Raw genomic sequence first — 55,706 nt, forward strand, 5'->3', positions numbered from 1 at the left:
CTTGAAGCGTGACACGTTCACTAGCATCGAGCGCCCGCCACCATGGCCGCGGAGATCCCTGACCGCCGTGGCGATCAGGAACGTTCTGACCGCCAATTTCAGGCTCGGTGGAAGCCCGGGCACGGAGTCGTTCGACTTGTGCCGGCTGGGCACGTACGCCTCGGCATCCGTCACATCCATCAGCCCGCCGTCGAAAACGTCATCGCTGGTGCCGAACGTCGCGGTGGCGCCCACGTAGTTGGTGGGTGTCTCGAGACTGTAGACGTAATCGCGGGGGAACAGGTCGTTTTGGTGATCGTGATCGATGAATATGTTTGCGAAGGGCGTCGCGGTGAAAGCGATATATGAGCTGCGTGTGAACTTCCCGAGGATGCCCCGGATCGCCGCGTTGATTGCCGTGGGCGACTCCTCGGCGCCTGTGTTCACGGACGCGTAGTCGGACTCATCGTCAAGGAGAAGAAGCGGCAAGTCGATCCGGCCCGTGGTGCCCGCCTGTTGGCCCAGCCACTCTTGAACGGCGTTTAGTACGCTCTTGTTCTTCTTAAGGACGAAGACATACGGAGATGGCGTGTTTTCCGAGACGGTGATGCTGGATGCCATCAGGCTGGACTTGCGGAAATCCTGCATCACCGTGGTCATGCTTTGAGCGTCGGCAATCGTCTCGTTCAATAGACCGATGCCAACGAACTTCTTACTTGCTTGCTGGCTATTTTGACCGCCCTTCTGTGCTATTAGTCTGGTGTCGCGCCCGATGAATGCCTCATCCAAACGTTCCTGAGTCTGCTGCCTGAGGCTCTCTGTGCTTCCGGCAAGTACGATGATCAGTCGGTACCCCGCATCAGCAGCCTTGTTGAATAGCCCGAGATACGTCCCGGTCTTGCCTGACTGGACATCACCGATGACCAAACCACGGCGGCCCCATGTGCCTCCCGCTTTTGGATCGCCTACGAGGTCGAGGATCTCGTCGGTGAGGTGTCCCAGCTTGTCCACGACCTTCGGAGGCCGACCGTTCTGCAGGAGCCATTGCTTGTACGCCTTCCAGCGTGACCATTCGATTTCGCTCCGCATTCCCGGAAGCCAAGAGACGAAGTCCTCCGATGTCACGGCGGTGCCCAGATCGACGTCGATCTGCAGCCGTTGGATGAGCTCACGCGTCATCGAATCGATCTCGTCGGCAGACGCGGCAGGAGCCAGGACCGGTTGTAGGCCGGCGACCATGTCACGAAGCTCCTGCTCTGTGTGCAGACCTGTGCTCAACGCTCCGCTGACCGCGAGCTTGAGCTGTTCCATTGCCACGCTCTCAGCCACGTACGGCCTCCTTGAGGATGTCAGCGCCCCGGGGGTGACCGCTGAATGGTTCGACGTTGATCATGGCTGCGACGAAAGCGTCGCCGGTGGCGGATGGACCGGCAGCGGTCGAATACTTAGTCCACATATCGCGCGCCATCTCTGCGATGGCGGATTCTCCCAAACCGTTCTCCATCACCTGATCCTTTGCCAGACGATTGAAGATATCGTCGCCAGGCATCGTCGCTTCGATCAGGGTCAGTAGCCGTCCCAGCTCGGCCTCTCCCTGTCCCCCAGACGCGACGACGGCGGCGTCCACGGCAGGATGGCTCCTGTTGAGTGAGTACGAGAATCCGTTCTCATGTGTGACGAGCTGCCAGACATGCTGAGTCGCGCTCTTCTCCTTGCGACCCTGCCAGTTGAGGGTGTTCTTGCTGGGCGTGGTCACACGTTCAGCGAACTTCTTCAATCGGCGACGCACCTCGGGGGGCGGCTGTGCGGTGGCCTTCTTGATGTCTAGTGCCCAAAGGTGGTCAAGCGAGTTGGGCACATCGACCTGAACTCTCGAGAGCTTGGCCATGTCCTGTCTCGGAAGGATTCGGAACCACGTTCCCCAAATGACGAGGCGACGGGCCCGATAGATGTAGAAGCCTTGGCTGTCACGAAGTTGTCCAGCCACTTGCAAACTGGCGCGGTCCGCTGAGGAAAGGGTGGTCAGCCGAGGCACGGTGAAGGGCTGGACCGTGACCGTGGAACCCTCCACCTTGAATGACTCGGACGGTAGGCGCTGTGTCCGGCGATGTGTGGAGAGGAAGGGGTCGATGGCGGGGATGGCGCGGCTGTTCAGCCTGATGACCAGCGCCCGTTTGGAGTCCCCGATGAACCGGTGGAAGATGAGGCCGAGATGATCCCTCACGCCCAGCATCGCGGAGTCCATATCGGCCGCCGTTTCGCCTGCGTGCGCTCGCAACTGGTCGAGCTCTCGCCAGAGAACGAGCGTGCCAGATTCGAGGGCCAGGAGTCGCTCCACCCCCGGAAGTGATTCCACCTCGACGGCGTCGAGGCGCAGTAGGGACCAGGTGCCTTCGCGCAAAAGGTGATCTAGGTTCCACGAGTAGGCGACCACGCCTTCACTCGTCTTGCTCACCAAGGTCATGTCGCGGCATTGCGAGAGTGAAGCCGTTTTTAGCCCTAGGCCAAAGCGGCCCAAGTCATGGGCAGGTCGCTGTTCGGTCGAGCTTCGGGCAGCGAGTCGCATCGCCTCTCGTGCCGCTTGACGTGACATGCCCGAGCCGTCGTCTAGTACTGCAACGAAGTCGTCAGGCTCGCTCGCGAACGAGATGTCGATTTGCGAGGCGCCGGCAGTGATCGAGTTATCCACGAGATCGGCGATCGCGGCTTCCAACGTGTAACCAACCGCTCTCATGGACTCCATAAGGTGCGGTTCGGGAGGGATCTGTTCCTCGGTTGCCATTGCCTCGTTGCTTCAGCTTCCTGTTTTCCGCCCCCTGATCTGGGCGCAGAGAAGGACGGGCGCCCCGATAGACCCTCGGAGCCCTGGGGAGCCCAACCATGCCATGAACCAGACATCTAGTGGTCGATCCTGTGAGGCGGTGTGTCCGCCTACTCTTGGCTTAGCCTCCGCTCGACTATGTCAGCCATCATCCTAGGCGCGAGGTGCTCCCAAACGCGTACGGGCTCCCACCCCGCGGCTCGAAGGGCACTGTCGGTGTCCTGATCTCGGATTCGGTTCGCCTCGATCTTCGCCAGCCACCAGTCTCGATTCCTGATCGGTGGAACGAAATGGTCAGGGCAGCCATGCCAAAAGCAGCCGTCGACGAAGACGGCCACGCGGGGTCTGGTAAAGGCGATGTCGACCCGCCGCCTTGGCAGCCCAGGCACGGGGTACTGAACACGGAACCGTCGACCTCGACGGTGCAGCTCGCTCCGTAGGGCAGTCTCGGGTCGTGTCCCCTCTCGGCGCTGCCGACGGAAGCGTTCACGGACTGCAGCGTCAATGGGAGGTTGCGGCGTCGGAGGAGCCGCTGGGGTGTCGGTGCTTGCAGGAATCGGACGTGCGTCCATGCGCTAAGCCTGGCAGCCGCGCCTGCCGACGCAGGTTTTCGCGTGTCACCATCTTCGAATGCTGCGAAGCGCCCGTAACCAAGGACCGCCTTGCTGCAGCCTACGATGCAGGGTCGTGAATGCTGGCGTTGATCGTTGCCGATGCACAGCGGAATCGACTATTGCAGTCTCCAGCCCCCAGATCGCTTGCCCGCTTTCGACGCCAAGACTCCGTCGTTCCGGAGATTCTGGGCCGCCCATCGGAGGTCGTATTGCCAAGTGAAAAATAGGTCTCCAGAAGCGCGCAACTCCGGCTCGTGGTGCTCCCAAACGTGTCGAGCCACCTCGACCACCGACATCTCGCGACCTTGCTCGCGAAGTGCTTGCACGATCCAACTCTCCAAGTCTCTTTTCTCAGCCACGGGGGCAGCTTGGCAGCTTGAGTCGGATGGGGGGTTCATTTGAGCGTGTCGCGAACTTTCATGTGGCGAAGGTGAGGTGATCACGCTTCCGAGTCCGCCAGTGACGTTGCGGATGCCGCCGCAAATCTCCTCGGCCGATGTGGTCTGAGCAGGGAAGTCGTCAACGCCGGCTCGCACCACCCGCCGGGCCACGTCGTGGTGGTCGAAGGCGGTGAACATCAGGACATGCGGCGCCTCAAGGCGCGCTTTCACTGCCCCGATCGTCTCGGTGCCGCCGACCCGCGCCATGCCGACGTAGAGCACGATGAGGTCGCAGGTGCCGCAGGCCAACGCGCACCATCGGGTTCGTCGCCCGATCTCCCGACAAGCAGAGCGATGCTCGGACGACCGCGAAGGTTAGCCAGAAGGTCTGCGACGGCCAGATCGAGCTCACCGGCACCAAGGTGCAGAAGGGCGTCAAGTCCGTCGGTGACCAGTACCTCAACGAGAAGGCGCAGGGCCAGTTCGTCCTCGTCAGCAATATCGGCGACGAGGCACAACTCCTCTCCGACTCGTCTCAGAAGGTGCGCGACGCCAAGGTCCGCGAGTTCCCCGCCGGCACTGGGGTGCGATCTACATCAAGGACAACAAGGTCTTCCTCTAGGAGATCAACCCCGGGAGCGCCGTCAAGAAGACCTCATCTTCGAAATGCCGAGGGCACCGAGCAGGCCGGCATCGAGCTGCACGACTCGCGCTTCTCCGACGGCGTCAACGTCCAGCTCGGCTGAGACGGCGTATGCCGCGGGGTTGGCGTCGCGTGGGGGGTCGGCTCCCACTACGAAGGGCAATTTCTTCAAACCGGCACGGGCATGATCTGCGACGTCCAAGATGAGCCTTTGCCTCAATGAGAAAGCGATCACTCGACGTGAACAGCCAAGACCTGCCCACGCCCAATGCGCCGACCAAGCCGACGATCCAGCTGCCGCCGCCCCTGGGGCAGCCGCCCCAGTCTTGGCCCCCCTCCGCTCCCCAGCCCCTGCCCCAGAAGCGTAGCAAGAAGCACCTGATCGGCTACCCGGTCACCGCCCTGCTGGCGCTCGGCATCGGGGCGGCGGGCGGTGGCAACGCCGACGCAACGCCGCCGGCCACAGCCTCGTCGACCGTGGTGGTCACGCAGACCGTCCCCGTGCCATCGATTGCGACTGCCACGCAGACACTTCGCGCGACCGTGACGGTGGCCGCCTCAAGGGCGCCTGTCGCGGTGGCCGCGCCGAAGCCCGCGAGCAAGGTCACCGTCCCAGATGGCGTGGGCATGAACTATCAGGATGCGCAGGACGCCTGGCGAGCCGCTGGCCTCCATGTCGCTCCGGCCGAGGACGCGACGGGCGCCCACCGGATCCCGGTCCTCGACGCAAACTGGGTCGTCCTGGCCCAGAACCTCCAGGCCGGCAGCAAGGTCGCCGTCGATTCTTTCATCATCGCGACGATCAAGAAGTACAGCGACAACTGACGGAGATTGGCCTCCACGATGATGTCGTCGGGGCCACGTTTCGTGTTCTCCCATGCGAAGGTGCTCTAGCTCGGATCTGATCGACAGAGAAGAGGGTGCGGTATGCCGCAGTACAAGGTCGTCGAGCTCCGCGAGGGGATGCTTGGCGGGAAGATGTCTGGGGACAAGCTTGAGAAGGTGCTCAACGAGTACGGCTCCAAGGGGTGGTCGCTGAAGGCGATCACGTCTGTCGACGTCAAGGGTCGTATCGGGCCCGGCGGCGTCAGCGGCGTCTTGGTGACTTTCGAAAAGGCTGAGCCGCCGACACATCCGTGAAGGTGCGACGCTCAGAATTCTGAGCGTCGCACCTTCACAGTTCCCAAGTCGCCGCAGCCGGCGCCGCGCTGGCGTCTCGTCGGCGCTAGCGCGTCAGTCGCAGTTTGGGCAGGGGCCGGAGACGGGCATCTCCATGAAGCACGTCGGGCAGACCGCGCCGCGCCGAGCCTCCGTGGCGGCCGTCGCCCGCGGCGTACTCGCCCGGACGACCCGCGCCTTCGCGGTCAACGTCGGCACCGCGTCGGCTGGCACGTCAGCCCCCCAGTGGCGGTAGCACTCGAGCCGCGCGGCGGCCGCGCTGTTCTCGCGCTCGAGCGGGTCCGCGATCGGGGCCTCGCCAGCAACACGCAGCGCCTCGTCGTAGCCGGCTCCGACCTGCCCATCGTCCTTGCGGACGACCAGGGACGCGAGCGGCGGCTCGTTGCGCACGTGGTTGACCTTGACCAGGTCGGCGAGCAGGGCGCCGATCCAGTTGCGCATCTGCGCCTTGGTCCGCAGCGACGAGCGGCGCTGGACCTCCTCGGCGAGCTCGGAGTAGGTGATGACGGCGTTGTAGCGACCCGCGGTCTCCACGAGCACCTCGTAGGCGTGCTTCGCCCAGTAGGGCTGGGCGAACTTCGGAGTCACGAACGTCTCGTGGTCAGACATGGTGAGCCATTCGATTCCTTCATGGTGCGTCGACGAAGTACCAGTCTCCACCCAACGCGACCCGGACCCCTACCCGGTCCTGCGCGACAGCCGCCCGGGCGCCGCCGACGGCCGGCGGAAAGGGTCACATCTCCGGGTCCGTCGTGGACTCCGCCGCGATCACGTGCATGACCGCGTTGATGAGGGCCAGGTGGGTGAACGCCTGCGGGAAGTTCCCCAGGTGGCGCCCCGTGTGCGTGTCGATCTCCTCGGCATACAGCTCCAGAGGCCCGGCAAACGAGAGCAGCTTGGCGCACAGCTCGTGCGCCCGCTTGTGCTCGCCGATCTCCGACAGTGCCGACACGAGCCAGAACGAGCAGATCGTGAAGGTCCCCTCCTCGCCGGAGAAGCCGTCGTCCGTCTCGTCGACGCGATACCGCAGCACGAGCCCGTCGACCGTCAGCTCGTCCGCGATCGCCAGCACCGTCGCCCGGATCACCGGGTGGTCCGGCGGCAGGAAGCGCACGAGCGGCGCCAGCAGCAGCGAGGCGTCCAGGGCTGACGACCCGTAGTACTGCGTCAGCACCCCACGCTCGTCGACCCCGTGCTCGAGGATGTCGGCCATGATCTCCTCGGCGGCCAGCTCCCACTCCGCGGCCTGCGAGTCCTCCCCGATCATCGACGCGAGCTTCGCGCCGCGGTCGACCGCGACCCAGCACATGATCTTGGACGACGTGAAGTGCTTGAGCTCGCCGCGCACCTCCCAGATGCCGGCGTCGGGCTCGCGCCAGTGCTTGAGCGCCGTCCGCACCTGCTTGCCGAGGATCGGCCAGATGCGCCCGTCGAGGTGGTCGGCCACCTTCGAGTGGAGATAGACCGAGTCGAGCAGCGCGCCCCAGACGTCGTGCTGCACCTGCGAGTGCGCGGCGTTGCCGATGCGCACGGGCCGCGAGCCGGCATACCCCGGCAGGTGGTCGAGCTCGAACTCCGGCAGCTCTCGCTCCCCGCCGATGCCGTACATGATCTGCAGGTCCTCGTCGCGCTCGGCCATGTCGGCGATGAACGAGAAGAAGTCCACTGCCTCCCAGTCGAACCCGAGCGAGTACATCCCCCACAGGGCGAAGGTCGCGTCACGGATCCACGTGTAGCGGTAGTCGTAGTTTCGTTCTCCACCAATGGTTTCCGGCAGTGACGTCGTCGACGCGGCGGCGATCGCACCGGTCGGCGCATACGTCAGGCCCTTGAGCGTCAGCGCACTCCGCTGGAGGTAGCTGCGCCACGGGTGGTCGGGGAAGCGGCCGCGGGCGAGCCAGTGCTGCCAGTGGTGCGCCGTCCACACGAGCCGCTGGTACGCCTGGCCGAAGTCGGTCGGCGGCGGCTTGTCGCCCCACGAGAGCGCGATGTAGCGGACGTCGCCCTCCCTGAGCAGCGTTCTCGCAGCGGCCTGCCCGCCCTCGAAGCCGAGTCGCAGGTCCGTCGTGAGCGTCAGCACGACGTCCGACCCGTCCGCGACGGCGCGGCCCTGGTGGTAGCCGAGGTCGGTGTAGTCCCACCTCACCGGTCTGCGCCCGTAGTCGAGCACCGGCTCGCACTCCATCACCATCTGCACCTCGCCCGAGACGCAGCGGATCGTCCGCAGCAGCGTGTGCTCGGCGTCGTAGTCCATCGGCGTGCGCCGGTGCTTCGGCGACACCTCGTCGTCGTGACGCCACGGCCCGATGAGGAGCACGTCGCGGACGATGATCCAGCCCGTCGGCGTGCCCCAGCTCGTCTCGAGCACCATCGTGCCCGGCAGGTAGCGCCGCGCCGTCGGCACGCCGACGTCCGACGGCCCGAGCCGGAAGCGCCCCGAGTGCCGCCCGAGCATCGCCCCGAAGACACTCGGCGAGTCCAGGCGTGGCAGGCACATCCAGTCGACGTCGCCGCCCGGCGCCAGGAGCGCCGTCACCTCACCGTCGGACAGGAACCCGTAGTCCGCGATCGGGACCGCCTTGACGCGCCCCGTCGGGCCCGCCGAGCCCGGCGCGCTCGTCGAGGCGTGCGAGGTCGCGACGTCGTCGGCAGATGCGTCCATGAATTCAGAGTGCTCGCGGTCCTCGCTCCGCACAAGGGACGCCTCGCCACGAGGGCGGCGAGCCGCCGGGCGCACCGAGGGCGTATGCCGTCCGCTCCCGCAAGAGCCCGACAAGAGTCCCGCAAGGTCATTCGAATTCGGACATCCAGGCAACCGGGCGGGTCTCCACTGGAGGGAGTCGTCCACCGACGACGCAGACTTCGACGGTTGGCCCGTTGTGGTACGTGAACCGTCACGGGGCCCGAGCTCGCATCGCGAGGCGGGCCCCATCGTCATCCGGACAGCCAGCCCCGCTGAGTCCCCTGATGACCCAATGCACAGTCCCGCCGAGGCAGCGGCCCCGTCTCCAACGGCGGCATCCCGGGCGCGCCCTGCGACAGTGCTCCGCCCGGTGGGGCAGTGACGCAGGCGCCCATCCGCCAACCGGCCAACGAGCCAACAAGCGAATCAGCCGAACAAGCGTCAGGCGACGGCGATGTCGACGAGCAGCTCGGTGGCCAGCCGTTCGAGGTCTGCTCGCAGTGCCGCCGAGTCCGACCCGCCCGGCACGCGCACGACGACGTGCGCCTCGAAGAGCAGCCCGCCGGCCATTGGCGCCTCGCGCGTCCCGGTCGTCATCGTCTCGATCGACAGCTCGTGCCGGTTCAGCACCGACGACACCTCGCGGACGATGCCGGGGCTGTCGTTGCCGAGCAGGTCGATCGTCAGCCGCTTCGCGTCGGCGTCGTCGGCCACGACTGCGTCAGCCTCCGCGCCGGGGTGGGCCGCCACCTCGAGCAGCCCGTCGAGCTCGCGCAGCGCGGCCGTCAGCGCGTCGACCCCTTCAGTGGGCACACCCACGACGACGATGCCGGCGAACTTGCCGGCCAGCTCGGCGAGCTGGCTGTCCTCCCAGTTGCCGTCGTGCGCGGTGACGACGTCCGCGAGAGCACTGACGAGGCCGGCGCGGTCGTCGCCGATGACGGTGAGCACGAGTCTGGGCACATCCGCAGCCTACTGACCGCGCACCGCTCGCGCGGCAGCCCGCGCGACGTCGGGCAACCCGACGACGCAGCACACGGCATACGCCGGCGGGTGACGTCGCCGCGACGCAGTCAGCAGGTAGGCGCCGGGCCGGGTGCACCCGCTTCTTGAGTGCAACCCGGCCCGGTCAAAGGTGGCCGCTCAGCTGGCGGCCTGGGCCCCGACGAGTTCATCCGGCTCGTCGGGGGTCTGGGGGGAGCCCGACGGGGTGTCGGGAGGGGTGTCGGACGGGCGGCGCTCGGCGAGCCCGGCCATGCCCCAGCGCACCGCCGCCGTGCCGAGGTGCCCGAGCGGCCGCGCCACGAGCGTCGAGACGACGCCGGGCAGCGGGATGCCGAGCATCTCGCGCGCCCACCCGGGCAGCAGGGACACGCCACCGGAGGCGAGGGTCCCGTAGCCCGGCCGGGCGTAGAAGGGCAGCGGAGGGTCGAGGAGGAGGAAGCGTGCGGCCTCGCGGGCGGCCGGCGACGTCTCGAGCTCGGGACGGTAGGACGCGAGGACGGCCCGCAGCTCGGCGACCGACGTCGGCGGGTCGACGACGCCGAGCCGCCCGGCCGGGATGCCGGCCTGTGCGACGTAGACGTCGGCCTCGTCGCCGGTCAGCGGCGTGTCGCCGAAGGTCTGGTAGCCGCGGAGGAACGAGTCGATCTCGGCCGCGTGCACCCACATGAGCAGGTGCGGGTCGTCGGCGCGGTAGGGCCGGCCGAGGTGGTCCTTGCCGCGCACCCGCTCGTGGATCGAGCGGACCATCGCGATGGCCTCCTCGGCGTGCTCGATCGTGCCGAAGGTCGTCGTCGTGAGGTAGTGGCTCGTGCGCTGGAGTCGGCCCCACGGGTCGCTCTTGTAGCCGCTGTGGCCGGCGACCCCGGCCATCGCCATCGGGTGCAGCATCTGCAGCAGCAGCGACGTCACGCCCGCCGGGAACATCGAGGCGTCCGCGTGCACCCGCCACACCGGGTCCTCGGGCGTGAACCACCGCTCGCCCCGGGCACCCCAGATCCGCTGCGCGCGGTCGGGGGCGTCGTCACCCGCGACCTTGCTGCGCAGCATGACGCCGAGCTGGCGCTGCAGCAGCCGGGCTCCTGCGGTGGGACTCATGCTCGACAACATAACCGCAGGTCAGGGGCGCGCGGAAACGATCTGTACAGGGTTTGGGACGGCCTGGTCGAACGTGTGTCCACCCCGATCGTGCGGGCGCGTGAGGACACGTGCGGTTGCCTGCTGTTGAATGTCGTCACGCTCATGGCGCAGACCACAGCCGTCTGCGCGTGGCCGGTGCTCGCAGACTCAGTCGAGCGTGATCCGGATGCCGGCGCGCGGGCCACGCGGCCGCACCCGGTCGGTGACCGCGGCCACAGCGTCACCCAGCCGCGCCATGACGTACTTGCGGCCCATGGCGCGCTTGACCGCGGCGACGCCCTCGGGGCTGCGGTCGACGACGGCCGTGCCGGCATACGTCGGCGCCCCCTCGGGCACGCGCCCGCGGATGTCGCACGGACGCAGCTCGACCCGGGAGGTGTGCGCGAGCCGCTTGAGCTTGCCGCTCGGGTCGACCGTGATGACGACGAGGTCGCCGCCGTCGCGCGCGACCCACACGGGCGAGCTCACCGGGGCCCCCGTCCGGCGGAACGTCGTCAGCGACACGTAGCGGTTGGCGTTGACGACGTCGACGTCGTCCGGCATGGGGCTCACGCCGCCAGCGTATGCCGTGTGGCCAGCTCCCAGCCCTCGCCGAGGACGTGCCCGCCGCGCGACTCAGGCCAGCGTGCGCACCACCGCGACGACGCCGATGGCGAGGGCCGTCGCCGCCATGAGCGCCGCGGTCGTCGTCGCTGCGGCGCCGGCGCGACCCGGTCGACGGGCCAGGGCTGCAGCCGTGGCCGTGAACGCGGCGAGGAGGAGCCCCAGGGTCATGAGGTTCGCCGCGTCGCCACGGCGCTGCGAGGAGTCGACCGCCTCGTGCTGGGCGGCGAGGAGCCGGTCGTAGTCCGCCGGCTCGGACGTCACCATCGCGACGACGTCGGCCGGGACCCCGTCGGACTCGGTGGGCGGCGCCGTCATCGCGCCGGCGACCTGCGCCCACGTCGACGCCGCTGCGGCATCGGCGCTCGCGAGCTCGGGCTGCCCCGGCACGTCGTCTCCCACGGCGACGAACCGCCTCGCGAGAGAGAGCATCCCGAGCTGCACCTGCTCCTGCTGGCTCCGGAGCGCGAACGAGGTGTAGAGCTGGCTCGCCAGTAGCGATCCCGTGATCGTCGTCGCCCGCCGTGACGACTCGGCGTCGTCGCGCGCCGACCCGCTCGAGAGCACGAGCTGGGCCGCGGTCAGGACTGGCAGCAGCAGCCACGCGACGAGGGCCACGCCGGCGGCCAGGCGCTGGGCCCGGGTCCGCTCCTGCCACGGCTGGGGCACGAGCCCGACGTCGTCGTCGCCCTCGGGCGTGCCCTCGGAGGGCGTCCCGGACGCCGCCCGTGCCCGGTGACGGTTGCCCGCCGTGCGGACGACGACGAACGCGGCCGCGGCGACGACCGACAGCGCAGCGAGCCGCAACGCCCACGCCGCTCGTGCGTCGCCGTCGGCGACGGCGTCCTTGACGCCCTGAGGGTCGGCCCCCGTCAGGGTGAGCGCGTCCGCGAGACGCGAGCTCACGGCATACCCGTGGTCGCTGCGCTCGTAGTCGGCGGAGAGCAGGGAGCTGCCCGCCTGCTGGAGACCCGCCCGCAGCTCGCCGGCGGTCTTGCGCAGCGTCGCCGCCTCTGCGGCCGCGAGCCGGCTGCCGGGCGTCGCGAGACCCCGCGACGTGACCGCGTCGGAGGCGTCCTGGAGGGCGTCGGCCCGCACCTCGAGCAGCGCGAGGTCGAGGGCGACCGGTGCCTGGTCCTGGTAGAGGTGACGCACCTCCTCGACGGTGAGGGCCATCGAGCGGGTCTCGAGCCGGGTCGACTGGAGCCAGGCGCCACCCGCCTCGGCGGCGAGCCACGTGCCACCGGCGAGCAGCGCCGCGACGAGGACCGAGACGGCGACCTGCGCCGGGTTCGAGCGGATCCGCGCCGCCCACCCGTCCAGGCGTCCGGCCGCGCGTTCGGCCGGTGACTCCGGCACGGTCACCGGGGTGCCTCCTGCGTCACCGGCTCGTAGGTCACTGCTCCGAACTTGCCGACTAGGACGAGGTTCTCGCCCTCACGCGACCACGTGTACATCTCCTTCGACAGGTCGTCAAGCGGCCGGCCGTCGTAGCTGCCGGACGGCGAGTCCGGGTCGTGCAGGGTCTGCGTGCCGCCCTGCGGGGTCAGCACCAGCGTCGAGCCGCTCACGTCGGCGACGCCCGTGGTGCCGATGTCGAACTCGAAGGTGCCGCTCGAGCGCGACTGCATGAGCACCTCGGCCCGCTCGAAGCGTCCGTCGGGCCGGAAGGTGTAGAGCACCTCGGCCGATCCCTGGTCAAGGCTCTGCCACGTGCCCGCGAGCTCGCCGGGGAGCACGGTCCCGCCGGGATCCGGAGCCGGGCTGGGCGTCGGCGTCGGAGCCGGGGTCGGCGTCGGGGCGGGTGTCGAGGTCTGATCCGGCGTGGGGGAGGCCGTGACCGTCACGGTCGTCTCGGACGGTGTGGCCCCCGGTTGCGACGTCCCGCAGGCGGCGAGCGATGCCGGCGCCACCGTCGCCGCGGCGAGCGCGAGCACCGTGGTCCGGCGCCACCGGGTGCGCGCGGGTGCGTTTGAGGTCAGGTGGTGGTTCATCGGCTTGGGCATCGGGCTCGCCCTCCTCGTGCCGGGCACCTCGACGGTGCCTCTCCCCATCGGATGCGGGGGCCCGGGCCGGTGATACGTGCCGACCCCCTCGTGACGCGGCAGCGTGCGCACAATGGGCCATGGCACTCGCGCTCTGCCTTCTGCTCGACCGCAGGTCCGACCGCGCCGTCCGCGCGCTCTGGGAGCGGCTCGAGGAGGACGGCGTCCCGACGCTGCTCACCCACACGCACGGCCACCACGTGCCCCACCTGTCGTATGCCGTCCTGCTGGCCTGGGAGCAGGAGGCGGCCCGCGCCGCCGTGGCCGGCCTGGGCGACGGCGGCCCGGTCGAGGTGTCGGTGCAGGGCACGGTGGTCTTCCCGCGCGGACGTGTGGCGCTCGCCGGGTCGGCGTCGGTCGCTCTCGCCTGTCGGCAGGCCCGGGCGGTCGAGGCGCTGCGGGCCACCGGCGCGACGATCCACCGCCACTACGAGCCCGGTCACTGGATGCCGCACGTGTCGGCCACGACCGGGGTGCCCGGTGCGCGGCTGCCGGTCGTCGTCGACGCGGTGTCGGACCGGTTGCCGCTGACGCTGCGGTGCGACCGGGCCGCGCTCATCGACACGACCGTCGGCACGACGTGGGAGCTGTCCGGAGTGCCCTGACGAGACCGGTATGAGTACCGGTGCCCAGTATCGACAGGGCCGCCCGCGTCTCTTCTCCCCGACCAACCACCAACCTTCGGGGAAAGACACACGACCATGCGCATCAGCTTCACGCCCGCCGAGAACGGCTTCGCCTTCAGCAACGGCTTCACCAACCACGTCCTCCGGATCCCGGCCGTCGGGGTCGACATCACGACCCGCGGCCGCTGCGGCGGCATGGCTGCCGCCGCCATGGACTACTGGTACGCCGGACTCGCCATGTCGACGAACGGCACGCTGCCGCAGGATGGCTCGCTCGTCGCCGACTACATCTACGCCCGGCTCATGGACACCTTCGTCGACAACGGCCTGAAGTTCGTCCAGTACGCGACGAGCCTCGACCACCCGACCTGGCTGCGCGGCAAGGGCGTCGCCCGGATGACCCGCGAGGACGAGCTGCCCAAGCTCAAGGCACGACTCAACTCCGGCCAGCCCGTCCTGCTCGGCCTGACCCAGGCCCGCTCGGTCACCGAGCTGGGCAACGACCACCAGGTCGTCGCGTACGGCTGGGAGCAGGACAGCCGCTACACCTACGTCCTCGTCTACGACAACAACAACCCGGGCCAGGAGGTCCGGCTCAAGCTGACCACCGTCGACGACCCGGCCGAGCGCGCCATCACCGGCAGCAACGGCAAGACGTGGCGCGGGCTCTTCGTCGAGAGCTACACGCGCAAGGTGCCGAGCTATCTCGCCGACGGCCGCGTCATCCACGACTCGACCGACCCGCGCATCATGGTGATCCGCGGTGGCGGCCAGTTCTGGGTGCCCTCACCCGCCGAGTTCGATGCGTGCGGGCTGCGCTGGGACGCCGTCGTGTCGGCCAAGCCCGGGTCGATGGCCCACGTCGCGACGCACCCCGGCAACGGCACGCTCGTCCGCGAGCGCGGCACCGACCCGATCCACGTCGTCTACGGCGGCAAGCCCTTCTGGATCCCGTCGCCCGAGGTCTTCGAGGGACTCGGCCTCGACTGGGGCAAGGTCCGCGAGATCCCGCAGGGGTCGCTCGCCGGCCTGCGCCAGATGCCGCTCGACCGGACACTGCTGCGCGAGCGGTCCGCCGACCCGGTGTGGCTCGTCGACGGCGGGCGCCTGCGTCACGTCACGAGCCAGGCCGTCATGGACCGGCTCGGCCTCGAGTGGGACTGCGTCCGCGTCGTTCCCGACGGCGCTCTCGCGGGTCTCGCGACGGGGTCGCCGATCAGCTGAGAAGGCTTGAGGGACTAGTCACTTCTGGTCCGTTTGTGCCATCTTGCGTCATTTCCACGAACTGCGCCGACACCGGCGTGTCACTCTGTCGCGGTCGCCCTGGGGCGGGACACTCGTTCCCAGGAAGACCAAGACTTCGACGGTTGGCCCGTTGTGGTACGTGAACCGTCACTGGTAGCCCGGACTCGCGAACGCGAGCCGGGCTCCAACACTTTCCGGGGAGCTTCGCGTCGACTCCGTCGTGGGGACTGGCCGGGCGGTGACGCGGATCTCGCCGCCCGCCAACGGTTTCCGGACTACCGTGAAGAGCATGAGGCGCCTCGTCGCACCGGTGGTCGTCGGCGCCGCGGTCCTGTCCGTGGTGACGCTGCGGTGGTCGGCGCTGCACTGGGGTGCGACGACAGAGGAGACGCGCGAGCACCTCCCGGGCGACGAGATCTTCGCGGTGGCCGGCCTCGTCGCGACGCGGGCCATCACCATCGAGGTGCCGCCCGAGGACGTCTGGCCGTGGGTCGTGCAGCTCGGCGCCGACCGCGGCGGTTTCTACAGCTACGACAGGCTCGAGAACCTCGCCGGCTGCCGACTGCACAGCGCCGACATCATCGTCCCGGAATGGCAGCACCTCGCGGTCGGTGACCTCGTGCGCCTCCACCCGCAGGTCGCTCTCGCCGTCGCCGCGGTCGACCCCGGGCGGTCACTCGTGCTGCACGCCGCCCCGGCCATGCCCGGTGACCCGGAGGCCGCGCCGTACGACTTCACGTGGTCGTTCGTCCTGCGCCGACACCCGCACCGCGCGACCCGGCTCATCACCCGCGAGCGCTTCGCCTACACCCACCGCTGGTCGCCGCTTCTCGTCGAGCCGGTCTCGGCCGCGAGCTCGCTCATGAGCCAGAAGATGCTCCGCGGCATCCGCGACCGCGCCGAGCGCGCGACCAGGGCGTGAGCCGCGCGCCCGAGCATGCCTCGCCCGCCCGAGCACGCCTCGCCCGCCCGTGCACGCCTCAGGCGCTGCTCAGCCGACCGATGTCTCCGCGGCGACCACCCGTCGTCCGCGCGTGAAGTAGGCGAGCGGTCCGACGACGTTGATCGCGATGATCGCGGCCCACTTCCCCTTGCTCCCCACGATCTCGCTCGCCGGCCGCCGGGCCAGGTCGGCCCACGCCGTCGCCGCCAGCGACAGCTGCACGCAGCCCGCGACGAGGATCGCCCGCTGCTGGCTGCTCGACAGGTCCGACCACTTCTTCTTCTGTGCCATGACCCCTCCTCAGGGACGGTGGAGATCTCGGTGCTGGAACGCGGGTGGGACCGTGGACGGGTGTCTGCGTGCAGGTTCGACGCTCACCGCAGGATCGCCCGGAAGGCGTCGAGGAGGATCTCGAGCTCCATCTCGCCGATGACGAGCGGGGGAGCGATGCGCACCGTCGAGCCGTGCGTGTCCTTGACGAGGACGCCGTGGTCGAGAAGTCGGTGTGACGCCTCGCGCCCGGTCATGAGGCGCGGGTCGATGTCGACGCCGGCCCAGAGACCGCGGCAGCGCACCGCCTCGACGCCGTGCCCGAGCAGCTCGCGCAGCCCGTCGTCGAGGAGCGCGCCGAGGTGCCGCGCCCGCTGCTGGAACTCGCCGGTCGAGAGCAGGCCGACGACCGCCTGTCCGACCGCCGCTGCGAGCGGGTTGCCGCCGAAGGTCGACCCGTGGCTGCCCGGCGTGAAGACGCCGAGCACGTCGCGGTCCGCGACGACCGCCGACACCGGGACGATCCCCCCGCCGAGCGCCTTGCCGAGGACGTAGATGTCGGGCACGACGCCCTCGACGTCGCAGGCGAAGGTCGTGCCGGTGCGGCCGAGCCCCGACTGGATCTCGTCGGCGACCATGAGCACGTTGCGGTCCCGGGTGAGCCCACGGACGTCGCGCAGCCATCCGTCGGGCGGGACGATGACGCCGCCCTCGCCCTGGATCGGCTCGAGAAGCACGGCGACCGTGTCGTCGGTGATCGCGGACTCGAGCGCCTCGAGGTCACCGAAGGGCACCATGTCGAAGCCCGGTGTGTAGGGGCCGTAGTGGTCGTGCGCGAGCGGGTCGTCGGAGAAGCTGACGATCGTCGTCGTGCGGCCGTGGAAGTTGCCGGCCATGACGACGATCCGGGCCCGGCCGTCCGGCACGCCCTTGACCTCGTAGCCCCACCGCCGCGCCGTCTTGATGGCCGTCTCGACGGCCTCGGCGCCGGTGTTCATCGGCAGCACGAGCTCCTTGCCGGCGAGCGTCGCGAGGTCCCGGCAGAACGGCCCGAGCCGGTCGCTGTGGAAGGCCCGGCTCGTCAGCGTCAGCCGGTCGAGCTGCGACCGAGCCGCGGCGACGAGCGTCGGGTGGAGGTGGCCGAAGTTGAGGGCCGAGTAGCCGGCCAGCGCGTCGAGGTAGCGGCGACCGTCGACATCCGTCACCCACGCGCCCTCGGCAGACGCGATGACGACGGGCAGCGGGTTGTAGTTGCCCGCGATCCAGCTCTGCGCCAAGGAGACGTGCTCGTGTGTGGTCCCGGTCCGTGCCGCCGTGTCGCTCACCCTTCGATCGTGGCACCGGCCTGCTTCGACGGCGGCCGAATGTGACTCGAAACCGGGGTGATCCCGCTCTCGGACCAGCGCCGGCCCGACGCCCCCGGTGGGACACTCGAAGAGGCGGGTCCCGGCAGCCAGGACTACCCGTGGTGAGGTGTGTCGGTCACGTCGGTGACCCAGCCGTGGAGATGGCCATGAGCACCACCAGCCCCAGCACCGACACTCCCCGTGCAGCCCGGTCTCGCGTCGTCATCCTCGGCGCCGCCGGCCGGGACTTCCACGACTTCAACGTCGTCTTCCGCGACGACCCGTCCTACGAGGTCGTCGCCTTCACCGCGACCCAGATCCCTGACATCGACGGGCGGCGCTATCCGCCTGAGCTCGCGGGATCCCTGTACCCGCAGGGTATTCCGATCGTCGCGGAGTCCGAGCTGTCCGGCCTCATCGATCGGGAGCACGTCGACGTCGTCGTCTTCGCCTACTCAGACGTGCGGCACGAGCAGGTCATGCACCTCGCCTCGCGATGCATCGCCGAGGGCGCCGACTTCCGTCTCCACGGTGCCCGGCGCACGATGCTGCGCAGCACGAAGCCGGTCGTCGCCGTGAACGCCGTGCGCACGGGGGTCGGCAAGAGCCAGACGACGCGCTACCTCGCCCGGCTGCTCCTCGACCTCGGCCAGCGCGTCGTCGCGGTCCGGCACCCGATGCCCTACGGCGACCTCGCCGCCCAGGCGTGCCAGCGCTTCGAGACCTACGCCGACCTCGACCGCCACGACTGCACCATCGAGGAGCGCGAGGAGTACGAGCCGCACCTCGACGCGGGCGTCGTCGTCTACGCCGGCGTCGACTACGAGCGGATCCTCCGCGAGGCCGAGCAGGAGGCCGACGTCATCCTCTGGGACGGCGGCAACAACGACCTCCCCTTCTACGTCCCCGACCTCCACGTCGTCCTCGCCGACCCCCTGCGCCCGGGCGACGAGGCGGCCTACCACCCCGGCGAGGCGAACGTCCGGATGGCCGACGTCGTCGTCATCGCCAAGTGCGACTCGGCGCGGACCGCCGACATCGAGGCCGTCGAGGCCTCGGTCCGCTCGCTCAACCCGGGAGCCACCGTCCTGCGCGCCGACAGCCCGGTCACCGTGGACGACCCTGCCGCCGTCCACGGCCGCCGCGTCATCGTCATCGAGGACGGACCGACCCTGACGCACGGCTCGATGACCTACGGCGCCGGCGTCGTCGGCGCCCGCGCCGCCGGGGCGGCACTGATCGTCGACCCGACCCCGTATGCCGTGGGGTCCATCGCCGCGACCTACGTGGCGTACCCGAACGCGCGGGGTGTCCTGCCGGCCATGGGCTACGGAGCGGAGCAGGTGCGCGACCTCGAGGCGACGATCCGGGCCGCGGTCGAGGCCGGCGAGTGCGAGGCGGTCGTCAGCGGCACGCCGATCGACCTCACCCGGGTGATGACGGTGCCGGCGCCCCTCGTCCGGGCCCGCTACGAGCTGCGCGAGATCGTGCCCGGTGGCCTCGCGGCCGCGCTCCGGACCGCGCTTCCGCTCGACGTCCACGACGACGTCGGCACCCATGCGGGCTCCACGTTCGCGGGGAGCGCGTCATGAGCACGCCGACCGAACACCTGCCCTCCGACTCGCGCGACCACCGGACCGGCCACGAGCTCGACCCGCGTCCGCCCGTACCCCCGCGTGGCCGGCGCGCGGGCTACGCCGGGTCCCTGCTCACCAGCCTCGTCATGCTCCTGCTCATCAACGTCTGGCCGGGCTGGGAGGTCGTGCCGTTCCTCACCCCGCGCACGGTCCTCGTCATCGGCGCGGTCAACGCCTCCATCATCGCGAGAGCCATCGCCGACCTCGTCAACGTCGTCGTCGACCAGCCACGTCCGCGGGCCTTCGGCGACATCATCTCCATCGGCTTCGGCCTCATCGCCCTGGTGCAGATGTGGCAGGTCTTCCCGCTCGACGTCATCGGCACCGGCTGGGAGGTCGTCGCGCGCGTGCTGCTCGCGATCGGCGTCGTCGGCAGCGTCGTCGGGATCGTCGAGGCCATCGTGCGGCTCGTCACGGGCCGCTTCCCGAGGATGTGATCGTCGTGACCGCCACCAGCCCCACCCCCTCCAACCCCACCCCCGCCAGCTCCCTCCCCCCTCCCGCCGCGACGGGTGGGTTCCATCCCGCCGGGCGCCACATCGCCGCCCTCGTCATCGGCTGCCTGCTCATCCTGCCCGGGCTGGGTCTGCTCCTCGGCGGCGCCGGCCTCGCCATCACGTATGCCGTGGGGCGGGACGACGCGGGCTACCTCTCCTTGACGCTCCCTGCCCTCACGAGCCAGTCGCCGGCCATCACGGCCGAGGACATCGTCGTCGAGACCGGCCCCGACGTGCCCTCCTGGGTGCTCGACCGGCTCGACCTCGACCTCCGGCTCACGGCACGTCCGCTCGCGTCCGGGAAGGACGTGTTCCTCGGCGTGGCACCGTCAGCCGACCTCACGGCATACCTCCAGGGCGTCGCCCACGAGCAGGTCGTCGGCATCGCGCGGGCCCGCGACGGGAGCGCGAGCGGCGCAGTGCTGCGCGCGACCCCGGGCGCCTCGACCGTGGCCGCCCCGACGACGCAGACCTTCTGGACCACCTCGGCCACCGGTGCTGGCCAGCAGCAGCTGTCCTGGCGCGTCACGGGGGGCCAGTGGGCCGCCGTCATCATGAACGCCGACGGCAGCGCCGGGGTCGCCGTCTCCGCGACCGTCGGGGTGCGGGCCGGCTTCCTCCTGCCCCTCGCTCTCGTCATGCTCGGGATCGGTCTCGTGCTGACCGGGGTCGCCGTGGCCCTGATCGTCCGCGGCGCGAGCGGCACCCGACCGCCCCAGGGCGGTGCCATCGCGGCGCCGAGCGGAGGCCTGCCCGGCGCGACCGTCGAGGCGTCCCCGGTCGCCGCACCGGGGGCGCTTCCGACGCACCCCCGGGCCGTGAGCCCGGTCGCGCTCGACGCGCGCCTCGACGAGCCCCTGTCGCGGTGGCTCTGGCTCGTCAAGTGGTTCCTCGCGATCCCGCACTACATCGTGCTCGGGTTCCTGTGGATCGCGTTCTCCGTCGTCAGCATCGTGGCGTTCTTCGCGATCCTCTTCACCGGGCGCTACCCCCGGGGGCTCTTCGACTTCAACCTCGGGGTGCTGCGGTGGACGTGGCGCGTGTCCTACTACGCGAGCAGCGGTGGTCTCGGCACGGACCGCTACCCGCCGTTCAGCCTCGACGACGAGCCCGACTACCCGGCGCGGCTCGACGTCGCCTACCCGGACCGGCTCTCGCGCGGTCTCGTCCTCGTCAAGTGGTGGCTGCTCGCGATCCCGCACTACCTCATCGTCGGCCTGCTCGTCGGTGGCGGCTCGTGGGCGTGGACCTGGGCGAGGGACACCGACGGGACCGGTCGTCTCAACATCCTGAGCGGGGGCCTCCTCGGACTGCTCGTCCTCGTCGCGGGGCTGTCGCTCCTCTTCGCCGGCCACTACCCGCGGGCGCTCTTCGACCTCGTCGCCGGCCTCAACCGGTGGGTCTACCGCGTCATCGCCTACGCCGCGCTCATGACGGACGTCTATCCGCCGTTCCAGCTCGACGAGGGCGGTGCCGAGGTGCAGCCGGGGCTGCCGGGACCGCCGCCCCCTCCGCTGCCTCCACCGACGCTCCCGCCGCCGCCGGTGGCTGACGACGCCGTGCCGCCGGACCGGCCCGCCCCCGTCAGCTGACCGGCTGACCGTGCCGCAGGGCCCTTCCCGAGGCGTCGAACTGCCGTCGCAGCGAGAACGCCACCGGGGAGGGCCCGTGCGCGCGAAGGTGATCGAGCCGACCCAGCGCCTCGTCCGTCGTCGGCCGGGTGCCGGCCGCCACCCACCACAGTGCGGTCGAGGGCTGCGGCGTCGGCACGAACCACTTCTGTCGTCGGAGCAGCAGCTGGCCGTGGGTGCTGCGGTAGACGAACTCGTGCAGGCTCGCGTAGTCACGCCAGACCGACACGTTGACGACGAGCAGCTGTCCGTCGCGGGTCACGGTCTCGTCTCCCGGCTCAGCGCGCAGGTGCCAGACGAAGCCGGGACTGCGCGCCGCGAGGTCCGCCGTCCCGGTGAAGGCGAAGACGAATCCCCGCATCGTCGGGTCGTCGAGCGGGGCGCGCGCGACCGACACGTTGACCTGGGCGAGCTGGTGCGTCTCCACGGTCTCCACGCCTCACCAGCCTGCCACCGGGGCCGCCGGGGGGCGCGGTCAGGGGCGGCGGCGAGGCCGCGACAGTGCCAGTCCGAGACCCGCGACGGCGACGATCGGGCCGATGACGGCCCACAGCGTGTTGCCCGACATGGCGCTCCCGCCGACGTAGCCGAGACCCTGCAGCGTCCACAGCGCCCCGACGAGCAGCACGAGAACGCCGACGATGACACGGACCGGGCGGGTCATGACCGCACTCGCAGGCAGGTGCTCATGCCCCGACGCTACGTCCCCGGACCCGCCACGTCACCCCGCGATCACCGGACGCGCCGGGACCCGCCGGGTGCGTATGCCGCCCGCCGCCCCGCCACGTCACTGCCTCGCCCAAGGGAGCACTGACGTAGCGCGCGGCGCCCGACCGGCCCGGCTCCCTACGTCACTGCTCCGCCCTGGGGAGCACTGACGTAGCGGGCGGCGCCCGACCGACCGGGCTCCCTACGTCACTGCTCCCGCCAGCGGGGCAGTGACGTAGGGCGAGGTCGCGACCACCATCGGTCACGCGGTCGCCCGACGCCGGTTGACGCATACGCCCCTGTCGGTCACCGGGCAGGCATAGCCTCCGAGCATGACAACGCCGTCCCTCGACCGGCGCACCCTCCTCAAGGGTGTGGCCGCGGCCACCGCCGCCCTCGCCGTCCCTCGCGTCTTCGACCCGGCCGCCGCTGCGGCGCCGGCGAGTCGGGGCATCTTCGGCTACGGGATCGCCAGCGGCGACCCCACCGCCGACTCCGTCATCATCTGGACCCGAGCCACCCCACCGGCCCGACCCGGAGAGCCCGTCGCCACCCCGGGCAGCGGCCTCGGCCGGTCGATCCCGGTGCGCTGGCAGGTGGCCCGCGACCAGCGCTTCACGCGGGTCGCCGCCCACGGCACCGTCATGACCTCGCCCGACAGCGACCACACGGTCAAGGTCGACGTGACCGGACTCGACCCCTACACGCGCTACTTCTACCGCTTCCAGTCGCTCGGCGAGTTCAGCGACGTCGGGCGCACCCAGACCGCCGGCGACATCGCGGGCGAGACCCACGCGCTCCGGATGGCGCTCGTCAGCTGCAGCAACTACACGGGCGGCTTCTTCACGGCCTACCGCGCCATCGCCGCCCGCGACGACCTCGACTTCGTGCTCCACGTCGGCGACTACATCTACGAGTACGGCAACGGCGCCGACCGCTACGGCCCCGCCGCGCTCGTCGGCGTCCGGGACAGCCAGCCGCCCACCGAGACCATCGACCTGACCGGCTACCGGCTGCGCCACGCGCTCCACAAGGCGGATCCGGACCTGCAGGCCGCGCACCAGAAGGTCCCGTGGATCACGATCTTCGACGACCACGAGGTCGCCAACAATTCGTGGGCCGGCGGCGCCCAGAACCACCAGGCGGGCGAGGGCGACTACCTCGTGCGCCGCGCCCAGGCCATGCAGGCCTACCTCGAGTGGATGCCATTCCGCATGCCCGACCAGTCCGTGCCGCACCGGGGCACGCGCTTCTTCAAGCGGTTCACGTTCGGAGCCCTCGGCGACCTCTCCATCCTCGAGACGAGGCAGAACCGCAGCGCCCAGGTGACCGTGCCCAACGTGCCGTTCGACGGGTTCGTCCCGATCGGGGTCAGCCCGGCGATCGACGGGGCCATCGCCTCGCCGGCCCGGCACCTGCCCGAGCCGGAGCAGCTGGCCTGGCTCAAGGACGGCCTCGCCGAGCACGGACGCCAGTGGCACCTGCTCGGCAACCAGGTCATGGTCGCGCCCGTCCTCTACCCGGGCGCGGCCCTCGGCGCCCCCGGCCTCACCTTCGTCAACGCCGACCAGTGGGACGGCTACACCGCCGACCGCACGAACCTGCTCGACCACCTCGCTGCGCAGCCCCCGGCCGCCGGTGACGCGGTCGTGCTGACCGGCGACATCCACGCGTCGTTCTCGTGCGACCTGCCCGTCAGGTCGTCACCCGGCCAGACGGCATACGCCTCCGCGGGGGTCGAGTTCGTCTGCCCGTCGGTGACGAGCGACGGCTTCTTCGAGGTGCTCGGCGGCACGCCGCAGCTCGCCGGCCAGCCGCCCGAGGTCGTCGTCGCCGTGACCCGGCAGGCCATCGGTGCGGCGCAGCAGCTCAACCCGTGGCTGCGCTACATCGACGGGGTCAGCCACGGCTACGTCGTCATCGACGTGACGCCCGAGCGCGTGCAGGCCGACTACCACCACACCCCGGTGCCGACGAGCGCCCAGCCCGACCCGCGCGTCGTCCCGACGATCGTGCCGACCTACACGCGCAGCCTCCAGACGCTCGCGGGCACGCGCCGCCTCTCGCCGGCGACCGGGCCGGTCGGCCCGCGCTCGGACCAGCCCCGCGGCGGCTGACCACCGGCACGGCAGTGCCCACTCGACGTTCGTGGTCGAGTGGGCACTGCCGTGCGCGTGGAGCGTGGGTCAGCTCTGCGCGGCGAGGTGTGCGTCGATCCAGTCGACGATCTCCGTCTCGACCTCGTCGCGGTTCGTCTCGTTGAGGATCTCGTGACGGGCCTCGGGCCACAGCTTCACCGTGACGTCCTGGACGCCGAGGCGGCGCAGCTGGTCGGCGACGCGCTGGACGCCCTTGCCGTTGGCGCCGACCGGGTCCTGGTCGCCCGAGGCGAGGTGCACCGGCAGGTCCTTCGGGATGCGCGATGCGACGCGGTCGGTGTTGACCGCCTCGAGCCCACGCAGCAGGTCGGCGAATCCGCCTGCGCTGAAGACGAATCCGCAGTCGGGGTCGTTGATGTACTTGTCGACCTCGGCCGGGTCACGTGAGAGCCAGTCGAAGTCGGTGCGGGTCGGCTTGAACGCCGAGTTGTACTGCCCGAAGCTGAGCGTGTTCATCAGGCCGCTCACGTGCTCGTGCCCGCGGATCCGGGCCTGGGTCGAGGCGAGGAAGACGCCGACCTTGCCGATGGCGCCCGCGCCCCCGGCGGTGCCCGAGAGCACGAGGCCGGCCAGCTCGGAACCGTACTGGGCGGCATACCCCCGTGAGATGAACGAGCCCATGCTGTGGCCGACGAGCACGACGGGCAGACCCGGCTGCTCCTCGCGGGCCTTGGCGGTGACGGCGTGCAGGTCGTCGATGACCGTCTGCCACCCGTCGCGCTCGGCGAAGGAGCCGCGCGGGCTCGACGTCTTGCCGTGGCCGCGGTGGTCGGAGCCGTACACGGCGTACCCGTGGTCGGTGAGGCGCTGGGCGAAGCGGGCGTAGCGGCTCGAGTGCTCGGCGAGGCCGTGCGCGATCTGGACGATCGCCCTGGCGTCGCCGTCGGGAAGCCACCGGTTGACGAAGACGTCGGTGCCGTCGGGCGTGGTCAGGGTGAACGTGCTGCTCTCCATGGATCGTCCTCGATCTGCTCGGTGACTGGCCGTCGAGCGGCAGCGTATGCCGTCCGCCGCGTCGCGGGGGAGCGTCTGCTCACGGGGTGGCGCCGTGGTGTCGCCGACGGGGTCCCGCGGACGCTCGGGCACTGGCGAAGGTGTCCGGAATGCCCGTTTGGCCGGCCCACCTGACAGAAAGCCACAGAAACGGGTGCCCGAATCTATTTACTTCACGCCGAGCCGGTGGTTTCCTTGTGTCACCGGCCCCACAGGGCACGATTGGGAACCACACAGGACGAGGGAGTCCGATGTACGCAGCGGAGCGGCAGCAGCGGATCATCGCGGAGGCACGTCGTGCCGGCCGGGTCGAGGTCACCACCCTCGCCGACACCCTGGGTGTCGCCGCCGAGACCGTGCGCCGCGACCTCACGGCCCTCGAGCGTCGCGGCTCCCTGCGCCGGGTCCACGGCGGCGCGATCCCCGTCGAGCGACTCGAGGTCGAGCCCACTCTCGCGACCCGCTCCGGTCGCCTCGCCGACGTCAAGCGCCGCATCGCGGCCCGCGCGCTCGACGAGCTGCCCAGCGGCGGCAGCATCATCCTCGACGGCGGGTCGACGACCCTGGCCGTCGCCGAGATGCTCCCGCCCGACCTCGACCTCACCGTCCTCACGAACAGCCTCGCCGCGGCGACCGTCCTGTCGACCCACCCCGGCATCAAGCTCTACCTCCTCGGCGGACGCGTCCGCGGCACGACCGGCGCCGCCGTCGGCGACTGGGCCACCCGGGCACTGTCCGACGTCGTCGTCGACGTCGCCGTCATCGGCACCAACGGCCTGTCCGTCGCCCGCGGCCTCACGACGCCCGACCAGTCCGAGTCGCTCGTCAAGCGCGCCATGGTCGGGGCCGCCCGCAAGTGCGTGGTCCTCACCGACTCGAGCAAGGCCGGCGACGACCACCTCCACCGATTCGCCCAGCTCGCCGACGTCGACGTCGTCATCACCGACACCGACCTCGACGACGACGTCGCCGCCGAGATCCGCGCGGCCGGACCGGAAGTGGTGACCGCATGATCGTCACGCTCACGCCCAACCCGAGCATCGACCGGGCCGTCCTCATCGACGCGCTCCGTCGGGGGGAGGTGCACCGCGCCACGAGCAGCCGCATCGACCCGGGCGGCAAGGGTGTCAACGTCTCTCGCGCCCTTGCGGCACAAGGCGGTTCGACCGTCGCGGTCCTGCCGAGCGGTGGACCCGAGGGACACCTCCTCGAGGAGCTGCTCGACGCATCCGGAGTCGGCCACGTCTCCGTGCCGGTGTGCGGTTCGGTCCGGATGAACATCAGCGTCCTCGAGCCCGACGGCACGACGACCAAGCTCAACGAGCCCGGCCCCGACCTCTCGGCCGACGAGGTCGAGTCGCTGCTCGCGACGACCCTCGAGCGCGCTGACGGCGCCCAGTGGGTCGTCGGCTGCGGCAGCCTCCCTCCCGGAGCGCCGGCCGACCTGTATGCCGACCTCGTCGGCCGGGTGCGCGAGCGCGGGCTGCGTGTCGCCATCGACTCGTCCGGCGCGCCGTTCGCCGCCGCCGTCGCCGCGAAGCCGCACCTCATCAAGCCCAACCACGAGGAGCTCGCCGAGCTCGTCGGCCACGACCTGCCCAGCCTCGGCCACGTCCGCGACGCCGCCCGTGAGCTCGTCGCCGGTGGCATCGACGTCGTGGCCGTCAGCCTCGGCGGCGACGGCGCCCTGCTCGTGACCGCCGACGAGTGCGCCCACGCACGCGCCACGATCACGGCCCCCCTGTCCACCGTGGGCGCCGGCGACTGCATGCTCGCCGGTCTGCTCCACGGCCTGTCCACCGGTCTCACCCCGGCGGACGCCCTCATGACGGGGGTGACGTGGGGCGCCGCGGCGGTCACCCTCCCCGGAAGCCGCGTGCCCTCACCCGCCGACCTCGACGGCATACGCGCCGAGCTGACCCGGGAGCCCGACTTCGACCGCGTCCTCTCCTGACGCGCCTTGAGACGCCGAACACCAGCAACGACCAGCACCGATCGTCCTGATCGTCCGAAAGGAAACACCATGTCCCTGATCACCGAAGACCAGGTCGTCCTCGACCTCACCGGTGCCGATCGCCACGAGGCGACCCGCAAGCTCGGCGAGCGCCTCGTCGCCTCCGGCCGGTGCACCGACCTCGACGCCTTCCTGAACGACGTGCGCAAGCGCGAGGAGACCATGGCGACGGGGCTGCCCGGCGGCATCGGCATCCCGCACGCCCGCAGCGCCGCCATCACCGAGCCGTCGCTCGTGTTCGGCCGCACGGACGGCATCGACTGGGGCGCCAAGGACGGCCCCGCGACGCTCGTCTTCCTCATCGCGGCGCCCGAGGGCGGTGGCGATGCCCACATGCAGATGCTGCCCAAGCTCGCCCGCGCCCTCATGAAGAAGGACTTCAAGGCCGCCCTCGCCGCCGCGACGACGGAGGCCGAGGTCGTCCGCATCGTCAGCGCCGAGGTCGAGCTCGACCAGCCGGTCATGGCAGCCGCGGCCGCCGGAGCCGGAGCCGGAGCCGGGGCTGCTGTCGCAGGCCCGGACACCGCGGGCGCCGCAGCGGCACCGGCCGCCAAGCGCCGGCTCAACCTCGTCGGGGTCACCTCGTGCCCGACCGGCATCGCGCACACCTACATGGCAGCCGAGGGCCTCGAGAACGCGGCGAAGGCCGCAGGTCACACGATGACCGTCGAGACGCAGGGCTCGGCGGGCTCCAAGCCTCTCGCCGCCGAGGTCATCGCTGCGGCCGACGCCGTCATCTTCGCCCACGACCTGCCCGTCAAGGACGCCGGCCGCTTCGCCGGCAAGCCCCTCGTCGACGTCGCGGTCAAGAAGGGCATCTCCGACGGCCCGGCGCTCATCTCGCAGGCGGAGCAGCTCGTCGCCGAGTGGGAGGCCGACCCGGCCAAGCGTGCGGCCGCCGTCGCGGGCGCCGGCATGGCGGTCGCCTCCGGAGGGCTCGTCTCGAAGGTCGAGGAGGGCGCGAGCACGGGCACGAAGATCCGCCAGTGGCTCATGACGGGTGTCTCCTACATGATCCCGTTCGTCGCGGCCGGTGGCATCCTCATCGCCCTGTCGTTCATGCTCGCCCAGGTCGCGATGGGCTCCAACGGCGCCATCGAGATCGTCAAGTACAACCTCAAGCCCGGCGACCCGCTCAACATCGCCGAGACCTTCAGCGTCACCAGCCTCACCTCGTGGGCGGCACTGCTCTTCGTCATCGGCGGCGCGGCCTTCGGCTTCCTCGTGCCGATCCTCTCCGGCTTCATCGCCTTCGCGATCGCCGACCGCCCCGGCCTCGTGCCCGGCATCGTCGGTGGCTCGGTCGCGGCGACGATGGGTGCAGGCTTCCTCGGCGGTCTCGTCACCGGCCTGCTCGGTGGCTTCGTCGCCCGGTGGGTCTCCGGCTGGAACGTCGCCAAGGGAGTCCGAGGCGTCATGCCGGTGGTCGTCATCCCGCTCGTGAGCTCGTTCATCACCATCGGGTTGTTCATCACCGTGCTCGGCCGCCCCATCAAGGGCCTCACCGACGCACTCAACAGCTGGCTGACGGGCATGACCGGCGCCAGCGCGATCATCCTCGGCATCATCCTCGGCGCCATGATGGGCTTCGACCTCGGCGGACCGGTCAACAAGGTCGCGTACGCCTTCGCCACCACGGGTCTCGCCGCGGCCGGCGCCGCCACCGACGCGCCCCAGCTGAAGATCATGGCCGCCGTCATGGCCGCCGGCATGGTCGCCCCGCTGTCCATGGCACTTGCCACCACCCTGCGCCCGAAGCTCTTCTCCGAGCCCGAGCGCGAGAACGGCAAGGCCGCGTGGCTGCTGGGCCTGTCGTTCATCTCGGAGGGCGCCATCCCGTTCGCGGCCGCCGACCCGATCCGCGTGATCGCCAGCTCGGTCGTCGGCTCCGCCGTCACCGGGGCCCTGGTCATGCTCTTCGGCGCGACGCTGCGCGCCCCGCACGGAGGCATCTGGGTGCTGCCGCTCATCGGCAACTTCGCACTCTTCATCCTCGCCCTCCTCGCCGGCGTGGCGGTCATGACCGTCCTCTTCATCGCGCTGCGCTCCCGCGAAGCGAACCTCGCGCAGGTCGAGGCGACCGCTACGGTCTGATCAGGGCGTGATCACGATCGCCGTCTGATCCTCACCGACAGCACGACCACCCGTTTCCACAGAAGGAGCACGTCCATGGCAACCCGCACCGTCACCATCGCCTCCTCGGTCGGCCTGCACGCCCGCCCGGCTGCCCTCTTCGTCGAGGCCGCGAGCGCGTCCGGGCTCGACGTCGAGATCGCCAAGCCCGGCGAGGACCCCGTCGACGCGACGAGCATCCTCGGCGTCATGGCCCTGGGGGCCAGGCACGGCGAGGAGGTCGTGCTGACGGCCGAGGGCGACGGCGCCGACGAGACGCTCGACTCGCTCGTCGAGCTCCTCTCGCGCGACCTCGACGCGGAGTAACGAGCATGGCCGCGTCGGAGACCCCGTCCGAGACCAGGCACGGCATCGGTGTCAGCCCGGGCACGGCGTACGGGCCGGTGGTGCAGGTGGCACCACCGGTCCGGCCGCCGGCCGACGAGAAGGCGGTCGACGACCAGGAGGCAGCGCTCGCCGACGTGCGTGCGGCCTTCGAGTCGGTCGCCGTCTCGCTCGAGGAGCGGGCGACCCGGGTCGACGACACGGCCCAGCAGATCCTCAAGGCGACCGCCCTCATCGCTCGCGACAAGGGCCTCGTCAAGGCCGCGGCCAAGGAGCTCGCCGCGGGGCACGGTCGGGCGCACTCCATCGAGAACGCCGTCGAGACGTATGCCGCCCAGTTCGAGGCGCTCGGCGGCTACTTCGCCGAGCGGGTCGCCGACCTGCGTGACGTCGGGTCACGCGCGGTCGCAGCGGTGCTCGGGGTCCCGGCCCCCGGCGTACCCTCCTTCACCGAGCCGAGCGTCATCGTCGCCGAGGACCTCGCCCCCGCCGAGACGGCCACCCTCGACCGGCGGCTCGTCGTCGGGATCATCACCGAGGCTGGTGGCCGGACGAGCCACACGGCGATCCTCGCCGCGCAGATGGGGATCCCCGCCGTCGTCCAGCTCGCCGGGGCCACCGAGATCGCCGCGGGCACGCCCGTCGCGCTCGACGGCGACACCGGCGAGGTGACCGTCGACCCCGACATGGAGCTCGTCACCGCCCAGCGGGAGCGGGCGGCGCGTCGCGCGGAGGCGCTCTCGCACCTCTCCGGGCCCGGCCGGACGTCCGACGGCGTTGAGGTCGCGCTGCTCGCCAACATCGGCGGGGTCGAGGATGCCGTCGCTGCCGGCGCCCAGGACCTCGAGGGCGTCGGGCTCTTCCGCACCGAGTTCGTCTACCTCTCGGCGACGAAGGCCCCGACCGTCGAGGAGCAGACCGAGATCTACCGTGGCGTCTTCGCGCCCTTCGAGGGGCGACGCGTCGTCGTCCGCACCCTCGATGCCGGCGCCGACAAGCCGCTCAAGTTCGCGGACCTCGGCCCGGAGGAGAACCCTGCGCTCGGCCGTCGCGGTCTGCGCCTGTCGGCCGAGCGGCCCGACCTGCTCGACGCCCAGCTCGAGGCGCTCGCCATCGCCGCCCGCGAGACCGGGGCCGACGTGCGCGTCATGGCCCCGATGGTCGCCACGGCGGAGGAGGCGGCATGGTTCGCGCGGCGCGTCCGGGAGAACGGGCTGCCCAAGGCGGGGGTCATGATCGAGGTGCCGGGGGCGGCCCTGCGGGCCCACGACGTGCTCGGCGAGGTCGACTTCGGCTCGCTCGGCACCAACGACCTCGCGCAGTACACGATGGCCGCCGACCGCATGCAGGGCGCGCTGTCCGACCTGCTCGACCCGTGGCAGCCGGGCGTCCTCGACGTCGTCGGGCTCGCGTGCGAGGGGGCCGCCCGGGCCGACCGCCCCATCGGGGTCTGCGGCGAGTCCGCCGGGGACCCGTTGCTCGCCCTCGTCCTCGTCGGGCTCGGGGTCTCGTCGCTGTCGATGGCGCCGAGCAAGGTGCCGGTCGTGCGCCTGGCCCTGTCGCTCCACTCCGTAGTCGAGTGCCAGGCCCTGGCGGCCGCGGCCCGCGGTGCGCGCACCGCCATCGACGCCCTCACGGCCGTGCGCGAGGCCGCGCGGACCGAGCTGACCGACCTGCTCTGACCCCTAGCGCGGTTGCGACTCGGCGAAGGTCTTGAACGCCTCCATCATCGACAGGCTCTGCTTCGGGAAGCTCTTGGCGAGGACGAGCCCGACGACCTTCATGACGCCGTGGAACTCGAAGTCGTTGTGGGTCACCCAGCGCGTGGCGTCGGGCCCGGCCTCGTGGAACTCGTTGCGGGTCGTCGAGTGGACGCCCTTGGCGTCATAGGTGCCCTCGAACGCGTACGGAAGGTCGCGGCGCGTCACGGTCTCGACCATCTCGAGGGTGCCGCGTCCGCGGCGGAAAGTCAGCCGCGACTGGGCACCCGGGTGGCCCGGCTCGCCGTGGATCGGCTCGAACGAGACGAGCCCCTCCCGCCACTTCGGCAGGTTGTCCGGGTCGTCGAAGAGCTCGATGAACCGCGCCCGCGGCACCTGGACGACGACCTCCTGGGTGAACTCCATGCGCGAACCGTACTGCCGCGGCCCGTCACGCGGGTCGAAGCGTCACGCGTGACCCGGGTCGGAGGCCGTGGCTGTCGGCTCGGGGCCGGCCCCCATCCGCCCGGCGACGCGTGCCGTGAGGACGGCCGTGATCGGGATGCCGAGCCAGAGCCAGGCGACCGTCGTCGATGACCCCAGGACGCCGCTCAGCTGAGCGTCGTTGAAGAGGTAGAGGTAGAGCGTGAGCAGCCCGACCTGCCCGGCCACGAGCAACGAGCGACTGCGTTCGTTGCGGCGCCGGTCGGCGTAGGCGGGTGGCGGGTTGAGCCACAGGGCGATGACGACCGCGACCACGACCGCGATCTGGGTGACGTGGTCCATCCACGCGTCCGGCCAGAAGCTGTCCAGGTGCAGCACGACGAAGGGGACCACGACGAGCACCATCAGGGCTCGAGGCTGGAGACCCGCCGTCCGGCCGGTCACGACCATCACGAGCACGGCGACGGTCACGACGGCCTCCACCTGGCCCGGAGCCGCCCAGGCCGTGGGAGAGGTGTCGGCCGCGAAGGCGATCCCGATCAGGGCGGGGACCAGCCACAGCCCCGCCGCGAGCCACAGGTAGAGGCCTGCGCTCAGAGCGCGTCGAACCAGCAGCTCGGCCAGGGCCGCGAGAAGGATGACGCCCGCGATGACGACCTGCACCCGCTCGACGTGGTCGATCACCCAGTTGGGCAGGCCGAAGAAGGAGCTGGTGTCGGCCGAGGGCGAGAGGGTCCCCACCACGGTGATCGCGACGAGCGTCGCGAGGGCCGCCACCTCCATGATGCCGACGCCGAGCGAGACAGCGGCGAGCCGCGGCGGGAAACCGCCCGGAGACAAGGGGCGCCGCGCACTCCATGCGGCGACGGACACCATCAACCCGGCAACGAGCGCGGCATGCAACCAGGACAGGGGCTGGTCGACGCGAGGTCGCCAGAAGACCTCTCCGCCGAGGAAGCCACCAGTCACGTGGAGGTAGAGCCCTGCGAGGAGCAGGAGCTTGAGGACGACCGCCGCGATCACCGCCTGCCGGGTGACGCGCCAGCGCAGCAGGCGGCCGGTGCGCTCCCGCTGCCCCTCGACCGAGGTGGCCAGGGCGAAGATCGTCAGCAGCGACAGGAGGATCGACGCCGCCGGAGCGAGGCTGCGGCCTCGGATCGCGGCGAGCGCCTGGTCGACGTCCGAGCTCCGGACCGTGGCGACGAGTGCCATGACCGCGGGCGTGGACGCCAGGGCGCAGCGCGCGGCCTCGTGGCTGCGGCCCCCCGCTGGCAGCGTGAGCGCCGCTGCAGTGCAGGCGAGTCCGAGGGCGACGAGCCACAGCCGCGCCGACCCCAGGGACAGGGCGTCCATGGTGAAGAGGGCGATGATCAGTGCGGCGCCACTCAGCACGACGCGCTGAAGTGGGGCAGAGCGTACGGCACCGATGCTGATCGTCACCATGACCACGCCCAGGGCCACCACGGTGACGATCGACTGCCACGGCCAGTACGCGTCCCCGCTGATCTCGTTGAGCACGGCGCGTCCGCGCCAACCGGTGGCGATCATGAGACACAGCAGTGCTGCCCAGGCATGACCTAGGAGCACCACGACCCTGACGGCGCGTTCGAGGTTGGACGTGCCCACCCGGAGCGCTCTCGCCCGGAAGCCGTCACCCAGCCGGGTGCGAAGCCCCACCTGCGTCATCACCCCATGGAACCGCTCACGCCACACGTCCGCAGGACATTGGCTGGGATCCGCTCCCGGCCAGTGCTCTCAGCGGTCAGTGCGTACCTCGAGGATCACGACGTCGGCGTCGGTCTCCACCAGTCGCGCGGGCTCGAAGCCGGCGGCGACGAACAACGCGTCGAACTCCGCCGCCGTGCGCTCGCGCCCACCCGGCAGCACGAGCATGTTGAGGTCGGACAGGGCTGACTCGAGCTCGTGGCCCGGTCGGTCGAGCACGAGCTCGACGACGAGCACCACCCCGCCCGGTGCCAGCGAGCGGCGGCAGGTGCGCAGGATCTCGACACACTTCGTGTCGGACCAGTCGTGCAGCACCTTCTTGAGCAGGTATGCATCGGCAGGCGGGACCGCGTCGAAGAAGCTGCCCGCCGCGACCGACCACCGGGACGCGACCGACTCGCTCGCGGTCGAGGGCGGCCCGGCTGGTAGCACCTGGGGAAGGTCGAACACCGTGCCGTCGAGGTGCTCGTGGCCGGCCAGGACGGCCTCGAGCAGCGCCCCGAGTCCGCCGCCGACGTCGACGACCGAGGTCAGCCCCGTGAAGTCGTATGAGCTCGCCACCGCCGTCGCCACCCTCGACGTCAGAGCCGCCATGTTGTCGTTGAAGACCGCGTTGGCCCGCGCGTGGGAGGCCCGGTAGGTCCAGACGTCCTCACCGTGCAGGGCCGAGAAGGCGTTGTCGCCCGTCCGGACGCTGTGGGTGAGGTGACCCCAGGCCGCCCACGTCGCCGGGTCCTGGAGCGTGCGGGCCAGGGGTCGCAGCGAGCCGGGGGCGTCGGTGCGCAACCCGGCCCCGAGCGACGTCGCGGTGTACGTGCCCTCGGTCGACACGGCATACAAGCCCAGTGCGACGAGCACCCGCATGAGCCGGCCGAGAGTGTCCTCGTCCGCCCCCACGCGTGCGGCGAGCTGCGCCAGGGACATCGGCCCGGACGCCAGCTCGTCGCTGAGCCCCAGCTCGGCGGCCGTGCTGACGGCCGCCGACGTCCGGAAGCCGATGATCATCGATCTGAGGTCAGGGGTCGCGTCCATCTCGCCATCGTCCTCCGGAAAGGGGACGGCGGACGGACTCGGCATGGCGCGACACGTCCGCTGCCGCGTCGGACGCTGGGGCTCGGACAGGCTGGGCTGCATCCTCGTGGTGACCACCCTCATAGGTCTGGACCCGTTGGACGCCAAGGCGGCTCGATAGACTCGAGGTGGACGTCGACACCGGCGCCCACCCGGCAAAGGAGCTCGCCATGAGCACGTCCAGCCTCTTCATGGATCGGGTCCGTCTCGAGGACGGGTACCACGAGGACGACCTTCCCTTCATCGAGCACGCGCTGAGCCAGCTGTTCACCCAGCTGGAGCGCTTCGACCCGTCGATGGTCCACATCGGGCTGCGGGTCAAGGACCGTGGGCAGCCGGGCATGCACACCTCGGTCGAGGTCTGCGTCAGCGGACTGCCGACCGTCATCGGGGTCTCCCACCTCACCGACACCAAGGCCGCGCTCAACGACGCCGAGGCCAAGGTCGTGTCCCAGCTGCGCGAGGCCGCCGACCGCCACCACGACCGTCGTCCCCGCCAGCCCCGTCACTGACAGGCCAACGAGAGTCGAGACGCGCTGTCGCTCAGTCGGATCCGGCGGAGAGGACGTCGGCGAGGTCGTAGCTGACGGGCTCATCGAGCTGGTCGAAGGTGCACGACTCGGGGGTGCGGTCCTCACGCCACCGGACGAACTGCGCCGTGTGCCGGAAGCGCGTGCCCTCCATGTGGTCGTAGCGCACCTCGACGACCCGCTCGGGCCGGAGGGGCACGAACGAGAGGTCCTTCTGGTTGTTCCAGCGGGAGTACTCCGACGACCGCGGAGTGCGTACGCCGCCGCTGTCCTCCGCAGGAGCCGCCCAGTTCCACGGGTGCTCGTCCCACTCGGCGACGAGCGGCTGGAGCTCCTCGAAGAGCTCCTTGCGGCGTGCCATGGGGAAGGCGCCGATGACTCCGACCGAGGCCAGCTTGCCGTCCTCGCCGTAGAGCCCGAGCAGGAGCGAGCCGATGGCGTCGGGCCCGCTCTTGTGGACCCGGTAGCCGGCGACGACGCAGTCGGCGGTGCGCTCGTGCTTGATCTTGAACATGAGGCGCTTGTCCGCCTCGTAGGCGATGTCGACCGGCTTGGCGATGACCCCGTCGAGCCCGGCGCCCTCGAACTGGGTGAACCAGCCCTTGGCGACGTCGCGATCGGCGGTCGCCGCGGTCAGGTGGATCGGGGCCTCGGCGCCGGCGAGGGCCTGCTCGAGCGCGGCGCGGCGCTCGGCGAACGGCTTGTCGAGGAAGGACTCCTCGCCGAGTGCGAGCAGGTCGAAGGCGACGAAGGACGCCGGCGTCTCGGCCGCGAGCTTCTTGACGCGCGAGGCCGCCGGGTGGATGCGCTGCTGGAGCAGGTCGAAGTCGAGCCGGTCGCCGGAATCCGGTGAGATGAGGACGATCTCGCCGTCGATGACGCACTTGTCGGGGAAGTTCGCGAGCACGGCCTCGACGACGTCGGGGAAGTAGCGCGTCATCGGCTTCTCGTTGCGCGACCCGATCTCGACGAGGTCCCCGGAGCGGAAGATGATCGACCGGAACCCGTCCCACTTCGGCTCGTAGAGCACGTCGACCTTGACGGCCGAGAAGTCCTTGACCGGCTTGGCGAGCATCGGGGACACCGGAGGGACGACCGGCATGCCCCACGTCGTGCGCAGGTCGGCGTCGCGCTCCGCCTTGGGAGCCATGTACTCCGTGTCGGCCTTGTCCTGGCGACGCTTGCTGGGCTGCACGCGCGGCGGCTCGCCCGGCATCTTCGGGTAGTCGGGTGGGAAGTTCAGCTCGCCCAGACCGCGCTCGCTGACGTCCTTGTCCCACAAGGCGATCGCAGCCGCGACGTCGCCCACCTCGTCGTCGATGCCGGCCCACGCGTCGCCGCGGTCGGCGACGAGTTGCGGCACGGTGCGCACCGTGAGCTCCCTCGGGTCGACGGACCCGAGCTCGTCCCACGTGACCGGCGTCGAGACCGGCGCGCCCGGGAGCGGCCGGGGGGAGTAGGCCGAGGCGATGGTGCGGTCGCGGCAGGCCTGGTTGAAGTCGACGAAGATCTTCTCGCCGCGCTCCTCCTTCCACCACGAGGTGGTGACGAGGTCAGGGAGCCGACGCTCGAGCTCGCGCGCGATGCCGATGACGCCGTGGCGCACGTCGAGGAACTCGTGGGTCGGCGCGACCCGCGCGTAGACGTGGACGCCGCGGTTGCCCGACGTCTTGGCCCACGCGGTGAGCCCGATCTCGGCCATCACCTCGCGCAGCGCGACCGCCGCCTCGACGGCGTCCTTGAAGCCGCGCCCCGGCTGCGGGTCGAGGTCGATGCGCAGCTCGTCGGGCTTGTCGACGTCGGCCGTGCGGACCGGCCACGGGTGGAAGGTGATGGTGTTCATCTGCGCGGCCCACACGGCGTCGGCGATCTCGTCGATGACGAGCTGCGGGTGCTTGCGACCCGACGGATAGGTGCACATGACGGTGCGCGTCCCGTCGGGCACGCCCTTGGGCGGGTTCTTGGAGAAGAACTCCTCACCCTCGATGCCCTCCGGGAAGCGCTGGAGCGTCACCGGTCGGTCACCGAGCGCCCGGAGCATCGGGTCGGCGACGGCGACGAGGTAGTGCGCCATGTCGAGCTTCGTCACCGGCCGGCCGTCGGCCATCCCGGCCGCCGGCCACAGCACCCGGTCGGGGCTCGAGACGCGGACCTCCCGCACGCCCGACGGGCTCGACGGACTGGGCGCTTCGACGACGACGGGCTTGGCGCTCACCCGCCGATCGTAGCCACGAGGTGTGACCACGGGACGGACCACGCGCTGTGCATTGGGTCAGGGGGTGACTCAGCTACGCGGGAGCCGGACGAAGCGGACGTGAGTCACGGGGTGACCCAATGCACAGGGTGGCGACCGGGGCACCCTGCTCGCGCCTCGCCCCGAGCGGGTACGTCCTGCCCATGACCCAGGCGCCCACGCTCCACAACCTCGGTGGCGAACGCTTCGTGCTGCTGACGACCTACCGCCGCAACGGCGAACCGGTCCCGACCCCCGTGTGGGTGCTGCCCGACGCCGGCGCCGCGATCGTCAGCACCCCCGAAGGTGCCGGCAAGCTCAAGCGCCTGCGCAACGACCCGCGCGTCACGCTGCAGCCGTGCGACCGCCGCGGCAACGTCAAGCCCGATGCGCCGGTCGTCGAGGGCCGCGCCGAGATCATCCGTGACTCGGCCGCCTCCGAGGCCGTGAACCGCCGGCTCAGCCGCAAGTACGGCGTCGAGTTCCGCATCTTCATGGCCATCGAGTGGGTCGTGCGTCGCGGCAACAGCACCCGCGTCGTCGTCCGGATCGCCCCGACCGACTGAGCTCAGCCGCTCAGCCGCTCAGCCGCGCGCGACGAGGCTGACGACGTTCGCGAGGGCGATGAGCACCGCCGCCACGAACGGCAGACGCCCGCGCGCCACGACGGCCACGATCGCCAGGGCCACGCACGCGGCGAGCAGCACCAGCCCGGTGGCGTCCAGACCGGGGCCGTATGCCGCCACGACCGACCCCGCGAGCAGCACCGCGGGTGCCAGCCACCGAACGACCCGCTCCCCGAGCCGGTGCGGCAGCCCGCGCACGCCGGTCGCCTCGTCGTCGGCGAGGTCGGGCAGGGCGTTGAGCAGGTGGGCGCCCACCCCGAGCAGGGCACCGGTCACGAGCACCCACGCCGGCGGCCACACGGGGTGGGGGAGGGCGAGCGTGACGACGGCCGGCAGCGCGGCGAAGGCGACGGCATACGGCAGCGGGGAGAGCGCGGTGCGCTTGAACCACAGGTTGTAGGCCCAGCCGGACGCGACGCCGAGGAGCAGGTGGACGAGGCCCGAGGCCCAGCCGCACGCGAGCGACAGCACGACGCAGGCGACGAGCGCGGCTCCGCACGCGGTCCGGACGACCCGCTCGGTCACGGCGCCGGCCGCCAGGGGCTTGTCGGTGCGCCCGACGGCGCGGTCGCGACGCGCGTCGACGAGGTCGTTCGACCATCCGATCGACAGCTGGCCGGTGAGCACGGCCGTGGTCACGAGGGCGCCGCGAGAAAGCGTGTGCCCGGCCGACCAGGCGAGCAGCGCCGTGAGCACGGTGACGGCCACGGTCGGGCCCGGATGGCAGGCGAGCGCCAGTCCCCGCACCGTCCGCCGCACCGCCACGCGCCGAGCCTAGGTGTCCACGCGGGCGAGCGCTCCGACGGCCACTGTCCAACGTCGGCCCCCGGGTGCGTCGGCGGCGCCTAGGCTGGCCGGGTGAGCCACCTAGCGGCCGTCCGCGGCGTCCTGCCCGAGCACAGCTACGCGCAGGCCGAGGTCACGGCGGCCTTCGCCGACGTGCTCGGCTCCACCGGCTCCGACCGAGCGCTCCTCGAGCGGTTCCACGCCAACGCCGGGGTGAGCCAGCGTCACCTCGCCCTACCGCTCGAGCGCTACTGGCAGCTGGCGGACTTCGGGGCGGCCAACGACGAGTTCATCCGGGTCGCCACCGAGCTCGGCTCGCACGCCGTCACCAAGGCGCTCGCGGCCTGCGGTCTCACCCCGCGGGACGTCGATCTCATCATGTCGACGACGATCACCGGCCTCGCCGTCCCGTCGATCGAGGCCCGGGTCGCCGCCGAGATCGGGCTGCGCGACGACGTGAAGCGCGTCCCGCTCGTCGGGCTCGGGTGCGTCGCCGGCGCCGCGGGTGTGGCCCGCGTGCACGACCACCTCGTCGGCCACCCCGCCGACGTCGCGGTGCTCCTCTCCGTCGAGCTGTGCAGCCTCACCGTCCAGCGCGACGACCGGTCGACCGCGAACCTCGTCGCCAGCGGCCTCTTCGGCGACGGGGCCGCCGCGGTCGTCATGGTGGGGGCCGACCGCGCCGCGGCGCTCGCGCCCGACCAGCCGCGCGTCGTCGCCACCCGCAGCCGCCTCTACCCCGGGACCGAGCGCGCCATGGGCTGGGACGTCGGCGCGACGGGTCTGCGCATCGTCCTCGGCGCCGAGGTCCCCGACCTCGTGCGCGAGAACGTCCGCGACGACGTCGACCGCTTCCTCGCGGACCATGGCCTGACCCGCGCCGACATCGGCTGGTGGGTCGCCCACCCCGGCGGCCCCAAGGTCCTCGAGGCGATGCAGGAGGCCCTCGAGGTGGAGCGCGAGGCGCTGGGGGTCACGTGGAGCTCGCTCGACCGCATCGGCAACCTCAGCTCGGCATCCGTGCTCCACGTGCTCGCCGACACCCTCGCCGACCACACCCCCGAGCCCGGCTCGTGGGGCGTGCTCATGGCGATGGGCCCCGGCTTCTGCCTCGAGCTCGTCCTGCTCCGCGCGGCCGACTGACAGGAGTCGCCGATGACCTCCCAGTGGCTCTTCACCGGCCTCGTCCTGCTCGTCGGGCTCGAGCGGCTCGCCGAGCTCGTCGTGTCGAAACGCCATGCGGCGTGGGCGTTCTCGCGCGGTGGCGTCGAGCGGGGCCAGTCGCACTACCCCGTCATGGTCGTGCTCCACACCGGGCTGCTCGTCGGCGCCGTCGCGGAGGTGTGGCTCGCCGACCGCCCGTTCGTCCCGGCCCTCGCCTGGGTCATGCTCGCGCTCGCCGTGGCCAGCCAGGCCCTGCGCTGGTGGTGCATCACGACCCTCGGCAACCAGTGGAACACCCGCGTCATCGTCGTGCCCGGCCTCCCGCTCGTCCGCCGTGGGCCCTACGGCGTCATCCCGCACCCGAACTACGTCGCCGTCGTCGTCGAGGGCTTCGCCCTTCCGCTCGTGCACACCGCGTGGGTGACGGCGCTCGTCTTCACCGTCGCCAACGCTGCACTGCTCACCGTCCGCATCCGCGTCGAGAACGCCGCCCTCCGCGAGATCGCCTCTCCTGCAGACGCCCCCAGCGGGGTCACCCGGTGAGCGTCGACGTCATCGTCATCGGTGGCGGTCCCGTCGGTCTCGCCACGGCGTTGTATGCCGTCCGCTCCGGTCTGTCACCCGTCGTCCTCGAGCCGCGGGCGGGCTCCGTCGACAAGGCCTGCGGCGAGGGTCTGATGCCCGGCGGTCTCCAGGCGCTCGCCGGCCTCGGGGTCGACCCGGCCGGACACGACCTCCGCGGCATCCGCTACGTCGCGCGAGGCCGTGTCGCGGAGGCGGACTTCACGGCCGGTCCCGGCCGCGGCATCCGGCGAACCACCCTGCACGCCGCCCTGAGCGAGGCGGTCGCCGCCGCCGCCGTCGAGGTGCTCCCGTTCGGCGCGACCGGGGTGACACAGGACGACACAGCCGTGACGGTGCGCACCGACGACTCGGGCGGTGACGGGCCGACACTGACCGCGCCGTGGGTCGTCGCCGCCGACGGGCTGCACTCGCCGACCCGCCGCTCCCTCGGGCTCGACCGCGACCACACGACCGCCCACCGCCTCCCCGGGAGCGGAGGCGTCGCTCGGACCGCCGACACGCGACCGCTCCGCCGCTACGGGCTCCGCCAGCACTACCGCATACGTCCGTGGGGAGACCACGTCGAGGTGCACTGGGGCGCTCACGGGGAGGCGTACGTGACGCCCGTCGTCGACGACCTCGTCGGGGTCGCTGTGCTCAGCAAGCAGCGAAACCCCTTGTCCGAGAGCCTGACCGAATTCCCGGAGCTGCGCGAGCGCCTCGACGGGGCGCCGGTGGTGACCTCGGTGCGCGGCGCGGGACCGCTGCGGCAGCGCACGACGCACCGCGTCGCAGGCCGCGTCCTGCTCGCCGGCGACGCGAGCGGCTACGTCGACGCCCTGACGGGGGAGGGCATCTCGCTCGGCCTCGCCCACGCACGGGCGGCGATCGCGGCTCTCGTCGCCGACGACCCGCAGTCCTACGAGCAGTCGTGGCGTGCGGCCACCCGGCGCTACACGCTGCTCACCCACGCGCTCGTCCAGGTCACGCGACCGGCCTGGACCCGGCGCCTGCTCGTCCCCGCCGCCGCGACGCTGCCCCCGGTCTTCCGCGGCGCGGTCAACGAGCTCGCGAGGCCGGGCCGGTGAGCGTCGTGACGCCGGACGCCGCCGAGGAGCTCGTCGTCCTCGTCTCCCCGGACGGTGAGGCGATCGGCACGGCACCCAAGGCGACGGTGCACCATGCCGAGACCCCGCTCCACCTCGCCTTCTCCGTCTACCTCCTCGACGACGCCGGCTCGCTCCTCGTGACCCGGCGCGCCCTCGCCAAGGCGACCTTCCCCGGCGTCTGGACCAACTCCGCCTGCGGACACCCGGCGCCCGGTGAGCTCGTCGAGGACGCCGTGGGGCGTCGAGCCCGGGACGAGCTCGGCCTCGACGTGCACGGCCTGCGGCTCGTGCTGCCCCGCTTCTCCTACCGTGCCGAGATGGACGGCGTCGTCGAGTGGGAGCTGTGCCCGGTGCTCGTCGGCCGTGTCAGCGGGGTCGCCCCCCGGCCCCGGCCCGACCCGGCCGAGGTCGAGGCGGCGGAGTGGGTGCCGTGGCGCGAGTTCGCGGCCGACGTCCTGGCCGGGCGGCGCGACGTCTCGACGTGGTGCCGGGAGCAGGTCGCCGAGCTGGCCGTCCTCGGCCCCGAGCCGACGGACTGGCCCACCGGCGACGCCGCCGCCCTCCCACCCGCGATGGCCTCCCACTCGACTGGGTAGGTGGACCTCGTGACCGCCACCTCGACCCAGCGTCCCGTGCCGCCGCGCGTGCCCACCCCTCCTGCACGCGCCGCCGGCGTCGCGCTGGCCGTGGGACTCGGGCTGGTCGCGTGGGTCGCCGGACGCAAGCCGTTGCACGCCGTCGGGCGGACGTGGGCCGCCGAGCTGCGGGTCGACGCGCCGGTGCTGCACCTGGGGGTCCCCCTGCTCGTCGACCGGGGAGTCCACCCGTGCACGGTGCGGGTCTCGCGCGCCATGAGCACGGGGGCCGGCTGGTGGGACGTCGGTGGCCTCGCCGTGCGCGTGCCGGGAGCCGGTCCGTCCGGTGGACCCGCCGACCTCCTCCTCGCCACGACCGGGACCGGACGGGTCAGCCGGTACCTCCTGCGTCCCGTCCGGCGAGCCACGGGGCGACCGTTGACGACGCTCCTGCCGACGAGGTCCGGGGAGCACTCGCTCGCCCTGCTCGCGAGACCCATCGGCGACGAGGCCGTGGCGCGCGAGTTCGAGCTGGCCGTCTCCCTCGACGGTGGCCCGTGGCGCGCGGTCGGCCTCCTGCAGCTGCTCGTCGAGCAGGCGGATGCCGTGACGAGGTTCGACCCGGTCGTCAACGAGCTCGCGGGCACGTCCCCGCCGGACTGGGTCGTCGCCGTGCGCGAGCCCGCCTACCGGTGGGCGCGGCGGCTCGGTCGGCGTCACGCCTGACCTCGTCAGTCGACGAGCACCTGGTCGGCCAGCTCTTCGAGGGCGGCGGCCTCGCACCCGGCGGCGAGCGCCTCCTGGGTGGCCTGCCGGGCCGCGACGAGCGCATCGGGCTTGAGGGCGGCGATGACGGCAGCGACGGCACGCGCCTCGACGCACTCGTCGTACAGCCGGAGCCGGTCGAGGTTGCACGTGTCGGGGTGCGTGCCGAGGTGGGCCTCGCACGCGGAGTCGAGGTCGCGCTCGAGGTCCCAGAGCGCCACGAGGTCCTCGACCTCCGGGTAGTGCTCGAGACCGCTGCGGGCGACCTCGAGGGCGTTGCGGTCGTGCACCCCCGCGACCGTGCACGCGAGGCGAGCGACGCGGAAGGCGAATCGTCGGGCGTGCCCACGCTCGGCGCCCGCGATGCGCGCGGCGAGGCCGGGAGCCACCGCCTCGACCGGGTGCAGCTTCACGGGTACTCCTCGACGGTCAGGGGCAGGGCTGCAGGAACAGCCCACGGGGCCATACCCGCTCCGGCACCTGCCCACCCGGTGTCCGGCCGCCTGCCCTGGACATCATGCACCCGACGACCGTGAACACACGCAAACGGCCCCGGCGGCCCCGGGACGGACGGCGCTGCTCAGCCGACGGGCAGGCGTTCGCGGAGGAACTCCGTCGTCGTCGCCCACGCCAGGGCCGACGCCGCCGGGTCGTGCCACGGCATGTCGTCGTTGTCGAACGCGTGGTCCGCGCCGGCGTACGTCTCGAAGACGGTGGCGGGCTGCTCGGTCACGGACGCCTCGATCCGTCGCACGGTCTCGGTGTCGATGAAGGAGTCGGCGAGGCCGAAGTGGTGCAGGCTCGGCGCCGTCACCGACATCGTCTCGTGCAGGCCCGGCAGGGCCGAGCCGTAGTAGCTGACGAGCGCGTCGAGGGGCGCGCTGCCGTCGGACTCGAGGTGGGCGGCCACGGTGAAGCCGAGGCCGCCACCGAAGCAGAAGCCGACCGCGCCGACGCCGGCCGTGACCTCGTCACGGTCGCGCAGCCACTCGACCGTCGCGGTGGCGTCCGAGACGGCCGCCGGCCAGTCGAGGCGCTGCACGAGGCCCATGCCCTGCTGCAGCGCGTCGTCGCCCTCGACGGGCGTGGTGACGCCGAGGCGCCAGAAGATCTCGGGTGCCACGACGACGTAGCCCTGCTCGGCGAGCTGGGCCGCGCGGCGCTGGATGTAGTCGCTGACGCCGAAGATCTCCTGGAGCACGACGATGCCGGGCCCGTGCCCCGTCGGTGGGAGCCAGAGGTGCGCGGGCATCTCGCCGGCATCGGTCGTGACGGTCACGTGTGCGGTCATGCCGTCAGTATGTCGACCGTCCGTCCCCGGGGCGGGAGGACGGACGGTCAGCGGCGCGGCTGCAGCTCGAGCAGGCGGGCGTCGTACATCCGCACGCGCTCGGCGAGGACGTCGTGCTCGCGCTCGTGGCTGCGCAGCACCGCGACGAGGGCCACGATGGCGATGACGAGGAGCCCACCGAGGGCGACGAGCACCAGGACGCCGGAGCGCGTGTCGGCACGACCGGTCGCGAGCACGACGAGCGCTGCGGTGAAGAGCAGGGCGACGGCGCCGCCGAGGCCGCCGATCCGGCGCGATGCGGACCGGTCGGTCGCCTCGAGCGCCTGCTGGGCGACGGTGCGCTCCTCACGGGCGACGCTGCGGCACAGGTAGGTCGCGGCCGGAAAGCGGTGCGTGTCGCGGCGGCGACCGCGCCCGTGCAGCCGGTAGTCCGTGGGGACGTCGACGAGGTGGGGTCGGGGTGCGCCGAGGGCCGGCGCGGGGTTCGTGGTCAGTGCGGTCATCTGCGGGCTCCTTCACTCGGCCGCTGGGTGCACCCCATCACCATCAGGGTGCACCCAGCGGCGGCTGCGTGGTCGCGGTTCCGGTCAGTCGTCCGTGCCGGCGTGCAGCCGGGCCCCGAGGGCGTAGGCGGCGACGACGAGGGCCGAGGCGGCCAGGACGATGTCCTTGAGGACGTACTGGCCCATGAGCGTCGGGCCGTGCGGGAAGAGCTCGGCCGTGAAGAGGGCGAGCGGCGACATGATCCCGATGAGGGCTCCGCCGAGGACGACGATGCCGACGCGCAGGAACTTGCCGGTGACGAGGGTCAGACCGATGACCGTCTCGGTGACGGCGGTGAGCAGCACCGCCGTGTGGCCGGAGACGAGGCCGAACGTCAGCCGGTCGATCGTCGCCGAGGCGATGGCCTCGGCCGGGCTGAGGCCCGGCACGAACTTGATGACGCCGAAGCCGAGGAAGACCAGCCCGAGGCTGATCCGCAGGGCCTGGAGGCTGTAGGCCACGAGGAACGCCTGGAGGCGGTCCACGGCCGTGGTGGCTGCGCCGGTGACGGTCCCGCGGAGGGATCCGAGGCGGCCGGACGGGATGGATCGGTGGGCCCCGGGCTCTCCGGGACGGTCGAGGACGAACTGCGACATGGTGGTTGCTCCTTGAGGTCGAACTGTCGAGACCTCAGAAGGAGCAGGACCGCCGGAAGATACGCCGGACGGCCGGGTTGAGTCGATCTACCTAGACCAAACCCGGGCCGACGCGGGCAAAACGGGCGCGTGGTCGGGTGGCTTCAATTCGATTGACACCACGGCACATTCGAGAGATGGGCAGGTCTCACCAGTTGACGAGCAACCGCTCCTGCTTGTCGCGGAAGGTCCCCACGAGGATGAGGATGAGGTCGATGAGCGCCCAGATGCCGAGCCCACCGAAGGTGACGAGCTGGAGGATGCCGGTGCCCACCTTGCCGACGTAGAAGCGGTGCACGCCCAGGACCCCGACGAAGAAGCAGAGCAGCGCCGCGGCGAGCCTCGACCGGTCGCTGACGGGCAGGCCCTCCGCGTCGAGGGCCACCGGCGCGAAGGCCGCCGCCAGGGACGGTGCGGCCTGGACGGGCTGGACCGGTGCGGGCGGCAGCAGCGGGCCGAGCTGGTCGGTCCACGAGTCGCCGTCCCAGTAGCGCGACTGGGGCCCGCCCTCCGGGTCGGGATACCAGCCGGCCGGGATCTCGCGCGGTGCCGGGGGGATCGGCTGGTCGGGCTGCTGCGTCATGGTGGCCTCCGAGGGGTGATGGAAGTCGGGCGGACCCGGCCTCACCCCCAGCATGGTGGACGCCGCCCCGCGGCGGCAGCCCCTTCGACACCGGACGGCCCTGTACTTTTCTCCACCCCCGATCGGTCACCAACGTCATGGTCCGGTGCGCCCACCGACCCCTACCGTGGTCGCGTGACCACGATCCACGCCCGCGTCGAGCGGCGCCTCGCACCACGCCACACGGCATACGTCGTGCTCGGCGGGGTGGTCGGTGCGCTCGCGGCGCCCGTCGTGTGGGCTCTCGCGAGCCTCGCGACGGGACTGCTCGTCGTCGTCGTCGGTGTCGTGTTCGTCGGACTGCTCCTGCTCGTGTCGGAGGGCCTGAGCCGATGGCACCGGGCGCGGGCGCTGGCGCTGCTCGGTGTCGTCGTGGACGCCCCCGCCGCTCCGGTCGAACCGGGATGGCGCGGCTGGGTGGCCCGGCTGGGTCGGGCGACGACGTGGCGACAGCTGGCGTACCACGCGGTCGTCGGGCCCACGCTGCTCGCTGCGTCGGCCGCCGTCGTCGCGTTCTGCTGGGGCGGTGGTCTCGTCCTCGTGACCTCGCCGCTCTGGTCCCGGATCAGCCCCGAGGTGCTCGCCCTGTCCGGCGGCCTCCTGCAGGGGATCGGCCGCATCTGGGTGTCGACCGCCGTCGGCTTCGGCCTGCTCGTCCTCGCCCCGCGGGTGGCCCGCTGGCTCGCCGCGCTCGACCTCGCCATCCTGCGACCGATGCTCGGCGAGACGCGGGGCGAGCAGCTCTCGCCACGGGTCACGGCGCTCGAGCAGACGCGTGCCGGGGTCATCGACGCGGCCGACGCCGAGCGACGCCGCATCGAGCGCGACCTCCACGACGGCGCACAGCAGCGGCTCACCTCGCTCGCGCTCAACCTCGGGATGGCCCGCTCGGCGCTGCCCACCGACGCGCCCCCCGAGACGCGACGGGCCATCGAGGAGGCGCACGACGAGGCGAAGCAGGCCCTCGCCGAGCTGCGGGGCTTCGTCCGCGGCCTGCACCCCGCGGTGCTCGACGAGCGCGGCCTCGACGCGGCCCTGTCGGGCATCGTCGCCCGGGCGCCGGTGCCGACGAGCCTGCACGTGCTGCTCGCCCGGCGTCCGCCGCGGACCCTCGAGGCCGTCGCCTACTTCGTCGTGTCGGAGGCGCTGACCAACGTCGCGAAGCACTCCCGCGCGACCCGGGCCGCCGTCCGGGTCACCTCGGACGCCGACCGGCTCGTCGTCGAGGTCAGCGACGACGGCCAGGGCGGCGCCACGACGGGCGCCGGATCCGGACTCACCGGACTGACGAACCGGGTGGCGTCCGTCGACGGCACCCTCACCGTGACCAGCCCGGTCGGCGGTCCCACAGTGCTCAGGGCGGAGATGCCGTGCGGGTCGTGATCGCCGAGGACTCGATCCTCCTGCGGGACGGGCTGATCCGCCTGCTCACCGCCAACGGCATCGAGGTCGTCAAGGCCGTGGGCGACGCCGAGGCGGCCCTCGTCGCCGTGGAGCGGCACCGGCCCGACCTGGCCCTGCTCGACGTGCGGATGCCGCCGAGCCACACGGACGAGGGACTGCGCGCCGCGCTCGTCATCCGCGCGCAGTGGCCGGAGGTCGCGCTGCTCATCCTCAGCCAGTACGTCGAGGAGCGATACGCCGCCGACCTGCTCGCCAGCACCACCTCCGCCGTCGGCTACCTCCTCAAGGACCGGGTCGCCGACGTCGACGACTTCGTCGACTCGCTGCGCCGCGTCGCGGACGGGGGCACGGCGCTCGACCCGGAGGTCGTCGCCCAGCTGCTGCTGCGGCGCGACAAGAGCCCCCTCCAGCGCCTCACCGACCGGGAGCGCGAGACGCTCTCGCTCATGGCCGAGGGCCGCTCCAACACCGGCATCGCCCGCGCCCTGCACGTCAGCGAGAGCGCGATCGCCAAGCACGTCAACGCCATCTTCACCAAGCTCGACATGCCGACGACGGCGGGGGACCACCGCCGCGTCCTGGCCGTGCTCCAGTACCTCTCGGAATAGGGGATCCACCATGTCCATGCACGAACCGACCGGGCCGACCTCGGTCCCCGACGACCGCGTCCACGGCGACTCGATGGCCGGGTCCGAGCCCTACGGCGACTCCTGGCTGCGGCCTACCCTGACCAGCGAGCCGGCCGAGTCGCCCGCCCCGCCGCGCCCACCCGCGCCGTCCGCACGCCCGTGGTGGCTCGTCGCCGGCCTCGGGGCGACCCTCGTGCTCGCGAGCGCCGCGGGTGTCACGACGTGGGGCGCGGCCACCGGGGGTCTCTGGCGCAGCGCCGACCAGCACCACACCTACGAGCGGCCCCTCGGCGCCCTGACGATCAGGGGCGGGGCGGGCGACATCGAGGTCCGTGGCGGCGGCGAGGCGGGCACGGTGCGGGTGGACCGCCACGTGTCGTGGGGGCCGGGATCGAGCGAGCCGACCCCGCGAGAGGAGTGGGCCGGGTCGACGCTCGCCGTCGACGCGGAGTGCCACGGCTTCGTCGCCTGGTGCTCGGTGGACTACGTCGTCACCGTCCCGGACGCGGCGGACGTCACCGTCGACACCGGGTCCGGGGACATCGCGCTCTCCGGCTCCCTCGGCGGGATCACGCTCAAGACAGGCTCCGGGGACATCGAGACGGCGAACCTCAAGGCCGAGCAGCTCACCGCGGAGGCGGGCAGCGGCGACATCGACGTCGAGCTCGCGACCGCAGCCTCGCCGGTGTCGGTCAGGACGGGTTCGGGCGAGGTCTCCGTGCGCCTGCCGCAGGACACCGTCTACGCCGTGGACACCGTGACGGGGTCCGGCGACACGGAGGTCAGCGTCCCGACCAATCCGGACGGCACGTCGACCCTGCGGATCCGGACCGGGTCCGGCGACATCTCCGTCGACTACCGCTGACGCGGCCGACGCACCCCGTGCACGACGAAGCCGTATGCCGCCGAGGGGGTTTCGGCGGCATACGGCCCTGGGAGGTGCCGGCTCAGGTGGGGTTGCCGGCGGGGGTGTCCTCGTCGAAGGCGCTGTGCTTGTCGTCGGGCACGGCTGACGCGGCCGGGGTGGGAGGAGCCGCCTGGTCGTGATGCTCGACGATCTTGTCGATGCCCTTGTCGACCGAGGCACGGACCTTGGTCACGGTGTCGGCGTGCTTGCCGCCGGTCTTCTCGTCGATCTTGGCCTCGGCCTTGTCGAGGGCCCCGTCGACCTTGCCCCGGTTGTCGTGCGCGTAGCTCGCGGCAACCGACATCGCGGCCTTGGCCATCTCGACGACTGCGTCGCCGAAGTCCTTGGCCTTCTCCTGCAGGTGGACCTCGTCCGCCTTGCTCTTCAGCTGCTCACCGAATGACACGGTGTCTCCTCATCTCGCACTGGTCCGACCCTCGTCGGCTCACTGCATCCACAGTCATACCCGGCGCCCGTTTCCCGCAACCGGGGTCGACCCCGAAATCGACCCCGATCGACCCTGATTCGGCGTCCCCCCGGTCCTTCTGCACCACATGTCGTGCATGTCCTGGAACGTCCCTCGACCGATGTCTCGTCGCTCACGTGGGCCGATCTGTGACGTGGGGAACAGCGGCGCCCGCGCCACCGGCAGAGACTGGAGGGGCAGGCGGAAGCACTTGGCCCACAACCGAATTGGCGTGATGGGCGTCGGGCAACCGCCCGTCAGCGCCCGCGCGCGGTCGACCACGCCCAGTCGAGGACCGACCGGTGCCGGGACCACGTCGGGTCACCGGCCGACGGCGACTGGGGGTCGCCGTCGACCGCGGCCCCGTCGGGGGCCCCGTCGCCGGCCCGCGTCGTCGCGAGCGCCCGCGTCACCGCGTCGGAGACGCCGAGCCGTCCGCCGGGCGGCTCGCCGAACACGTCGGCGGCGTCGCGCTCGCCGACCATGTCGTGCCCGAGGCTCGGGATGAGCGACTCGACGGTCCCGTTCGGGACGTCGACGAGGACCCCGGCCACGCGCGCGACCGTCTCGACGGGGGCCAGCCACACGGGAACCTGCACGCGCAGCAGCCGGGCGCGGGCGGCATACGTCCGCAGGAGCGCGACGTAGCTGAGCCGGTCGGGGCCGACGACGTCGAGGTGGCCCGTGACGTCGGGTCGCTCGAGCGCCTCGGCGAGGAACCACACGGCGTCCGCGACCGCCACGGGCTGGATGACCGAGCTGCCCATCCACGCCGGCACGGTCTGCACGACGCCGAGCCGGGTCGACATCTGGCGCATCACCTCGAAGCTCGTCGACCCCGCCCCGACGACCATCGACGCGCGCAGGGTCAGCACCGGGCAGTCGGCCGTCGCGAGGATCTCCTCGACCTCGAGCCGCGAGAGCAGGTGGTCCGAGAGCTCGTCGTGGGGCAGGTCGGGCACGATCCCGGAGAAGTAGACGAGGCGGCTCGCGCCGACGACGCCCGCGGCATACGCCACGTTGTCGGCGGCCTGCCGGTCACGCTGCATGAAGTCGTCCGCGTCGAGGCCGTGCACGAGGTAGCAGACGGCGTCGACGCCCTCGAGCGCCTCGAGGACGCGGTCCTCGTCGTGCACGTCGACGCGCCGCCACTCGACGTCGCCGGACCACGGGTATGCCGTCGCCGGGCTGCGGTGGTGGGTGGCCACGACCTCGTGGCCGCGGCCGAGCAGCTCGGGGACGAGCCGGGACCCGACGTAGCCGCTCGCGCCGACGACGGCGACCCTCATCGCCGGTTGCGCTCGCGACGGTCCCGCCGGAAGGAGCCGAAGAGGTCGGTCGCCGAGCGGACGAGGTCGAGCGGGCTGTCGTCGTCCGCCTCGGCGTCCGGGACCGGCCCCGACACCGACATGCACGTGAGGAACCGCTCGATGAGCGGGTCGGAGGCGCGCTGGACGAGGCCGGTGCCGAAGTCCATCGGGAAGCCGAGGAAGACGAGGTCGGTGACGAGGTGCGCGCGGGTGCGGTCGTCGTCGCCCGTGACGGGGTGCAGGGTCAGCGTGATGTCGATGGTCGCCCTGCCGAGGCCGTGACGCTCCTGGCCGGTGGCCGTCAGACGCGCACGTCCGGCCTTCTCGTCGCGTTCGACCATCGAGCCGGTGCCGTCGAAGTACATCGAGAGCGGACCGAGCTTGGCCGTGATCTCTCCGACGAAGTCGTCGCCGTCGACCTCGGTGACCTTGGCGCCCGGGAAGCAGCGGCCGATCCGGCGCAGGTCCATGAAGTTCGTCCAGACCACGTTCCGCGGCGCGTCGAGCTCCTGCTCGTGCCCCAGCCTCATCGCGTGTCCTTCCGTCAGGCGCGCCGCCCGGTGGCTGACCGGCGGCGCTTCGTCACCCGTGGCATACCCGAACGGCCTCGGACACGGGCGCCGTGTCGAGGGTCAGTCGGTGGCGCCGGGCGGCAGCAGCTCCCAGTGCAGGCCGTCGCCCCAGCTCCCGCCCGCCGTCCGGTCGACCGCGTGCTCGCGACCGAACTCGACGAAGCCGACCGACCGGAGCACGCCGTTGCTCGCCTCGTTGTCGGCGGCCGTCTCTGCGACGAGGCGGCGCACGCCGAGCCCGCCCTCGCTCGTCGGGGCCAGCGCGTGGGCGACGGCGAGCCGGGCCGCCTCCTTGGCGGCGCCACGGCCGCGGGCGCTCGGGAAGAACTGGTAGCCGAGCTCGGCCGTGTCGGTGATGGCCCCACCACGGCTGAAGACGGTGACGCTGCCCAGGGCCCGGTCGGTGCCGAGGTCGGCGACGCACCAGTCGACCGCCGTGCCCTCGGACATCCGCTCCTGTCGGGTGCGCAGCCACGCCGGAAAGGTCTCGGGTCGCAGGATCGACCGGGACGGCATCCAGTGCTCGGGGTCGTCACGCGGCTCGATCGCGTCGACGTCCTCGGCCCGCCACGGCCGCAACCGGACGCGGTCGCCCTCGACCGGGACCGCGGCGAACCACGGCGTCTGCGGCTCGAGCGGGACGCCCGGGGTGATGCTGGCGGTCCACGTGTCGAGCGCCTCGGTGCCGCCCTCGGGGTCCGGGTGGCTGCCCGGGATGGTGCCGTGGAAGGTGAACCCCGTGGACCACGCGGTCCGCCTCGAGCCCCAGTTGCCGACGACGGCGCGCCAGTGGACGCGGGTCACCGGGGCGCCCCAGACGGGTGTCGCGAAGGCGTGCGCGACGACGAGCCGGACGGCGCGCGACATGAGGCCGTGACCACGGGCGGCCGGGTGCAACCCGAATCCGAGCTCGCACGCGGACGGCGCCGCGCCGGGACGCAGGTCGATGGTGCCGGCGTAGCGGGAGGTGCCCGTCGCGTCGGTCCACTCGATGGCCCACGACCGTGTCGCCCCGGGCTCACCCCACGCGCTGAGGTTCCGCTCGACCCAGCCGAGCGCGTCCTCGCGGGCGTAGGGCCGCGGGACGGTCGTCCACCGCAGGCTCTCGGGGTCGTTGCTCTGCTCGACGATCGCGTCGGCGTCGTCGACGGAGTGGGCGCGCAGCGTCACGACGCCGTCGGTCAGCAGGGTCACGGGCGAGGTCACGGCGGGCGGCTGGGAGGCGTCGGTCACGGCGTCAGCCTGCCAGCCGGTGCACGCCCTCGTCACCCGCGATTCGCGCCTTCGGAACGAAGGAGGACCGGGAGCCAGCGTGCTGGCTCCCGGTCCTCAGGCCCGCTTCCCCTCCACAGGCTGCGTACCGAGACTTACCGTACCCAATGGGCCACCCGGGCAAACACGCGTTGCGGGCCACTCCGGACGTCGCAGCTCGGGGGAGGATGCGTGGGAGCCGACCGGCTCGCGACGCGAGGAAGGGTTGCCGTGGAGACAGGGGCCGAGAGGGGCGGGCGACGCCCGGCGCTCGTGCGACGACAGCCCGGTGGTGGGGCGGAAGTCTCCCCCTGGCCTCGACTCCCGCCCCGACCCACCGGTGCCAGACGTCACCATACGAAGGTCGAGCGCCGTGACGGGTCGTCGTTGCGCACCTGGGCGCTGCGCGCAACAGGCCCCGACGTCTGGGCGTCCCCGTGCTGAACGAGCAGGTGCAGTGGGTGCTGCGCAACGCCCGACTGCAGGCCGCCGACCCGGCCCTGCGCAGCGCGGCGGGCTTCGCACACGGGGCGGGTCGGGCCGAGCCGGTGCACCGGGCCCAGGTCGGGCGCTGGGAGAATGGCCGCGTCGAGGTGACCCGGGCGCTCGTGCGTCGCTACGAGACGGTGCTCGACCTGCGCGAGGGCCAGCTCCTCGCTGCCGTCGACCTCTTCTCCCGCTCGCACCAGCCCGTGCGTCCGGCCGCCACGCTCCCTCCGCCGACCCCGCCCGACGTCGACGCCACGCTGGTCCTGCTCGAGCGGGCACTCGCCGACGAGCGGATGAGCGGCGGCGACTGGGACCGGCTCTCGGACCACCTGGGCCGGATGCCCCACGCGATGGTGCGGGCCGGCGACTGGGAGGGGCTGATCCGGCGCCTCCTCCAGGAGGTCAGCCTCGGGCTCGACCTCGACTACGTGCAGCGCGCCGAGGCCCTCGCCCGCCTGGCCGGGCACCCGCGCAGCGCCGGCGTCGTCGCCGCGCTGGCGGCCGAGGTCGTGGCCCGCCCCGACGCGCAGTTCTACGTCGACACCCTGAGCCTGCTCCGCTTCATGGAGGCCCCGCGCGGCTACGCCGTCCTCGTGGGCCAGCTGCGGGAGCCCACCAACGCCAGCTCGCTGCGGGCCTGCCTCAGCGTGCTGACGACGCTCGTGCGCGGCACCGGTCTCGACCCCGAGACGCGGCTCGAGGCGGTCCGGCTCGCGGTCGAGCACCTGCGCGACCCCTCGCACCCGTATCTCGTGCACCGCGGCGCCGCCAACCTCGTGCGCACGCTGGGGCCCGACGGCCACCGCGTCGCGACGGTGCTCACGGCCGAGGACCGTCGTGCCGCGGCCTCGATCATCCGTCACGGTCGAGCCATCACCGCCCAGGCGATCCGCGAGGCCCACCTGCGCATCCGGGGCGAGCTGGAGGCGGCCGAGGGGCACGCGACCGCCCACGAGCCGATCCTCGGCGACCTGCTGCAGACGGCGCTGGGCGAGACGAACGAGGAGGACCGCTCCTACGCCCTCGGCATCCTCATGCTGTCGCCGCAGAGCCGGATCATCGGCCGGGTCCACGCCGCGGCGTTCGCCGACGCGCTCGCGCGCCAGGACACCGTGGCGGCGCACGAGAGCATGACCGTGCTGACGTGGATGGCCCAGGTCGAGGACCTCGACCTCTTCGAGCGGGTCGCGCTGTCCCCGGCCTCAGCGCCGGACGTCGCCAAGGAGGCGGGCTACGTCGTCGGCAACACGGTGGAGCCGCGGGGCCGGCGTCGCGACGAGCGCGAGGAGGCCGTCGCCCGCCGGATCGCCGAGATCATCGCCACCGGCCGGACCGAGCCCGAGGTCCAGCTGCTCCGCGGTCTCGTCTACGCCCTCGGCATGCGGGGTCGTCATGACCTCGTCGCGGCCCTCGTGGACGCCCTGCCCGAGCCGGGGTCCGACCCGCTCGCGATGGCCGAGCAGGCCCGCGCCACCCTCGTCTGGTGGCTCGACGTCCCCGAGCACCTGAGACCGCTCCGCTGAGGCCGGCCGCTGCTCGCTAGGTTGGGGGCGTGGAGACCGACGAGGTGCTGAGCCTGCTCAAGGACGTGGCCGAGGAGGTCATCAACCCGCGGTTCCGGGCGCTCGCCGCCGGGGAGATCCACGAGAAGCGACCCGGCGACCTCGTCACCGACGCCGACCGGGAGGCCGAGGTGCTCATCACGGCCGCCCTCGTCGCCGCCTACCCCGACGCCGTCGTGCTCGGCGAGGAGACCTTCGCGGGCGACCCCGCGCTCATGGGACGGTATGCCGCCGCCGACCACGCGTTCACCGTCGACCCCGTCGACGGCACGAAGAACTTCGTCCACGGCTCCAAGGACCATGCAGTCATGGTCGCCGAGACGGTCGCCGGCGAGGCCGTGCGGGCCTGGATCTGGCAGCCGCAGCACGAGCTCGGCTTCGTCGCCGAGCGCGGGGCCGGCACGTGGCGCCACGACGCCGAGGGGTCTCGTCGGTTGACGGTCCCGGAGCGGCCGGAGGGCGCCCTGCGGGGCCGCACCTCCCGTCGCGCCTGGATCGGCCAGTCGCTCGACGGCCTCGAGCCGATGACCCTGACGTGGGTGTCGTGCGGCATCGACTACCCCCAGCTCGTCGAGGGCGCGGCCGACTACATCGTCTACGCCAAGGCCGCGCCGTGGGACCACGTGCCCGGCTCGCTCCTGCTCTCCGAGGCCGGCGGCCTGCTCGGCACCACCGCGGGCGTCACGTACTCACCCCGCGACATCGCGCCCCCGGGGCTCGTCGCCGCCGGCAGCCCCACGGCATACGACCACGTATGCCGTGCGCTCGCCGCGAGCGGCCACCTGCCCTGATCCGCCGGTGACGTCGCACCACCGCCAGTCCGGCTCGTCCGGCTCGGCCGTCCCGTCCGGCTCGGCCGTCCCGACCGGTTCGACGGCACACGCGGGGCTGGCCGGGGTCGTCTGCGGGCTCGTCGGCTTCACGAGCTCGTTCGCCGTCGTGCTGACCGGCCTGCGGGCCGTCGGCGCCGGTCCGGAGGAGGCGGCCTCGGGCCTGCTCGTCCTCTGCGTGACGATGGGCCTCGGCTGCGTGCTCTTCTCGTGGCGGCTGCGGATGCCGATCACCATGGCGTGGTCGACGCCGGGCGCGGCGCTGCTCGCTGCAGCGGCGGTGCCGGC

Annotated in this window: 57 protein-coding genes and 1 pseudogene (2 of these 58 running past the window's edge); 28 read left to right on the forward strand and 30 right to left on the reverse strand. The window is 71.8% G+C overall.

The features are described 5' to 3' along the window. From H283_RS23695 to H283_RS27045, 3 genes are all read right to left on the reverse strand, one after another. Positions 1-1,308, reverse strand: the start of a protein-coding gene (locus tag H283_RS23695) for a Z1 domain-containing protein (RefSeq protein ID WP_020141798.1). 1,419 nt of this gene lie to the left of the window's left edge; the window shows 1,308 of its 2,727 coding nt (coding positions 1-1,308); it begins with the start codon at positions 1,306-1,308; its stop codon lies beyond the left edge, outside the window. After that, positions 1,301-2,761, reverse strand: coding sequence for an ATP-binding protein (locus tag H283_RS23700; protein WP_020141799.1), 1,461 nt, complete (start codon positions 2,759-2,761; stop codon positions 1,301-1,303). The genes H283_RS23695 and H283_RS23700 overlap by 8 nt, the downstream gene beginning before the upstream one ends. Positions 2,762-2,910: 149 nt before the next feature. After that, positions 2,911-3,372 (reverse strand): very short patch repair endonuclease, encoded by a 462-nt coding sequence (locus H283_RS27045; RefSeq protein WP_081633748.1) that lies wholly within the window; start codon positions 3,370-3,372, stop codon positions 2,911-2,913. A 739-nt stretch (positions 3,373-4,111) separates the two neighbouring features. On the opposite strand from H283_RS27045, the gene H283_RS27485 reads away from it, so the two are divergent. The 3 genes from H283_RS27485 to H283_RS0101820 all read left to right on the forward strand — a co-directional run bounded on the left by H283_RS27485 (position 4,112) and on the right by H283_RS0101820 (position 5,577). Then, entirely contained in the window at positions 4,112-4,540 is a 429-nt protein-coding gene (locus tag H283_RS27485) for a DUF4352 domain-containing protein (protein WP_156022915.1), read from the forward strand. Between the two features lie 116 nt (positions 4,541-4,656). Then, complete coding sequence (locus H283_RS26405) at positions 4,657-5,262, forward strand: PASTA domain-containing protein (RefSeq protein ID WP_156022916.1); 606 nt, start codon at positions 4,657-4,659, stop codon at positions 5,260-5,262. Between the two features lie 102 nt (positions 5,263-5,364). Next, entirely contained in the window at positions 5,365-5,577 is a 213-nt protein-coding gene (locus tag H283_RS0101820) for a DUF4177 domain-containing protein (protein WP_020141801.1), read from the forward strand. 93 nt (positions 5,578-5,670) lie between these two features. On the opposite strand, the gene H283_RS0101825 is transcribed toward H283_RS0101820, so the two are convergent. The 7 genes from H283_RS0101825 to H283_RS28005 all read right to left on the reverse strand — a co-directional run bounded on the left by H283_RS0101825 (position 5,671) and on the right by H283_RS28005 (position 13,050). Beyond that, positions 5,671-6,225, reverse strand: a complete 555-nt coding sequence (locus tag H283_RS0101825) for a hypothetical protein (protein ID WP_020141802.1) — start codon at positions 6,223-6,225, stop codon at positions 5,671-5,673. Between the two features lie 124 nt (positions 6,226-6,349). Continuing rightward, positions 6,350-8,278 (reverse strand): glycoside hydrolase family 15 protein, encoded by a 1,929-nt coding sequence (locus H283_RS0101830; protein ID WP_020141803.1) that lies wholly within the window; start codon positions 8,276-8,278, stop codon positions 6,350-6,352. A 462-nt stretch (positions 8,279-8,740) separates the two neighbouring features. Next, the gene (locus H283_RS0101835) at positions 8,741-9,262 is read right to left on the reverse strand and encodes a glycine cleavage system protein R (protein WP_043647906.1); all 522 of its coding nucleotides are present in this window, start codon (positions 9,260-9,262) and stop codon (positions 8,741-8,743) included. 180 nt (positions 9,263-9,442) lie between these two features. Then, a complete protein-coding gene (locus H283_RS0101840; protein ID WP_020141805.1) occupies positions 9,443-10,399 on the reverse strand; it encodes an oxygenase MpaB family protein in 957 nt (318 codons plus the stop codon). A 189-nt stretch (positions 10,400-10,588) separates the two neighbouring features. Then, on the reverse strand, positions 10,589-10,984 hold the full coding sequence (locus H283_RS0101845; protein WP_020141806.1) for a PPOX class F420-dependent oxidoreductase: 396 nt from the start codon (positions 10,982-10,984) through the stop codon (positions 10,589-10,591). Positions 10,985-11,056: 72 nt separating this feature from the next. Then, positions 11,057-12,409, reverse strand: a complete 1,353-nt coding sequence (locus H283_RS26410) for a hypothetical protein (RefSeq protein WP_020141807.1) — start codon at positions 12,407-12,409, stop codon at positions 11,057-11,059. Continuing rightward, positions 12,406-13,050 (reverse strand): hypothetical protein, encoded by a 645-nt coding sequence (locus H283_RS28005; protein ID WP_196805889.1) that lies wholly within the window; start codon positions 13,048-13,050, stop codon positions 12,406-12,408. Before H283_RS28005 ends, H283_RS26410 begins: the two co-directional genes overlap by 4 nt. Positions 13,051-13,169: 119 nt before the next feature. On the opposite strand from H283_RS28005, the gene H283_RS0101865 reads away from it, so the two are divergent. The 3 genes from H283_RS0101865 (at position 13,170) to H283_RS0101875 (ending at position 15,882) form a co-directional block, all read left to right on the forward strand. After that, on the forward strand, positions 13,170-13,694 hold the full coding sequence (locus H283_RS0101865) for a 2'-5' RNA ligase family protein (RefSeq protein WP_020141810.1): 525 nt from the start codon (positions 13,170-13,172) through the stop codon (positions 13,692-13,694). 96 nt (positions 13,695-13,790) lie between these two features. Then, complete coding sequence (locus tag H283_RS0101870; protein WP_020141811.1) at positions 13,791-14,939, forward strand: hypothetical protein; 1,149 nt, start codon at positions 13,791-13,793, stop codon at positions 14,937-14,939. A gap of 310 nt (positions 14,940-15,249) precedes the next feature. After that, positions 15,250-15,882: a hypothetical protein gene (locus tag H283_RS0101875; RefSeq protein ID WP_028785262.1), complete on the forward strand. Its 633-nt coding sequence runs from the start codon at positions 15,250-15,252 to the stop codon at positions 15,880-15,882. A gap of 69 nt (positions 15,883-15,951) precedes the next feature. Here the strand turns inward: H283_RS0101875 and H283_RS0101880 are convergent, their stop codons facing one another. After that, complete coding sequence (locus tag H283_RS0101880; RefSeq protein WP_020141813.1) at positions 15,952-16,194, reverse strand: hypothetical protein; 243 nt, start codon at positions 16,192-16,194, stop codon at positions 15,952-15,954. A gap of 83 nt (positions 16,195-16,277) precedes the next feature. Beyond that, positions 16,278-17,498: an ornithine--oxo-acid transaminase gene (gene rocD, locus H283_RS0101885; RefSeq protein WP_020141814.1), complete on the reverse strand. Its 1,221-nt coding sequence runs from the start codon at positions 17,496-17,498 to the stop codon at positions 16,278-16,280. A 188-nt stretch (positions 17,499-17,686) separates the two neighbouring features. Between rocD and H283_RS23720 the strand changes: the two genes are divergently transcribed. From H283_RS23720 to H283_RS27495, 3 genes are read left to right on the forward strand one after another with little or no spacing between them, the layout of a single operon-like run. After that, positions 17,687-19,111 carry a cyclic 2,3-diphosphoglycerate synthase gene (locus H283_RS23720; protein WP_051103538.1) on the forward strand — a complete coding sequence of 475 codons (1,425 nt, stop codon included), beginning with the start codon at positions 17,687-17,689 and terminating at the stop codon, positions 19,109-19,111. Further along, entirely contained in the window at positions 19,108-19,593 is a 486-nt protein-coding gene (locus H283_RS28310) for a hypothetical protein (protein WP_020141816.1), read from the forward strand. Before H283_RS23720 ends, H283_RS28310 begins: the two co-directional genes overlap by 4 nt. Before the next feature lie 5 nt (positions 19,594-19,598). After that, positions 19,599-21,245 carry a DUF4389 domain-containing protein gene (locus tag H283_RS27495; protein ID WP_231372207.1) on the forward strand — a complete coding sequence of 549 codons (1,647 nt, stop codon included), beginning with the start codon at positions 19,599-19,601 and terminating at the stop codon, positions 21,243-21,245. Here H283_RS27495 and H283_RS0101905 read toward each other — a convergent pair. After that, positions 21,238-21,720 (reverse strand): DUF3291 domain-containing protein, encoded by a 483-nt coding sequence (locus tag H283_RS0101905; protein WP_020141818.1) that lies wholly within the window; start codon positions 21,718-21,720, stop codon positions 21,238-21,240. The genes H283_RS27495 and H283_RS0101905 overlap by 8 nt on opposite strands. 39 nt (positions 21,721-21,759) lie before the next feature. Beyond that, complete coding sequence (locus H283_RS0101910) at positions 21,760-21,948, reverse strand: hypothetical protein (RefSeq protein WP_020141819.1); 189 nt, start codon at positions 21,946-21,948, stop codon at positions 21,760-21,762. A gap of 376 nt (positions 21,949-22,324) precedes the next feature. Here H283_RS0101910 and H283_RS0101915 point away from each other — a divergent pair, with 376 nt between their 5' ends. Further along, complete coding sequence (locus H283_RS0101915) at positions 22,325-24,109, forward strand: alkaline phosphatase (RefSeq protein ID WP_020141820.1); 1,785 nt, start codon at positions 22,325-22,327, stop codon at positions 24,107-24,109. A gap of 69 nt (positions 24,110-24,178) precedes the next feature. On the opposite strand, the gene H283_RS0101920 is transcribed toward H283_RS0101915, so the two are convergent. After that, a complete protein-coding gene (locus H283_RS0101920) occupies positions 24,179-25,105 on the reverse strand; it encodes an alpha/beta hydrolase (RefSeq protein WP_020141821.1) in 927 nt (308 codons plus the stop codon). Positions 25,106-25,395: 290 nt separating this feature from the next. On the opposite strand from H283_RS0101920, the gene H283_RS0101925 reads away from it, so the two are divergent. The 5 genes from H283_RS0101925 to ptsP all read left to right on the forward strand — a co-directional run bounded on the left by H283_RS0101925 (position 25,396) and on the right by ptsP (position 31,297). Further along, positions 25,396-26,157, forward strand: coding sequence for a DeoR/GlpR family DNA-binding transcription regulator (locus H283_RS0101925; protein WP_020141822.1), 762 nt, complete (start codon positions 25,396-25,398; stop codon positions 26,155-26,157). Beyond that, a complete protein-coding gene (gene pfkB / locus H283_RS0101930) occupies positions 26,154-27,098 on the forward strand; it encodes a 1-phosphofructokinase (protein ID WP_020141823.1) in 945 nt (314 codons plus the stop codon). The genes H283_RS0101925 and pfkB overlap by 4 nt, the downstream gene beginning before the upstream one ends. Positions 27,099-27,167: 69 nt before the next feature. Next, positions 27,168-29,252, forward strand: coding sequence for a fructose-specific PTS transporter subunit EIIC (locus H283_RS0101935; protein ID WP_020141824.1), 2,085 nt, complete (start codon positions 27,168-27,170; stop codon positions 29,250-29,252). Positions 29,253-29,327: 75 nt separating this feature from the next. Further along, on the forward strand, positions 29,328-29,597 hold the full coding sequence (locus tag H283_RS0101940; protein WP_020141825.1) for an HPr family phosphocarrier protein: 270 nt from the start codon (positions 29,328-29,330) through the stop codon (positions 29,595-29,597). A 5-nt stretch (positions 29,598-29,602) separates the two neighbouring features. Next, complete coding sequence (gene ptsP / locus H283_RS0101945) at positions 29,603-31,297, forward strand: phosphoenolpyruvate--protein phosphotransferase (RefSeq protein WP_020141826.1); 1,695 nt, start codon at positions 29,603-29,605, stop codon at positions 31,295-31,297. A gap of 3 nt (positions 31,298-31,300) precedes the next feature. Here ptsP and H283_RS0101950 read toward each other — a convergent pair whose 3' ends face one another. The 3 genes from H283_RS0101950 to H283_RS0101960 form a co-directional block, all read right to left on the reverse strand. Then, the gene (locus tag H283_RS0101950; protein ID WP_020141827.1) at positions 31,301-31,741 is read right to left on the reverse strand and encodes an SRPBCC family protein; all 441 of its coding nucleotides are present in this window, start codon (positions 31,739-31,741) and stop codon (positions 31,301-31,303) included. A 42-nt stretch (positions 31,742-31,783) separates the two neighbouring features. Then, positions 31,784-33,445, reverse strand: coding sequence for a hypothetical protein (locus H283_RS0101955; RefSeq protein ID WP_156022918.1), 1,662 nt, complete (start codon positions 33,443-33,445; stop codon positions 31,784-31,786). Between the two features lie 69 nt (positions 33,446-33,514). Continuing rightward, positions 33,515-34,516 (reverse strand): methyltransferase, encoded by a 1,002-nt coding sequence (locus tag H283_RS0101960; RefSeq protein ID WP_020141829.1) that lies wholly within the window; start codon positions 34,514-34,516, stop codon positions 33,515-33,517. A gap of 209 nt (positions 34,517-34,725) precedes the next feature. Between H283_RS0101960 and H283_RS0101965 the strand changes: the two genes are divergently transcribed. Next, positions 34,726-35,067, forward strand: coding sequence for a hypothetical protein (locus H283_RS0101965; protein WP_156022919.1), 342 nt, complete (start codon positions 34,726-34,728; stop codon positions 35,065-35,067). A gap of 31 nt (positions 35,068-35,098) precedes the next feature. Here the strand turns inward: H283_RS0101965 and H283_RS28315 are convergent, their stop codons facing one another. After that, positions 35,099-36,235, reverse strand: a complete 1,137-nt coding sequence (locus H283_RS28315; protein WP_369791894.1) for an ATP-dependent DNA ligase — start codon at positions 36,233-36,235, stop codon at positions 35,099-35,101. A 21-nt stretch (positions 36,236-36,256) separates the two neighbouring features. Then, positions 36,257-37,300 (reverse strand): annotated as a pseudogene (gene ligD, locus H283_RS28320) (non-homologous end-joining DNA ligase); the annotation flags it as partial. Between the two features lie 182 nt (positions 37,301-37,482). Between ligD and H283_RS0101975 the strand changes: the two are divergent. Continuing rightward, positions 37,483-37,884 (forward strand): PPOX class F420-dependent oxidoreductase, encoded by a 402-nt coding sequence (locus H283_RS0101975; RefSeq protein WP_020141832.1) that lies wholly within the window; start codon positions 37,483-37,485, stop codon positions 37,882-37,884. A gap of 18 nt (positions 37,885-37,902) precedes the next feature. Here H283_RS0101975 and H283_RS0101980 read toward each other — a convergent pair whose 3' ends face one another. After that, a complete protein-coding gene (locus H283_RS0101980) occupies positions 37,903-38,709 on the reverse strand; it encodes a UbiA family prenyltransferase (protein ID WP_020141833.1) in 807 nt (268 codons plus the stop codon). Positions 38,710-38,802: 93 nt separating this feature from the next. Here H283_RS0101980 and H283_RS0101985 point away from each other — a divergent pair, with 93 nt between their 5' ends. From H283_RS0101985 to H283_RS0102005, 5 genes are read left to right on the forward strand one after another with little or no spacing between them, the layout of a single operon-like run. Beyond that, positions 38,803-39,873 carry a type III polyketide synthase gene (locus tag H283_RS0101985; RefSeq protein WP_020141834.1) on the forward strand — a complete coding sequence of 357 codons (1,071 nt, stop codon included), beginning with the start codon at positions 38,803-38,805 and terminating at the stop codon, positions 39,871-39,873. Positions 39,874-39,885: 12 nt separating this feature from the next. Beyond that, positions 39,886-40,437 carry an isoprenylcysteine carboxyl methyltransferase family protein gene (locus tag H283_RS0101990; RefSeq protein WP_020141835.1) on the forward strand — a complete coding sequence of 184 codons (552 nt, stop codon included), beginning with the start codon at positions 39,886-39,888 and terminating at the stop codon, positions 40,435-40,437. Then, on the forward strand, positions 40,434-41,546 hold the full coding sequence (locus H283_RS0101995; protein WP_020141836.1) for an NAD(P)/FAD-dependent oxidoreductase: 1,113 nt from the start codon (positions 40,434-40,436) through the stop codon (positions 41,544-41,546). The genes H283_RS0101990 and H283_RS0101995 overlap by 4 nt, the downstream gene beginning before the upstream one ends. Continuing rightward, positions 41,543-42,163: an isopentenyl-diphosphate Delta-isomerase gene (gene idi / locus H283_RS0102000; protein WP_020141837.1), complete on the forward strand. Its 621-nt coding sequence runs from the start codon at positions 41,543-41,545 to the stop codon at positions 42,161-42,163. The genes H283_RS0101995 and idi overlap by 4 nt, the downstream gene beginning before the upstream one ends. Next, a complete protein-coding gene (locus H283_RS0102005; RefSeq protein WP_020141838.1) occupies positions 42,164-42,868 on the forward strand; it encodes a hypothetical protein in 705 nt (234 codons plus the stop codon). 5 nt (positions 42,869-42,873) lie between these two features. Here H283_RS0102005 and H283_RS0102010 read toward each other — a convergent pair whose 3' ends face one another. From H283_RS0102010 to H283_RS27065, 5 genes are all read right to left on the reverse strand, one after another. Next, positions 42,874-43,320, reverse strand: coding sequence for a hypothetical protein (locus H283_RS0102010; RefSeq protein WP_020141839.1), 447 nt, complete (start codon positions 43,318-43,320; stop codon positions 42,874-42,876). A 167-nt stretch (positions 43,321-43,487) separates the two neighbouring features. After that, entirely contained in the window at positions 43,488-44,198 is a 711-nt protein-coding gene (locus tag H283_RS0102015; protein ID WP_020141840.1) for a dienelactone hydrolase family protein, read from the reverse strand. Between the two features lie 47 nt (positions 44,199-44,245). Continuing rightward, positions 44,246-44,701, reverse strand: coding sequence for a hypothetical protein (locus H283_RS0102020; protein ID WP_020141841.1), 456 nt, complete (start codon positions 44,699-44,701; stop codon positions 44,246-44,248). Between the two features lie 84 nt (positions 44,702-44,785). Further along, entirely contained in the window at positions 44,786-45,337 is a 552-nt protein-coding gene (locus tag H283_RS23735; RefSeq protein ID WP_020141842.1) for a DoxX family membrane protein, read from the reverse strand. Between the two features lie 187 nt (positions 45,338-45,524). After that, the gene (locus H283_RS27065; RefSeq protein ID WP_020141843.1) at positions 45,525-45,959 is read right to left on the reverse strand and encodes an NINE protein; all 435 of its coding nucleotides are present in this window, start codon (positions 45,957-45,959) and stop codon (positions 45,525-45,527) included. Between the two features lie 174 nt (positions 45,960-46,133). Between H283_RS27065 and H283_RS23740 the strand changes: the two genes are divergently transcribed. From H283_RS23740 to H283_RS26415, 3 genes are read left to right on the forward strand one after another with little or no spacing between them, the layout of a single operon-like run. Beyond that, entirely contained in the window at positions 46,134-47,381 is a 1,248-nt protein-coding gene (locus tag H283_RS23740; protein WP_020141844.1) for a sensor histidine kinase, read from the forward strand. Beyond that, positions 47,369-48,010, forward strand: a complete 642-nt coding sequence (locus H283_RS0102040) for a response regulator transcription factor (RefSeq protein WP_020141845.1) — start codon at positions 47,369-47,371, stop codon at positions 48,008-48,010. The genes H283_RS23740 and H283_RS0102040 overlap by 13 nt, the downstream gene beginning before the upstream one ends. A 10-nt stretch (positions 48,011-48,020) precedes the next feature. Continuing rightward, positions 48,021-48,896, forward strand: a complete 876-nt coding sequence (locus H283_RS26415; protein ID WP_020141846.1) for a DUF4097 family beta strand repeat-containing protein — start codon at positions 48,021-48,023, stop codon at positions 48,894-48,896. 82 nt (positions 48,897-48,978) lie between these two features. Here H283_RS26415 and H283_RS0102050 read toward each other — a convergent pair whose 3' ends face one another. The 4 genes from H283_RS0102050 to H283_RS0102065 form a co-directional block, all read right to left on the reverse strand. Next, a complete protein-coding gene (locus H283_RS0102050) occupies positions 48,979-49,344 on the reverse strand; it encodes an antitoxin (protein WP_020141847.1) in 366 nt (121 codons plus the stop codon). Between the two features lie 317 nt (positions 49,345-49,661). Then, positions 49,662-50,693 (reverse strand): NAD-dependent epimerase/dehydratase family protein, encoded by a 1,032-nt coding sequence (locus H283_RS23750; RefSeq protein WP_020141848.1) that lies wholly within the window; start codon positions 50,691-50,693, stop codon positions 49,662-49,664. Then, positions 50,690-51,244 carry an SRPBCC domain-containing protein gene (locus H283_RS23755; protein ID WP_051103514.1) on the reverse strand — a complete coding sequence of 185 codons (555 nt, stop codon included), beginning with the start codon at positions 51,242-51,244 and terminating at the stop codon, positions 50,690-50,692. The genes H283_RS23750 and H283_RS23755 overlap by 4 nt, the downstream gene beginning before the upstream one ends. A gap of 102 nt (positions 51,245-51,346) precedes the next feature. After that, entirely contained in the window at positions 51,347-52,519 is a 1,173-nt protein-coding gene (locus tag H283_RS0102065; RefSeq protein ID WP_020141849.1) for a GNAT family N-acetyltransferase, read from the reverse strand. A gap of 455 nt (positions 52,520-52,974) precedes the next feature. Between H283_RS0102065 and H283_RS0102070 the strand changes: the two genes are divergently transcribed. The 3 genes in view from H283_RS0102070 to H283_RS0102080 are tightly spaced (at most 29 nt apart) and all read left to right on the forward strand, a layout consistent with a single transcriptional unit that may run on beyond the window. Then, positions 52,975-54,549, forward strand: coding sequence for a hypothetical protein (locus H283_RS0102070; RefSeq protein WP_020141850.1), 1,575 nt, complete (start codon positions 52,975-52,977; stop codon positions 54,547-54,549). 29 nt (positions 54,550-54,578) lie between these two features. Next, entirely contained in the window at positions 54,579-55,379 is an 801-nt protein-coding gene (locus tag H283_RS23760) for an inositol monophosphatase (protein ID WP_020141851.1), read from the forward strand. A gap of 7 nt (positions 55,380-55,386) precedes the next feature. Further along, on the forward strand, positions 55,387-55,706 hold the beginning of the coding sequence (locus tag H283_RS0102080; RefSeq protein ID WP_020141852.1) for a benzoate/H(+) symporter BenE family transporter. 925 nt of this gene lie beyond the right edge of the window; 320 of the gene's 1,245 nt are visible here — the first part of the coding sequence; the start codon lies at positions 55,387-55,389; the stop codon falls past the right edge of the window.

The sequence above is a fragment of the Terracoccus sp. 273MFTsu3.1 genome, from assembly GCF_000383675.1.
GTDB lineage: Bacteria > Actinomycetota > Actinomycetes > Actinomycetales > Dermatophilaceae > Terrabacter.

Excerpts from the sequence above, each read along its gene's own strand:
- H283_RS23700 (WP_020141799.1), bottom strand. The coding sequence starts at position 2,761 with ATGGCAACCGAGGAACAGATCCCTCCCGAACCGCACCTTATGGAGTCC.
- H283_RS27045 (WP_081633748.1), bottom strand. The coding sequence starts at position 3,372 with ATGGACGCACGTCCGATTCCTGCAAGCACCGACACCCCAGCGGCTCCT.
- H283_RS26405 (WP_156022916.1), top strand. The coding sequence starts at position 4,657 with ATGAGAAAGCGATCACTCGACGTGAACAGCCAAGACCTGCCCACGCCC.
- H283_RS0101820 (WP_020141801.1), top strand. The coding sequence starts at position 5,365 with ATGCCGCAGTACAAGGTCGTCGAGCTCCGCGAGGGGATGCTTGGCGGG.
- H283_RS0101825 (WP_020141802.1), bottom strand. The coding sequence starts at position 6,225 with ATGTCTGACCACGAGACGTTCGTGACTCCGAAGTTCGCCCAGCCCTAC.
- H283_RS0101830 (WP_020141803.1), bottom strand. The coding sequence starts at position 8,278 with ATGGACGCATCTGCCGACGACGTCGCGACCTCGCACGCCTCGACGAGC.
- H283_RS0101840 (WP_020141805.1), bottom strand. The coding sequence starts at position 10,399 with ATGAGTCCCACCGCAGGAGCCCGGCTGCTGCAGCGCCAGCTCGGCGTC.
- H283_RS0101845 (WP_020141806.1), bottom strand. The coding sequence starts at position 10,984 with ATGCCGGACGACGTCGACGTCGTCAACGCCAACCGCTACGTGTCGCTG.
- H283_RS28005 (WP_196805889.1), bottom strand. The coding sequence starts at position 13,050 with ATGCCCAAGCCGATGAACCACCACCTGACCTCAAACGCACCCGCGCGC.
- H283_RS0101865 (WP_020141810.1), top strand. The coding sequence starts at position 13,170 with ATGGCACTCGCGCTCTGCCTTCTGCTCGACCGCAGGTCCGACCGCGCC.
- H283_RS0101870 (WP_020141811.1), top strand. The coding sequence starts at position 13,791 with ATGCGCATCAGCTTCACGCCCGCCGAGAACGGCTTCGCCTTCAGCAAC.
- H283_RS0101875 (WP_028785262.1), top strand. The coding sequence starts at position 15,250 with ATGAGGCGCCTCGTCGCACCGGTGGTCGTCGGCGCCGCGGTCCTGTCC.
- H283_RS0101880 (WP_020141813.1), bottom strand. The coding sequence starts at position 16,194 with ATGGCACAGAAGAAGAAGTGGTCGGACCTGTCGAGCAGCCAGCAGCGG.
- H283_RS23720 (WP_051103538.1), top strand. The coding sequence starts at position 17,687 with ATGAGCACCACCAGCCCCAGCACCGACACTCCCCGTGCAGCCCGGTCT.
- H283_RS28310 (WP_020141816.1), top strand. The coding sequence starts at position 19,108 with ATGAGCACGCCGACCGAACACCTGCCCTCCGACTCGCGCGACCACCGG.
- H283_RS0101910 (WP_020141819.1), bottom strand. The coding sequence starts at position 21,948 with ATGACCCGCCCGGTCCGTGTCATCGTCGGCGTTCTCGTGCTGCTCGTC.
- H283_RS0101915 (WP_020141820.1), top strand. The coding sequence starts at position 22,325 with ATGACAACGCCGTCCCTCGACCGGCGCACCCTCCTCAAGGGTGTGGCC.
- H283_RS0101920 (WP_020141821.1), bottom strand. The coding sequence starts at position 25,105 with ATGGAGAGCAGCACGTTCACCCTGACCACGCCCGACGGCACCGACGTC.
- H283_RS0101925 (WP_020141822.1), top strand. The coding sequence starts at position 25,396 with ATGTACGCAGCGGAGCGGCAGCAGCGGATCATCGCGGAGGCACGTCGT.
- pfkB (WP_020141823.1), top strand. The coding sequence starts at position 26,154 with ATGATCGTCACGCTCACGCCCAACCCGAGCATCGACCGGGCCGTCCTC.
- H283_RS0101935 (WP_020141824.1), top strand. The coding sequence starts at position 27,168 with ATGTCCCTGATCACCGAAGACCAGGTCGTCCTCGACCTCACCGGTGCC.
- H283_RS0101940 (WP_020141825.1), top strand. The coding sequence starts at position 29,328 with ATGGCAACCCGCACCGTCACCATCGCCTCCTCGGTCGGCCTGCACGCC.
- ptsP (WP_020141826.1), top strand. The coding sequence starts at position 29,603 with ATGGCCGCGTCGGAGACCCCGTCCGAGACCAGGCACGGCATCGGTGTC.
- H283_RS0101950 (WP_020141827.1), bottom strand. The coding sequence starts at position 31,741 with ATGGAGTTCACCCAGGAGGTCGTCGTCCAGGTGCCGCGGGCGCGGTTC.
- H283_RS0101955 (WP_156022918.1), bottom strand. The coding sequence starts at position 33,445 with ATGACGCAGGTGGGGCTTCGCACCCGGCTGGGTGACGGCTTCCGGGCG.
- H283_RS0101960 (WP_020141829.1), bottom strand. The coding sequence starts at position 34,516 with ATGGACGCGACCCCTGACCTCAGATCGATGATCATCGGCTTCCGGACG.
- H283_RS0101965 (WP_156022919.1), top strand. The coding sequence starts at position 34,726 with ATGAGCACGTCCAGCCTCTTCATGGATCGGGTCCGTCTCGAGGACGGG.
- H283_RS28315 (WP_369791894.1), bottom strand. The coding sequence starts at position 36,235 with ATGGCTCCCAAGGCGGAGCGCGACGCCGACCTGCGCACGACGTGGGGC.
- H283_RS0101975 (WP_020141832.1), top strand. The coding sequence starts at position 37,483 with ATGACCCAGGCGCCCACGCTCCACAACCTCGGTGGCGAACGCTTCGTG.
- H283_RS0101990 (WP_020141835.1), top strand. The coding sequence starts at position 39,886 with ATGACCTCCCAGTGGCTCTTCACCGGCCTCGTCCTGCTCGTCGGGCTC.
- H283_RS0102015 (WP_020141840.1), bottom strand. The coding sequence starts at position 44,198 with ATGACCGCACACGTGACCGTCACGACCGATGCCGGCGAGATGCCCGCG.
- H283_RS0102020 (WP_020141841.1), bottom strand. The coding sequence starts at position 44,701 with ATGACCGCACTGACCACGAACCCCGCGCCGGCCCTCGGCGCACCCCGA.
- H283_RS23735 (WP_020141842.1), bottom strand. The coding sequence starts at position 45,337 with ATGTCGCAGTTCGTCCTCGACCGTCCCGGAGAGCCCGGGGCCCACCGA.
- H283_RS27065 (WP_020141843.1), bottom strand. The coding sequence starts at position 45,959 with ATGACGCAGCAGCCCGACCAGCCGATCCCCCCGGCACCGCGCGAGATC.
- H283_RS26415 (WP_020141846.1), top strand. The coding sequence starts at position 48,021 with ATGTCCATGCACGAACCGACCGGGCCGACCTCGGTCCCCGACGACCGC.
- H283_RS23750 (WP_020141848.1), bottom strand. The coding sequence starts at position 50,693 with ATGAGGGTCGCCGTCGTCGGCGCGAGCGGCTACGTCGGGTCCCGGCTC.
- H283_RS23755 (WP_051103514.1), bottom strand. The coding sequence starts at position 51,244 with ATGAGGCTGGGGCACGAGCAGGAGCTCGACGCGCCGCGGAACGTGGTC.